The following is a 57,671-nucleotide window of genomic DNA, read 5'->3' on the forward strand; positions in this document are numbered from 1 at the left end:
CGCTTGTGCGCACCGGCCTCATGCCGCCTCGCCGTGGGCCACGCCCAGGTAGGCGGCGCGCACCGCCGGGTCGGCACTGAGCGCGGCGGCGCTGCCGCTGCCGACGATGCGGCCGCCTTCCAGCAAGTAGCCGCGGTCGCCTATCGCCAGGCTCTGGCGCGCGTTCTGCTCCACCAGCAGCACGCCGGTGCCGTCGTCGCGGATGCGCGCCAGGGCCTGGAACAGCTCCTTGCACATCAGCGGCGACAGGCCCAGCGAGGGTTCGTCCAGCAGCAGGATGGCCGGGGCGGACATCAGCGCCCGGCCCACCGCCACCATCTGCTGCTCGCCGCCGCTCATGGTGCGCACCGCCTGGTCCAGGCGTTCGCGCAGGCGGGGGAAGAGGTTCTGCACGCGCTCGAAGTTGTCCGCCTCGGCGGCGCGGCCGCGGTGGGGGAAAGCGCCCAGCGCCAGGTTTTCCCGCACCGTCAGTTCGCCGAACACGCCGCGGCCCTCGGGCACCAGGGCGAGGCCGGCGCCGACGATGCGGTGCGCTGGCAGCCCGGCAAGTTCGGTGCCGGCGAGGCGGATGGAGGCGCCCGGTTCGCGCTTCACCATGCCGCCCACCGCCTTCAGCAGCGAGGATTTGCCGGCGCCGTTGGCGCCCAGCATGACGACGATTTCGCCGCGCTCCACCGTCAGGGCGACGTCGTCCAGCGCCAGGTGTTTGCCGTAGCGCACGGAAAGGCCGGCGATCTCAAGCATGCTGGCCTCCCGCGCCGAGATTCAGCTGGGTGGCGGCTTCGCCGGTGGGCAGACGGGGCGGCGGCAGGTCGTCCGTCTCCACATCCTCGCCCAGGTAGGCGCGCACCACTTCCGGGTTGCGCAGCACCTCGGCGGTGGGGCCGTCGGCCAGCAGCACGCCGGCGTTCATCACCACGCAGCGGTTGCACAGGGCGTGCACCGCCTCCATCACGTGTTCCACCAGGATCATGGTCAGGCCCTCGTCGCGCAGGCTGCGGATCAGGGCGATGCCTTCGCGCAGCTCGGTGGGGTTGAGGCCGGCCAGCCATTCGTCCAGCAGCAGCAGGCGCGGCGACAGCGCCAGCGCGCGGGCCAGCTCCAGCCGCTTCTGGTCGATATAGGTCAGCTCGCCGGCCGGCAGTTCTTCGCGCCCGCCCAGGCCGACGCGGGCGAGCAGGGCGTGGATGCGCTCCCGCGCACCCGCGCCGAAGGCGCCGCCGGGGTGGAAGGCGAGGCCGGCGGCGACGTTGTCGGCGCAGCTCAGCGAGCCCAGCACCCGCACCAGCTGGAAGGTGCGGGCGACGCCGTGGCGCACGATGCGGTCCGGCCGCAGGCCGACCAGCTCGGCCTCGCCCAGGCGGATGCTGCCGCGGTCGGCGCGCAGCGCGCCGGAGATCAGGTTCATCGCGGTGGTCTTGCCGGAGCCGTTGGGGCCGACCAGGCCGATGACTTCGCCGGGCGCCACCTCGAAGCTCAGCTTGTCCACCGCCACCAGGCCGCCGAAGGCCTTGGTCAGGCCCGCCACTTTCAACAGGGGTGCGCTCACTTGCTGCCCTCCTTGCCGGCGCGGTGCCGGCGCCGCTGCAGCAGCCCGAACAGGCCGTTGGGAATGAAATAGACGATGGCCATGAACACCAGCCCGAGCAGGATCATGAAGTGGTTGGGGAAGCTGCCGGACAGCAGTTCGAACAGGATGGCCACCGGCAGCACGCCCAGCAGCGGCCCGAACAGCCGGTTGGCGCCGCCCAGCAGGGCCATGATCAGCACCTGGAAGGAGATCACCGGGTTGAAGGCGATGGCCGGGTCGATGTAGGTCCAGCGCGGCGCCATCACCGCCCCGGCGAGGCCGATGAAGCCGGCGCTGATGGCGAACAGCAGCAGCTTGGCGCGGGTGGTGTCTATGCCCACATGGCGCGCCACCACTTCGTCGTCGCCTATCACCTGCAGCGCCAGCCCCAGCCGCGAGCGGCGTATCGCCCAGCCGGTGGCCAGCACCCCCACCAGCAGCGCCAGCAACTGCCAGTAGATCTGCACCTGGGTGATGTCGACGAAGAGGTAGCGGCCCAGGGTGCGGGTCACGTTCACCTCGTACCAGTTCACCAGCTGGTGCACCAGCTCGGCGAGGCCGAAGGTGAAGATGACGAAATGCACGCCGGACAGCCGCAGCGTCGCCAGGCCGACGACCAGCGCCAGCACCACGCTGATGCCCAGCGCCACCGCCAGCACCGCCGGCCACGGCAGCGTCTCGCCGACCACCGCGGCGGTGTAGGCGCCGATGCCGAAGAAGGCGACGGTGGCGAGCGACACATAGCGCGTCGGCCCGGAGAACAGCGCCCAGGCGGTGGCGAGCACGCCGTACTGCAGGATGTTGATGCCCACCGCGATCAGGTAGTCGTCCGCGCCCAGCCAGGGCAGCGCGGCGAGCAGGGCGAGCCCGGCCACCATCAGCGCCTGCAGCGCGAGCCGGCCGGCGCCGGCGGGGTTGCCGGCGGCGGCGGGGGAAGGCAATGCGTTCATGGTCGATCTCACCGTGCGACCCTCCCGAACAGGCCGGCCGGCCGCAGCAGCAGCACCAGCAGGAAGAGGGCGAAATTGACCGCCAGCGTGAGGCCGGGGTCGACGAAGCGGGCGACCAGGGTTTCGGCGAAGCCCAGCATCAGCCCGGCCACCAGGCAGCCGAGCAGGTTGCCGACGCCGCCCATGATCACCACCACCAGCGCCTTCATCGCGAACACCACGCCCATGGTGGCGCTGAAGGGCAGGAACATGCTGAGCAGGGTGCCGCCGCCGGCCACCAGCGCGCCGCCGATGCCGAAGGCGATGGCCGACAGCCGCCACACGTCTATGCCCACCAGCGGGGCGAAGCGCGGCGCCACCGCCACCGCGCGCACCGCGGTGCCGAGGCGGCTGCGGGTGAGCAGCAGGTAGAGGCCGAGGCCGATGGCGGCGGCGAAGCCCAGCACCACCAGCCGGTTGGCGGCCACCTGGCTGCCGAGGATGTCCACCGGTTGCGACAGGTAGGAGTAGCTGTAGTAGTTGCCGCCGAAGGCGAGCAGCAGCACGCCCTGCAGCAGGAAGAGCAGGCCGAAGGTGGCGAGGATGCTGTCCACCTCCAGCGCCGGGCCGGCGCCGCTGCGACGCACCAGCGGCATCATCAGCACGCGGTAGATGAGCCAGCTGGCGAGATAGCCCAGCGGCAGGCTGGCGAGCAGCACCGCCACCGGGTTCCAGTCCAGCCGGGTGACGGCGAACCAGGTGCCGAAGGCGGACATCACCAGCACTTCGCCGTAGGAGAGATTCATGATGCGGGCGACGCCGTACTGCAGCGTCAGCCCCATCGCGATGAGGGCATACATGCCGCCGAGGGTGAAGCCGGCGAGCAGGACATCGACGATCAACATGGCGGGGATTTCCGGATGCGGGGGGAGGTGGCGCGCGCGCCGGCCGCCGCGGGCGCGCGGCCCGCGGAGTGGTGCCCGGCCGCGCGCTGGGAGCTGCGCCGCCTCAGGTGAGGATCAGGGCTTCCAGGCCGGCTTCGGGATCACCGCCGGACGGGCGCCGGCGCGATCGGTGGGGGCGATGCCGCGGAACTCGCCGTCCTGCCATTGCCCCACCCACCACAGCTTGGGCCACTGGCGGTCCACCAGCTTGACCTGGCCGAGGATGGTGTCGAAGGTGCCGCCGGCCAGCTCCTTGCTCACCGCCGCCCGGTCCACGCCCACCCGCTCTATGGCCTGCTGCAGCATCTGCAGGCTGACCCAGACGATGGGGCTGGCGAAGCGGTCCGGCTCCTGGCCGGTCACTTCCTTGTGGCGGCGGAAGTAGGCCTGCACCGCCGGGTCGTCGGCATCGATGCCGCCCAGGCTCATGACGCCATCCACGTTGGCGCCGAACTTGTTCTTGTACAGCGGGAACTGGGTGCCGACGCCGGTATAGAACACCTTGGGATTGAAGCCGATGACCTTGGCCTGGTCGGTGATGCCCAGCGTGTCCGGCGGGTAGGAGAAGGCGATGAACACGTCCGGCGCCAGCGCCTTGATCTCGTTCAGCATCGGCGACAGATCCTGGGTGCCGACCGGGTAGGTCTTGTCATACACCAGCTCGAAACCGTGCTTGGCCACCACCTTGCGCGCGGCACCGCCCAGGTCCACGCCGAAGCCGTCGGCCACGCTCATCATCGCCACCTTGGTGCCGATCTTGCCCGCCTTGCGCTCCTGCTCCAGGTAGCTCACCAGCGCCTCGCCGTAGCCGTGGCCGGTGCCGAGGAAGAAGAAGGCGTTGGGCCAGCGCTTGACCAGGTCGGGCGCGCGGTCGGTGACCGCGGTGGCGGCCAGCAGCGGGTAGCCGTGCTTGTGGAAGGTGGGGCCGACGGCGAGGTTGGTGCCGGTGCCCCAGGGCGGGAGGATGAAATCCACCTTGTCCTGGGTGACCAGCCGCTCGATGGCGCGCACCGCCTCTTCCGAGCTGGAGCGGTCGTCGTACTCCACCACCTCCACCGGCACCCGCTTGCCGGATTTCAGCTGGATGCCGCCGGCGGCGTTGATCTCTTCCACCCACAGCTTGTAGTTGGGCAGCACGGTGGTGGCGACGCCGGGCGCGTTGGGGCCGGTCTTGGCCACCGCCCAGCCGATGCGGATCTTGTCCGGGCCGGCCTGGGCGGCGGCGGGGCCGGCGGCGAGCGTGGCGAAGGCCAGGCTGGCGGCGGAAGCGGTCAGCAGCGCGCTCCGCCGCAGAAAACTGCGTCGGGTGTTCATCGTTCGTCTCCTTCCTCTTTGTTCTGTCGGTCGCCGCGATGAGCGGAGCCTGGGAAGGAGCTTAGGCAGCGCCGCCGCCGCCGGCTTGCCCCACAGCGCAGCCGGCTTGCTCCAGCGCGCAGCGCTGCGGCGCACGATGCCCCGCGCCGGGCTTGTCTGCTATCGTGATACGAAAAACGCAATAAATTCAAAAGCTGCCGACGGAGGAGACAGACATGGCCACGCTCGCGATCGCGTCCACCGACCCGGTGCCCCGGGAGGAAAGGCTGGCCCTGTGGGGCGAGATGGTGTGGCAGCTGCTGGGCCGCCTGCGCTCCACCACCGAGGGTGACGAGAGCTTCCGCGGCCACCTGGAGTACGGCGACCTGGGCGATCTGCGCCTGTGCCGGCTGGCCGCCAGCCGCCACCGCGTCATGCGCACGCCCCAGCTCATCCGCCTGGACGACCGCGGCTATTACAAGATGGTGATCCAGGTGCGCGGCAGCGCCACCTTCGAGCAGGACGGCCGCCGGGTGCAGCTCTCGCCCGGCGAGTGGAGCATCTACGACACCATGCGCGCCTACTCGGTGAGCAACGACAAGGCGGTGGAGCAGGTGGTGCTGCTGTTGCCGCGGGAGTGCATCGCCACCGGCGAGTTCGACCCGGCGCCGCTGATGGTGCGGCGCTACTCGGCGACCCGCGGCGTCGGCCGCCTGGCCTGCCAGCTCATCGACGCCACCTTCCAGGAGTTGCCCAACTGCGGCGGCGACGGCGGCCGCGGGGTGGCGGATTCCATCGCCGCGCTGATGCGGCTGGCGCTGCTGGAGGGCAGCGGCCGCGCCGGCGACCTGGCGCTGGCCGAGGGCCTGCGCGACCGCATCAAGCGCCATGTGGCAGCCAATCTGCGCGATCCCGGCCTGTCGATAGAGCGCATCGCCACCGCCTGCGGCTGCAGCAAGCGCAGCGTGCACATGGTGTTCCGCGACGAGGGGATGACGATCAGCGACTACATCTGGCGCCAGCGCCTGGCGCGCTGCCGGGCGGACCTGGACAACCCGGCGCTGCGCGGCGAATCCATCACCGCCATCGCGCTGGCCTGGGGCTTCAACAGCCCGACCCACTTCAGCCGCGCCTTCCGCGAATGCTACGGCGTGCCGCCCAGCCATTACCGGGACGCCGGGCTGGAAGGGGCGATGGAGGCCGGGGCGGCGGCGCAGCCCTATCGGCAATAGGTCATCGGGGAGCGGGAAGGTGGCGCAGGCGGGCGTTTGGCGGAGCCGGCTTGGCCGGCTCCGTGTTGCCTCAGCGGCGGGGTGGCGCGCTCAGGGCAAACTCAGTGCAGTTTGAGCCGGCCGGAAACGCGCTGCTGCAGCAGCCGCGCCAGCGCCAGCACCGCCGTCTTGCCGGTGCCGAGGATGGCGCGGTGGTGGTTCAGGTGCAGCGACATGTACATCCACTTGGCGATCAGGCCTTCGACGAAGAAGTTGCGCCCGGCCAGGCCGCCCATCAGGTTGCCGATGCCCTTGTTCTCGCCCAGCGACACCAGCGAGCCGAAGTCGCGATAGACGAAGGGCGCGTCGTACACCTTCTCCCGCAGCGCGGCCAGCAGCACCTTGCCCAGGTAGTCGGCCTGCTGGTGGGCCGCCTGGGCGCGCGCGGGCACGAACTGGTCGCCGTGCCAACGACAGGCGGCGCAGTCGCCCAGCGCATAGACGCCGCTGGCGGAAGTCTCCAGCTTGTCATTCACCACGAACTGGTTGATGCGGTTGGTTTCGAGGCCGAAGTTGCGGTTGTTGTCCGCGGCCTTGATGCCGGCGGCCCAGACGATCATGTCGGCCTGGATCTCGCCGCTGTTGATCACCAGCGCATCCGGCCGCACCTCGGTGACCTTGGTATTCGTGAGCACCCGCACATTCTTGCGCTCCAGGGCGACGCGCGCCTGGGCGGAGATCTTTTCCGGCAGGCCGCCGAGGATGCGCGGGCCGGCTTCGACCAGGGTGATGTCGAGGCGGAAGCGCTGCTCGTTGCCCAGGCTTTCCAGCAGTTCGCTGTGAGCCTCGATCAGCTCGGCGGACAGCTCCACGCCGGTGGCGCCGCCGCCGACGATGGCGATGCCCAGCGCCTTGGTGGCAGAGAAGGAGGCGCGGGCGAAGGCGCTCAGCAGGCTGTTGTGGAAGCGCTGGGCGTCGCTCGCCTGCTCCAGCACGTAGGCATTGTCGGCGCCGGGCGTGCCGAAGGAGTTGGAGCCGCTGCCCAGCGCCAGCACAGCGCGGGTGAAGCTCACCGTGCGCTCGGGCACCAGCGTCTTGCCGTGGTCGTCGCGGATCTCCGCCAGGGTGACGAGGCGGCGGGTGGTGTCCAGCGAGGTGACATCGCCGAGGGCGAAGCTGAAGTGGTTGCGCCGCGCCAGCACGGTGTAGGAGAGCCCTTCCTGGTGGGCGTCCAGCGTGCCGGCAGCCACCTCGTGCAACGTCGGCTTCCAGATGTGGAATACCGAGCGATCCACCAGCAGGATGCGCTCGCGCCCCTGTCGGGCGCCCAGCTTGCGCCCCAGCTGGGCCGCAAGTTCCAGTCCGCCGGCACCGCCGCCGACGATCACGATGTCGAAATGCATGATTGGTCTAGTTTTCCGCGAAGGGGGACGGCGTCCCCGGCTGCCCGCATTATCGCTGCAAGAGGTCGCGGACGATCTGCCGGAAAATGCGCAGTGTGGTTTCTTTATCGATAGCCGGATTGCGGATGCTGCGGGCGATGAGGCCCTCGAACAGGGCGGAGATGATCTCGGTGCGGCCGCGGATCTCGCGGCTGTCGTCCTGGTGGCCGCCGGCCCGGCGGATCAGGCCTATGGTTTCCTCGAAGGCGCCCATGATCTTGGCGTCGGCGGCGTGCACCGCGGCGGCGATGTGGGGGTTGCGGCCGGCTTCGGCGACGATTTCCAGCTTGAGCGGCGCATGGTCCGGCTGCATGTGCTCGGCCACCGCGGCGTCTATGCTCTCCATCATTGCTTCGAGTGGATTCTCGGCGGCGCGCATGTCGTCGGTCATCTCCTGCAGGCGCTCGATGTCCTGCTCGACGATGGCGGCGATGATCGCTTCCTTGTTCTCGAAGTAGTGGTAGATATGGCCGGCGCTCATGCCCGCGGCTTTCGAGATCTGCGAAATGCTGGAGCCGTGGAATCCGTGGGCGTGGAAACAGTCCGAGGCTGCGGCGAGTATCTGCGCTCGGCGCGCTTCGGCCCGTGGCTGGTCTGCGGGTGTAGCGGAATCCGCTGACATGGGAATCTCCTGGCCGCAGCCGTGCTGCGTTAAATCGGGTAAGGGCGGGCGTATGCTTCTTGCGATGCAACAAACCTTAACATAGAATGAGCGTTCAATCTAGAACAGTCATTCTATTTCCCCGTCGCGAGTATGGCCGAAGTGGTGGTGCGACCCATGGCTGACCCGACCCCAACCGAAGAGGTTTTCGATGCAGATCAACAGGAAGCGGCTCTACCAACCTCTGGCGGCCGCGCTTGCAGGGGCATTCCTTCTTGCGGCGTGTGGTGGTGGCCAGCAGCAAGGGCAGCAGGGAGCCGCCCCGCAGGCGACGCCGGTCGGCGTCATCACCGTGCAGTCGCAGTCGGTGCCGCTGGTCACCGAGCTGCCGGGTCGCACCAATCCTTACCTGATCGCCGAAGTGCGGCCGCAGGTCACCGGAATCATCAAGAAGCGCGCCTTCAACGAAGGTGGCGAGGTGAAGGCGGGCGAGCTGCTCTACCAGATCGACCCCGCCACCTACCAGGCCGCCTATGACAGCGCCAAGGCGGCGCTGGCGCGTGCCGAGGCGAATGTCTATTCCGCCAAGCTGATGGCCGAGCGTTACGCCGACCTGGTGAAGGTGAACGCGGTGAGCCGCCAGGCCAACGACGACGCCATCGCCGCATTGAAGCAGGCGGAGGCGGACGTGGCTTCGTCCCGCGCGTCGATGGACGCTGCCCGCATCAACCTCGACTTCACCCGGGTCACGGCGCCGGTCAGCGGCCGCATCGGGCGCTCCGCCGTTACCGCCGGGGCGTTGGTCACCGCCAATCAGGAAACCGCGCTGGCCGTCGTGCGCCAGCTCGATCCCATCTATGTGGACGTCACCCAGTCCAGTACCGAGATGCTGAACCTGCGCCGCCAGTTCGAGTCCGGCAACCTGAAGCGCAATTCCGATCAGTCGGTGCCGGTGAAGCTGGTGCTGGAGGACGGCAGCGAGTACGCCGCGCCGGGCAAGCTGGCCTTCTCCGAAGTGTCGGTGGATGAAGGTACCGGCAGCGTGGTGCTGCGCGCGGTGTTCCCCAACGCCAAGAGCGAGCTGCTGCCGGGCATGTACGTGCGGGCGCGCATCGAGCAGGGTGTGCGCGGCGACGCCATCCTGGTGCCGCACGCGGCCTTGAGCCGCGATGCCAAGGGCGGTGCCCTGGTGATGGTGGTGAATGCCGAGAACAAGGTGGAAGCCCGCCCGGTGAAGGCCGAGCGTGCGCTATCCGAACAGTGGGTGATCAGCGAAGGCCTGAAGGCAGGCGAACGCGTCATCGTCGAAGGCCTGCAGAAGGTCCGCCCGGGCGCGCCGGTCCAGCCGCAGGATGTGGCGGCTGCTCCGGCTGCCGCGCCTGCCGCTGCCCCGGCGGCGAAGTAAGGAGCTGATCCATGGCCCGTTTCTTCATAGACCGGCCCATCTTCGCGTGGGTGGTCGCCATCGTCATCATGCTTGCCGGTGCGCTCTCGATTCTCGCGCTGCCGGTGTCCCAGTACCCCGCGATCGCGCCGCCGCAGATCGCCATCAACGCCACCTACCCGGGCGCGACCGCCAAGGCGGTTGAGGACTCCGTCACCCAGGTCATCGAGCAGAAGATGACCGGCCTGGATGGCCTGCTGTACATGGGTTCTACCTCGGACTCCTACGGCCGCGTCACCGTGACCCTGACCTTCAATGCCGACGTGAATCCCGACATTGCCCAGGTGCAGGTGCAGAACAAGCTGCAGACGGCACTGCCGCTGTTGCCGCAGGCGGTGCAGCAGCAGGGCGTGCAGGTGGCGAAATCCACCCGCAACTTCCTGCTGGTGCTGGGCTTCGTCTCCAAGGATGGCAGCCAGAGCGCGAACGACCTCTCCGACTTCCTCTCTTCCACCGTGCAGGATCCGCTGTCGCGGGTCACCGGCGTGGGCGAGGTGCAGGTGTTCGGCTCCCAGTACTCCATGCGCATCTGGCTGGACCCGTCCAAGCTCAACAACTTCAAGCTGATGCCGTCGGACGTGCAGAGCGCGCTGCAGAGCCAGAACGCCCAGGTTTCCGCCGGCCAGCTCGGCGGCACGCCGGCGCTGCCGGGCCAGGGCTTTACCGCCTCCATCACCGCGCAAAGCCGCCTGCAGACGGTGGAGCAGTTCGAGAACATCCTGCTGCGCAGCTCGGCGCAGGGTGGCGAGGTGCGTCTGCGCGACGTCGCCCGGGTGGAGATCGGCGCCGAGAACTACGGCTTCACCGCCCGTTACAACGGCCAGCCGGCCGCCGGTATCGGCATCAAGCTGGCCGCCGGCGCCAACGCGCTGGATACCGCCAAGGCGGTGCGCGAGGCCATCGATGGCATGTCGCACTACTTCCCGGAAGGGGTGGAGATCGTGACGCCGTACGACACCACCCCCTTCGTCCGGCTGTCGATCGAGGAAGTGGTGAAGACGCTGATCGAAGCCATCGTCCTCGTCTTCCTGGTGATGTTCCTGTTCCTGCAGAACATCCGCGCCACGCTGATCCCGACCATCGCGGTGCCGGTGGTGTTGCTGGGCACCTTCGGCCTGATGGCTGCGTTTGGCTTCTCCATCAACACACTGACCATGTTCGGCATCGTGCTCGCCATCGGCCTGCTGGTGGATGACGCCATCGTGGTGGTGGAGAACGTCGAACGGATCATGACCGAGGAGGGCCTGCCGCCCAAGGAGGCTACCCGCAAGTCCATGGGCCAGATCACCGGCGCGCTGGTCGGCATCGGCCTGGTGCTGTCCGCCGTGTTCGTGCCGATGGCCTTCTTCGGCGGCTCCACCGGCGTGATTTACCGCCAGTTCTCCATCACCATCGTCTCGGCGATGGCGCTGTCGGTGCTGGTGGCCATCGTGTTCACCCCGGCGCTTTGCGCCACCATGCTGAAGCCGGTGGAGAAGGGCCACCATGCGGCCGAGAGCGGCTGGTTCTCCAGCTTCTTCGGCTGGTTCAACCGCATGTTCGAGCGCAACACCCAGCGCTACGAATCCGCGGTGGGCCGCATCGTCCGTCGCACCGGCCGCTTCCTGCTGATCTACGTGGTCATCCTCGGCGTGCTGGCCTTCCTGTTCCACCGCATGCCCACCTCCTTCCTGCCGGAAGAAGACCAGGGCGTGATGTTCACCCAGGTGACGCTGCCGGCCGGCGCCACCCAGGAACGCACCCTGGCGGTGCTGGAGAAGGTGGAGAAGCATTTCCTGGAAGACCAGAAGGACTATGCCAAGTCCATCTTCACCGTCGCCGGTTTCAGCTTCGCCGGCAGCGGCCAGAACATGGCCATCGGCTTCATCCACCTGCGCGACTGGGACGAGCGCAAGGGCGCGCAGGGCACCGTCAAGGCGGTGGCAGGGCGGGCCATGGCGGCGTTCGCGCAGATCAAGGAAGCCATGGTGTTCGCCTTCGTGCCGCCGGCGGTGCTGGAACTGGGCACCTCCAACGGCTTCGACCTGCAGCTGCAGGACCGCTCCGGCCTTGGCCATGATGCCCTTATCGCCGCCCGCAACCAGTTGCTCGGCATGGCCGGGCAGGACCCGCGGCTGGTGGCGGTGCGTCCGAACGGCCAGGAAGACATGCAGGAGTATGTGCTCAACATCGACCATGCCAAGGCGGGTGCGCTGGGCGTGACGGTGGCGGACATCAACGCCACGCTGTCCACTGCCTGGGGCGGCGTGTATGTGAACGACTTCATCGACCGCGGCCGCATCAAGAAGGTGTACCTGCAATCCGACGCCGGTGGCCGCATGCGGCCGGAGGACCTGGAGAAGTGGTACGTGCGCAACAGCGCCGGCGAGATGGTGCCGATGTCCGCCTTCGCCACTGGCCATTGGGCTTTCGGTTCGCCGCGGCTGGAGCGCTACAACGGCCAGCCGGCGGTGGAGATCCTGGGCCAGGGCGCGCCGGGCGTTTCCTCCGGCGATGCGATGGCGGCCATGGAGGAGCACATCGCCAAGCTGCCGCCGGGCATAGGCTACGAATGGACCGGCACCTCCTACGAGGAACGCCGCTCCGGTTCGCAGGCGCCGGCCCTGTACGCGCTGTCGCTGATCGTGGTCTTCCTCTGCCTGGCTGCGCTGTATGAGAGCTGGTCGGTGCCGTTCGCGGTCATGCTGGTGGTGCCGCTGGGCGTGCTGGGCGCCATCGTGGCCGCCACTGGCCGCGGGCTGTCCAACGACGTCTACTTCCAGGTCGGCCTGCTGGCCACCATCGGCCTGTCGGCGAAGAACGCGATCCTGATCGTGGAGTTCGCCAAGGAGCAGATGGAGCGGGAGGGCAAGGAGCTGATCGAGGCCACGCTGGAGGCGGTGCGCATGCGTCTGCGCCCCATCCTGATGACCTCGCTGGCCTTCGGCCTTGGCGTGCTGCCGCTGGCGATCAGCACCGGCGCCGGCTCCGGCAGCCAGAACGCCATCGGTACCGGCGTGCTGGGCGGTACCATCGCCGCCACCGTACTGGGCATCTTCTTCATCCCGCTGTTCTACGTCGTCATCAAGCGCGTCTTCAAGGACAAGAAGCCGCAGGAGACGACTGCGCACGCTGCCGCCCCGCAGGAGGGCAACTGATATGACGAAACACAGCCTCTCGCTGGCGCTGTCCGCCCTGTTGCTGGGCGGTTGCGTCAGCCTCGCTCCTGACTACCAGCGTCCGCAGGCGCCGGTGCCGGCCACGCTGGGCCAGCCCGGCGCGCAGGGCGCGGCCACGCTGGACCAAGTGGCCTGGCGCGACTTCTTCGCCGACGAGCGCCTGCGCCAGCTGGTGGGCCTGGCGTTGGAGAACAACCGCGACCTGCGCGTGTCCGCGCTCAACATCGAGCGTGCCCGCGCCCAGTACCAGATCCAGCGCGCCGATCTGTTCCCCACCATCGGCATCACCGGCAGCGGCACCTCCCAGCGCCTGCCCGGCGATCTGACCGCCACCGGCGAGCCGGCGATCTCCCGCCAGTACAGCGTGGGCGTCGGCTTCAGCGCCTACGAGCTGGACTTCTTCGGCCGTGTCCGCAGCCTGCGCGACGCCGCGCTGGAGAACTACCTCGCCACCGAGGAAGCCCAGCGCAGTGCCCGCATCAGTCTGGTCGCCGAGGTCGCCAACGCCTGGTTCGCCCTGGCTGCCGACCGTGAGCGCCTGAAGCTGGCGCGGGAGACGCTGGAGAGCCGCAAGTCTTCCTACGACCTGACCCGCCGCAGCTTCGAGGCCGGGGTGTCGTCCTCGCAGGACGCGCTGCAGGCGCGCTCCTCGCTGGAGAGCGCCCGGGCGGATGTCGCCACCTACTCGGCGCAGGTGGCGCAGGATCAGAACGCGCTGCGGCTCATCGTCGGCGCCGAGGTGCCCGCCGCGCTGCTGCCGGAGCAGCTGAGCCTGGAGGTCACCCGCATGGCGGAGCTGCCGGCGGGGCTGTCCTCCGAACTGCTGCAGCAGCGCCCGGACATCCTCCAGTCCGAGCGTTCGCTGCGCGCCGCCAACGCCAACATCGGCGCGGCGCGGGCCGCCTACTTCCCCAGCATCACGCTCACCGGCAGCGCCGGTACCGCCAGCGCGTCGCTGGGCGGGCTGTTCGAGTCCGGCTCGGGCACCTGGAGCTTCATGCCGCAGATCAACCTGCCCATCTTCGACATGGGGCGTCGCAGCGCCAACGTCGAGGTGGCCGAGGCCGACCGCGACATCGCCATCGCCCAGTACGAGCGCGCGGTGCAGAGCGCCTTCCGCGAAGTGGCGGATGTGCTGGCCGAGCGCGAGACCCTGGGAGAGCGCCTGGACGCCCGCGGCGAGCAAGCCGTGGCCTCGTCCGAAAGCCTCAAGCTCGCCGACATCCGCTACCGCAGCGGGGTGGACAGCTACCTCAGCGTGCTGGACGCGCAGCGCACCCTCTATGCCTCCCAGCTGGAGCTGATCGCCGCCCGCGCCGCGCAGGCGAGCAACACAGTGACCTTGTACAAGGTCTTCGGCGGCGGCTGGCAGTAGCCTCTGCGGACCCGCTAAGGGGCTAGAATACGGGGGCGTTCGGTACGACAGACGATGTACCGACGCCCCCGAATCTTTTTTCGTTTCCTCCCAATCTCTCTTTTGGAGCCCCCGCCATGAAGGGAAACGCCAAGGTCATCGCCGCCCTGAACTCGCTGCTGGTCGACGAGCTCGCGGCTCGCGATCAATACTTCATCCACGGCCGCATGCTGGCCGAATGGGGCCTGCACCACGCCGCCGAGCGCATCCTCCACGAAATGGAGGACGAGACCCAGCACGCGGCTGACCTGATCTCCCGCATTCTGTTCCTGGAAGGCACGCCCAAGATGACGCCTTCCAAGATCACTGTCGGCAAGGATCTGCCGGACATCTTCACCAAGGACCTCGCGGTTGAATATTCGGTGGTGAAGAACCTGCGCGAGGTCATGGCGCTTTGTGAAACCGAGCAGGACTACGTCACCCGCGACATCCTGCTGAAGATGCTGGCCGATACCGAGGAAGACCACGCCCACTGGTTGGAACAGCAGCTGCGCCTCATCGGCATGGTCGGCCTGCCCAACTACCTGCAATCGCAGATGAAGACGGGTACCCCCGGAGCCTGAGGCGGCCTCCGCTTTCCCGCCGTTCCTGTTGCGGCGCGGCGTTTCACCCCGCCGCCGGCCCGCCCGGGCGGCCGGCGGCAGCCGCGATGCCGGCCGCTCCACGGCCCCCGTCCGGCCCGCATCGTGCCCATGGCACGATCGCTGCAAGCCTGCCGCCGCACACGCTGCGCTGCACATACCGTAAGGCTGTCCCTAGGGCGCAGGCGGTGATATAAGATCGCCCGGATAGAAGGGCGCTTCGCGCACATCGAACCCAGTTCCACGAGGAATGCTGACATGAACGATACGATTTCCCCGCCGCTGCCGTCCGAGGCCGAACTGCTCAAGGCCCCGGAGTCCGACTACATGTCGCCCCGTCAGCTGGCTTTCTTCCGTCATCGGCTACAGCAGGAAATGAACGCCCTGCTGGAAGCCGCCCACGCCACCACCACCCACCTGCAGGAAAACGTCGCCACCCCCGACCCGGCCGACCGCGCCAGCGTCGAGGAAGAGCACACGCTGGAACTGCGCGTGCGCGACCGCGAGCGCAAGCTGCTGCGCAAGATCGAAGAGGCCCTGGGCCGCATCGACGACGGCAGCTACGGCTGGTGCGAGGAAACCGGCGAGCCCATCGGCATCGGCCGCCTGCTGGCCCGCCCCACCGCCACACTCAGCCTGGAAGCGCAGGAACGGCGCGAGAAGCTGAAGAAGATGCATGGCGGCTGAGGCCGCCGTTGCGCCGGCCGATCGGCGCATCCCGGTCACCATCCTGACCGGTTTCCTGGGTGCCGGTAAGACCACCCTGCTGAATCACCTGCTGCGCCTGCCGGAAATGGCGGGTGCGGCGGTGCTGATCAACGAGTTCGGCGAAGTCGCGGTCGACCACCACCTGGTCAACAAGGTGGACGACACTTTGGTCGTGCTCGACTCCGGTTGCATCTGCTGCAGTGTCCAGGGCGATCTGGTGCGTGCGCTGAAGGATCTCTTCATGCGTGCGCTGCGCAAGGAACTGCCTCCCCTCAGCCGCATCCTGATCGAAACCACCGGCCTGGCCGATCCGGCGCCGGTGGTGTCCACGCTGATGGATGAGCCCTTCATCGCCGAGCGCTACCGCTGCGATGGCGTCATCACCGCAGTCGATGCCACCCACGGCCTGGGGCAGCTCGGCGATCACCGCGAGGCGGTGCGCCAGGCGGCCATGGCCGACCGCCTGCTGCTGACCAAGTGCGACCTGGCCGCGGCCGGCGACCTCGAGGCGCTGGCGCAGAAACTGGGCGAACTGAACCCCTCCGCCGAGCAGATCCGCGTCCAGGGTGGCGAAGTCGCTGCCGCCACGATGTTCGGCTGCGGCCTCTACGACGTCTCCGCCAAGAGCGCCGAAGTGGCGGCCTGGCTGGGCGAGGAGAAGGCGCGTATCCAGGAGGCGAGGGCGGCGCGGCTCAATCCGCCGCTGAGCTGGCGCAAGCCGGGCAGCGCGCCTGGGCCGGCGCCGGCCGCTCCGCTGGCGCGCCACGACGAGAATGTGCGCAGCTACGTCTTCACCTTCAGCGCGCCGCTGTCCTGGTTCGGCTTCTCCGACGCGCTGGGCCTGATCCTGCAGGCCTATGGCGACCGCATCCTGCGGGTGAAGGGGCTGATGAACATCGCTGGCGACCCGCTGCCGCGCGTGGTGCAGTGCGTGCAGCACGTCGCCTACCCGCCCTCCAGCCTGCCCGCCTGGCCGGACGAGCCGCCCTACGACGACAGGCGCAGCCGGCTGGTCTTCATCGTCCGCGACCTGCCGCGCAGCGAGCTGGAGAGCATCTTCTTCGGCATCGCCGGCATACCTGCCGATCCGGTTCCGGCCTGATCCAGCCCCCGCGCGTCCGCCGACCGTGGGCGCGGATTGCCGATGACGCCGCCTTCCCCATCCCGCACCATTCCGCCTCCGCTGGAGAGCCGCTGGCTGGCGGAGATCGTCCGCCGCCATGAGGAGGCCAGCGGCCCGCTGGAAGACAGCGCCGCGCTGAGCGAGGCGCGGCAGGCCCCGGCCGGGCTGGAAGCTCGCATCCAGGCCCGCGCCAAGATCCTGGCCGAGCGCGAAGGCTGGGCGTCGGCGCCGCGGCAGTGGCTGGCCCGCGCCCGCCTCGCCAGCGGGCTGGCGGCGCTCCTCGCGCTGCTCGCCGGCAGCGGCATGGCCTGGGGCGTGCTCGGCGACGGCAGCCGCAGTGTGAACATCGTCTGGGCGCTGGCCGGTCTGCTGGGCGTGCACATGCTCAGCCTGGCGCTGTGGCTGGTGGCGATGGCGGTGCCGGTGGCCGCGCCTGCCGGCGGCCTGCTGGGGCGGGCCTGGCTGCATCTGATCGGCTGGCTGGAGCGGCGGCCGGCAGCGGGCGCGCAACTGGCGGCGCTGACCGGCCTGTCCGGTGGCGGCAGCCTGGTGCGCTGGGGCCTGGGCATGCTCACCCATGCGCTGTGGGCGTTGGCGCTGGCCGCTGCCGCGCTGGCGCTGCTCGCCCTGCTGGCCACCCGCCGCTACGGCTTCGCCTGGGAAACCACCATCCTGCCGGCGGATGCCTTCGTCACCTTCGTCGACCTGCTGGGACGGCTGCCGGCGGCGCTGGGCTTCAACGTACCGGACGCGGCCACGGTGGTGGCCAGCGGCGAGGCAGCGGGTAGCGGAGAGGCTGGCCGCCGTGCGTGGTCGTCCTGGCTGCTGGGCTGCCTGCTGGTCTATGGCCTGTTGCCGCGCCTGCTGCTGCTTGCCGTCTGCGCCGGCCTGTGGGCGCGGGCGCGTGCCAGGCTGCGGCTGGATCTCAACCTGCCGGGCTACGCCCGCCTGCGTACCCGCTTGTTGCCGGAGGCCGAGCGCCTGGGCGTGCGCGACCCTGCTCCCGCCTTGGCCGGACGCGCTGGCGTGCGGTCGCATCCCCTGCAGGGCGAACATGCGCTCGCCGTCGGCATCGAGCTGGGCGAGGATTTGGCCTGGCCGCCGTCCGGCTGGCCGCAGCTGGAAGCCGAGCGCATCGATGGCCGCGAGCAGCGCCGCGCCTGCCTGCAGCGCTGCAGGCAGCATCCGCCCTCGCGCCTGCTGGCGGTGGTGGATGCCCGCCTGACGCCGGACCGCGGCAGTCTGGCGCTGCTCGCCGAGTTGTCCGCGCTGGCGGTGGAAACGCGGATCTGGATGCGGGAGGAGGGCGCGGACGCTGTGCGGCCGTCGCGCCGGAGCGCCTGGGAGGCGGCGTTGGCGGAGCATGGCTTCGACCGCAATGTGCTCAGCGCGAATGGCGAAGCCGCACTCGCCTGGTTGAAGGGAGAAGTGCATGACTAGGGCCTGCATCCATTTGCCGCATGTTGCGGCCGGTTTTTGCCCGCCACGGCGGGGACGACGCACAGCGGAGAGGCTGGCGTGCCCGCGCCCATGATCCTGGCGGTAGTTGGCCACACCAACACCGGCAAGACTTCCCTGCTGCGCACGCTGGCGCGCGACGCCGGCTTCGGCGAGGTGGCGGACCGGCCGGGCACCACCCGCCATGTCGAGGGCGTGCGCCTGCTGGCCGATGGCGAGCCGGTGGTCGAGCTGTTCGATACCCCGGGCATGGAGGACGCCATCGCCCTGCTGGAACTCCTCGACGGACTCACCAGCGCTGGTGAGCGCCTGGACGGCCCGGCGCGCCTGGCCCGCTTCCTCGCTACCGCCGAGGCGGGCGCGCGCTTCGAGCAGGAAGCCAAGGTGCTGCGCCAGCTGCTGGCGAGCGATGCCGGCCTGTACGTCATCGACGCCCGCGATCCGGTGCTGGCCAAGCACCGCGACGAACTGGAGATCCTCGCCGCCTGCGGCCGGCCGCTGCTGCCGGTGCTCAACTTCGTCGCCGCGCCCGCTGCGCGCCAGGATGAGTGGCGGGCGGCGCTGGCCCGCATCGGCCTGCATGCCACGGTGGATTTCGACACGGTGGCGCCGGAGCTGGATGGCGAGCGCCACCTGTTCGATGCGCTGGCCACCCTGGTCCATGCCCACAAGGCCGGCCTGTCCACGCTGATCGCCGCCCGTGCGCGCGAAGCCGGGGCCCGCGCGCAGGCGGCCCGCCGCCTGGTTGCCGACCTGCTGCTGCGGCTGGCGGCGCGCCGGCACCGGGTGGCAGACACCTCGGATGCGGCGCTGCTTGCTGCGGTCGAGGCGCTACGCGACTCCGTGCGCGCCGCCGAGCAAGGCTGTGTAGACGCCCTGCTGGCGCTCTACCGCTTCCGCCCTGGCGACGCCCGGGCGGAAAGCCTGCCGCTGGCCGCCGGCCGCTGGCGCGACGACCTCTTCCACCCCGAAACCCTGCGCCGCATGGGCCTGCGCATGGGCGGCGGCGCCGCGGCCGGTGCCGCCGCCGGCGCCGGCATAGACCTGCTCGCCGGCGGCACCACGCTGGGCCTGGCCGCCGGCCTCGGCGCGCTGGCCGGCGGCATGTGGCAGACGGTGGGCCACTACGGCGACCGCCTGGCGGCCCGGCTGCGCGGCCATCGCGAACTCACGGTGGACGACGCCATCCTGCGGCTGGTCGCCCTGCGCCAGCTCAGCCTGCTGACCGCACTGGCCGGGCGCGGCCATGCCGCGGTAGCGCCGATACGGGTGGATGCGCCGCAGGCTGCCGCCGCGCGCTGGCGCGAAGGCCGGCTGCCGGCGCCGCTGCGCCGCGCCCGCGCCCATCCCGAATGGGACGGCGCCGACGGTGGCAGCGAGCGCTCCGCGGCCGCCGCCGAACTGGCCGGGCTGCTGCAGGAGGAGGCGGAAAGCGGCGCCGGCAATGGCGCCAGCGTGTAATTCCACACGCGCAACCAAGGTTTGACAGCCTTTCGGCGCTCAACCTACTATCATCGGGTTAAACCGCTGGCTTGCCGGGATTTCCTTGGCAAGCCGCGTTTCTTTTTGTCCGCTCCCCCGCCCCTCCCATGCGCCAGTTGCTCCGCCTCGTCGCTCTTGCCTTGCTGCCGTCCGCCGCGGCGCTGGCCCAGTCGCCCGGGGTGCTCACCTTCGTGAACGGCGGTGCGCGGGTGGTGCACGACACCCGGGTTTATCCCGCCACCGCCGGCCTCGCGCTGGAGGCGACGGATCTGCTGGAAACCGGCAGCGGTGGCTTCGCCATCCTGGAGTTCGCCGATGGTAGCCGGGTCGCGCTCGGCGGCGAGTCGCGCCTGATGCTGAAGGCACTGCCGCCGGATGCCGACAAGGCCGGCGACAAGCCGGGCGAGCTGGCCCTGCTCACCGGCTGGCTGAAGTCCGAAGGCGGCAAGGCGGCATGGCAGCTGGATACACCCTGGCAGCGCGCGAACTGGCGCAGCGCCAACGTGATCGCCCGCGTCACCGCGGAAGGCAGCACTGCCTTCGCCGAGTTCGGCGAGGCGAGCAGCACCTTGCTGAACTCGGATGGCCGCAGCACCGGTGCGGCGTCCACGCTGAAGCGTGGCCAGTCGGCGGCGGTGTCGGCCCAGCGCAAGCTCAACCTGCAGAACCGACCGACGGAGGATTTCGTCGCCGCGCTGCCACGACCCTTCCGCGACCCCTTCCCCGCGCTGCGCAGCCGCTTCGGCGATGGCAACGCGCCCGAGGGCGGCGCCGAGGTGGCCTATGCCGACGTGGCGCCCTGGTTGCAGGGCCCGCGCTTCTGGCGCGGCGGCCTGGTGACCCGCTTCACCCCGCGGCTGGCGGACGCCGGTTTTCGGCGCGAGCTGGCGGCGAGCATGAAAGCCCATCCCGAATGGGACAGGGTGGTTTTCCCGGAAAAATACCGACCGCGGCCGGCGCCTGCAGCGCCGTCAGGCCATTGAGGCACTGCGGTCTTCGCCCCCCGACCAGAGAACTGAGCCACCATGAAACTGCTCGTCAAATTCAATCTCGTGCTGCTGCTGGTGTGCCTCGTCGGCCTGGGCGGCGCCGGCTACGTTTCCCATGAGCTGCTGCAACGCAACGCGCGGGAAGAGGTGCTGCAGCACGCCAGCATCATGATGCAGGGCGCGCTGGCGGCGCGCGGCTACACCAACAGCCAGGTGTCGCCGCTGCTGCAGACCCAGCTCAACTACGAGTTCCTGCCGCAGTCGGTGGCCGCCTACGCCGCCGCCGAGTACTTCGGCGAGCTGCGCAAGCACTACCCGGACTACACCTACAAGGAAGCCACGCTGAACCCGACCAACCCGCGCAACCGCGCGGCGGACTGGGAGGCGGACATCGTGCAGAGCTTCCGCAACGTCGCCGGCCAGACCGAGATCTCCGGCGAGCGCGACACCCCGGCCGGCCGCGCGCTCTTCCTCGCCCGCCCCATCCAGATCAAGGATGGCGCCTGTCTGCGCTGCCACAGCGTGCCGGACGCGGCGCCGCCGTCCATGATCGCCCGCTACGGCAGCGCCAACGGCTTCGGCTGGCAGCCCAACGAAATCGTCGGCGCCCAGGTGGTGTCGGTGCCGATGGCGGTGCCCATCCAGCGCGCCGAGCAGACCTTCCGCGTGTTCATGACGCTGCTGGTGGTACTGGTCGCCTTCATCTTCGTGCTGCTCAACGTGCTGCTGGTCACCCTGGTCGTCCGGCCGGTGAACCGCCTGGCGCGCCTGGCCGACCGTGTCAGCCTGGGTGACATGGAGGCGGAGGAGTTCAGCGTGAAAGGCCGCGACGAGATCGCCACCCTGGCGGAATCCTTCTCCCGCATGCGCAAGAGCCTGGTGCATGCGCTGAAGATGCTGGAGAGCTGAGGGCGGTGACGCAGGACCTTCCCCGGAGCCGCCGACATGGCTGAGATGCACAGGCTGGGCAAGTACGAAATCCAGGGCGTGCTGGGCCGGGGCGGCATGGGCACGGTGTATCGCGCCCGCGATCCGGTCATCGACCGGGTGGTCGCGCTCAAGACCATACGCCGCGAGCTCATCGACGGCGGCGGTGGCGCCGCCATGGTGGAGCGCTTCCACAACGAGGCGCGCGCCGCCGGCCGGCTCAACCATCCGGCCATCGTCGCTATCTACGACTTTGGCGAGGATGCAGACGTCGCTTACATCGCGATGGAGTTCGTCGATGGCTGCGGCTTGGGCCAGTATCTCGGCATCGGTGAGCGCCTGCCGGTGGCCGACGTCGTAAGCATCATGCTGCAGCTGCTGGAGGCGCTGGACTATGTGCACCAGCGCGGCGTGATCCACCGCGACATCAAGGCCGCCAACCTGCTGATCACCCAGGAAGGCAAGCTCAAGATCACTGACTTCGGCATCGCCCGCATCGACACCGCGCAGATCACCCAGGTCGGCTCCATCGTGGGTACGCCGAACGCGATGGCGCCGGAGCAGTTCCTCGGCCTGGCGGTGGATCACCGGGCCGACCTGTTCTCCGCCGGCGTGGTGTTCTACGAACTGCTGGCCGGCAAGCGGCCCTTCAACGGCGCGATGGAGGCGATGGCCTACCAGGTCTGCCACGAGCCGCACCGCCCGCCCTCCATCCACGCTCCCGGCTTGCCGGCGGCGTTCGACCTCATCATCGATCGTGCCCTCGCCAAGCGGCCGGACGAGCGCTATCCGGATGCCGCCGCCTTCGGCGAGGCGCTGCGCGAGGCCTACGCTCGCGCCTACAGCGCGCCGCCGGCGCTGGCGGTGTCGGAGGAAACCGTTGTGCTGACCGCCGAGGCGGTGCGGGCCAACCTTGCCGCCTACCAGGCCGGCCTCGCCGCCGGCGGGCTGGCGACCGGCGCCTCTGGCGTGTCGCCCGGGCTGGGCGGCCAGTCGCCGCCGCGCACCCAGGCCACCCAATGGCAGGAAAACACGCTGAAAACGGTGGAGCGCCAGCTGGCCGCCTATATCGGCCCGCTGGCGGGTGTGATCGTGCGCCGTGCGGCCAGCACCGCCCATGACCTGGGCGAGCTCTACGCCCAGCTCGAAGGCAAGCTGGACACCGAGGAAGCCCGTCGCGGCCTGCGCGATGGCCTGACCAAGCTGGGGATGCGCACCGGCGGCCAGGCTCCCGGCAGCACCGGCATCACCTCCGGCGGCCTGGGCCGCAGCATGGTCCGCGAGGCCACCCAGGCGACGCCGGTACCGACGGTGCCATTGGCACCTGCCGATGTGGAGAAGGCCGGCCGGGCGCTGGCGCGCCACCTCGGGCCGATTGCGCCGGTGCTGGCGAAGAAGGCCGCCGCCACCGCGGCCGGGCCGGCGGACTTGTACCGGGCGCTGGCCGAACACATCGATGATGCGGATGCACGCCGCCGCTTCCTCGCCGAGGTCGGCGGGCTGGGCTGAGTGCTGGGGAAGGCCGCGATTGCCGGCCTACCCGTTTTCCCCTGGTTTGTTTCCTCGCGCTGGCGGCTGCCGAGGTAGCGCCGCGGCACCGCTCGCCACGGCGCGGGCCGTGTCTCGCGCCCTTGGGCTGGCCCCCGGCCGGATGAGGGGCGGCCCGCGTCAGCCCTTGATCCGCTTGGTCGTGTGGTGGCGGTAGGCGTCGAGGAAGGCGTGGCCGAGCAGGTTGCGGAAATCCGCTGCCGCCTGCTGGCTGAGAGCGTCGAAGTGCTGCTCGTACAGATCCCACAGCTTGGCCTTGCGGTTGGCCGGCAGCAGCGCGTCCAGCAGCTTGCGTTCGGCCAGGCGGTCTTCCAGCGCAGCCGGGGCGAAGCCGGCCAGCACATCGGCTAGCGCGGCGCCGAGGCCGGCGGTGTTGGCGGCGAGGTGGCCCTGCAGGTCCTGCCGCACCTCGGCCAGCGCGCGGCGGGCGGCGCTGCCGCCGTCGTCGGCGGCGAGAAGGCGGCCCAGCGCGCCTTCGGCGCCGCCACCCTCCTTCAGCGGATTCAGTGCCGCGTCGCCGGCCAGCGTGAGGTCGGCGCGCATCGCCTGCTTGTCGTCGCTGCGGTCGTCCAGCAGGGCGACGATCAGGCTCACGCTTTCGCGCAGCAGGCTGCCCAGCAGTTCCATCTTGGCTGGCGTCAGCTCGAAACCCGGCGGCAGTGCGGCGCTGCCCAGGCCGCGGCGGAAGGCGGCCAGCAGCGGGGCGTAGTCGTCCTGGATCGGGACGGGTTTGGGCGCCGGGCGCTTGCGTGGCGGCGCGGCGAACAGCCGGGTGTTCTCGCCCGCCTGCGGTGGTTCCAGCGTGGGCTTGGGGGCGTTCGGCTGGGTGAGGTTGCTGGTGCTGGCGCTGTCGGAGTAGGGAATCTCCACCCGCAGGCGGTAGACGCCTATCAGCAGGGTGTCGCCGTCGCGCAGGGTGGCGCTGGCGCCCTTGCCCAGCGGCTGGCCGTTGAGGTGGGTGGGGTTGCTGCCGCAGTCGGTGAGGATGTGGCGGCAGCCGTCGTAATCGATCCGGGCCTGTACGCGGGAGATGTGGCGGTCCGGGTCGGGCAGGGCGAGCTGGTTGCTGGCGTCGCGGCCTATGGTGCCGCCGTCGCCGCCGAACTCGCCGATCAGCGCGGCTTGTGCCGGCTGCCCGCCCACCTGTATGACTCTGATGCGCAACACGCCTGGATCTCCCTTCGTTCGGCTCCCGTGCTGTCGTCCCCCGCCGGCTCTGGCTCCTGCCGGGTGGAGGAGCATGCGTGTTCTTGTCGGTCCGGCAACAGAGTCCCTGCCAGCGTCTGCCTGGGCCTGTCGAAAGGCTTTGCGGGGAGCGGGCCTGAATGGCCGCAGCTCGAACGGAGGCGGGGTGTTCGGTTGCCGGTAGGTAATACTTTGGTGGTGGCCGGCCAGCGGGCGATTCCACCACAGCGGGGCGGCGGCCACAATGGGGCGGCGGGGCCGGCGCATGCGCCGCGATGCTGTTCGGCAGGAGGAGGCAGTGGCGGCGGCTTCTCCGTTCGTCGCCTTACCTCCGCATGGTCTCAGGCCGACAGCATCGCCGCGCTGCGCTCGGAGGCGACCAGGATGAGCTTCATCGTCGCCCGGGTGGCGCCGACGAAGAGCTTGCGCACCGCCAGCGCGTCCAGCGCGGGGAAATCCACCTCGGTGAAGATCACGCAAGGCGCGGCCTGGCCCTTGAAGCGGTAGACCGAGTCGATCAGCAGGTCGCCCTCGCTGTACTCGGCCTCGCCGAAGAGGTCGTAGCGGCCGCTGAAGGCGCGCAGGCGGTGGGGGCCGAGGTGGTCCAGCGGGGTGAAGCGGGAGTTTTCGCGGCCGCGGTAGGTGATGAGCGCGATCATCTCGCGGCGGAAGCCGAGGCCGATGGCGCGGGTGATGGCGCGCTTGGTGGCGTCGAACAGGCCGTCCGCGTCCCGCCAGCTGAGGATCTCCGGGCCGGTGCCGTCCACCGGGCTGCCGGCGGCGATGGGCTGGGGCAGCGGCAGGCTGCGGTTGAGCAGGGCGAGGACGTCGGCCGGGGTGCGGTAGTTGGTGTCGGCGCAGAGGCCGGTCCAGCCGGGCAGGGCCACCGGCTCGCGGCCGTACAGGTTCTGCATCGGGTCTTCCAGCCACCAGGCGCGGCCCTCCGGCGCCAGCATGGCGAGCAGTGCGTCGCGCCAGGCTTCGGTGAAGTCCTGGCCTTCATCCACGATGAGCTCGTCGAACCGCCAGGCGGGGTCGGGTGGCAGGGCGGCGAAGTCGGCTTCCAGGCGGCGGAAGGTGTCCGGCTGGCCGAAGCGCGGCGGCTTGCCGGCGGCGCGCAGGCGGCGGTCGCACAGCTGGTGGTAGGTGGCGATTTCGCCGCCGGCCGGGGCGATGCGGGCGAAGTGGTCCGCCAGCGGGCGGTTGTAGCAGACGTAGAGCGGGCGCCGGCCGGCGGCCAGGGCGTCGGTGTAGGCGGCCAGCGCGAGCTGGGTCTTGCCACTGCCGGCGGTGCCGGTGACGTGCAGGCGGAAGGGCGACATGCTGATGCGCCGCGCCCATTCGGCCAGCCCGCCGGACAGCCGGGTGGTGAGCGCATGGGCCTGGCCGGCCAGCGCCTGCACGTCCGGCACCAACTCCAGCAGGTCGGCGAGGAAGCGGTGCAGCGCGGTCTGGCGGGCGGCGTCGGCGCTGTAGCCATCCTCCGGCCGGGTCAGCCCCTGGACGATGGCGACCAGGGCGTCGCGCCGGCTGCTGTCCACGATGCGCGCCGGGTCCAGGCCGGCGGTGCCGGGCTGGCGCACCTGATAGTCGGGGCAGTAGAGCAGGATTTCCAGCTGCGGCTCGGCGCCGTCCAGCAGCGGCTTCAGCCGCGCGCGCAGGGCCTCGGTGTTGCGCGCCAGTTCCAGGCTGATGTTGCGCGCCCGGCGGGAGTGCGGCCGCTGCAGGCCCTCGGTGGTCTCGTCGAGGAAGCCGGATTGCTGCTCGATCAGCAGCAGCTTGCCGTCCGGGCCGAGCACGACGAAGCCGATCTCGCCGAACACCGTGTGCTCGCGCTCCACCCGCGTCCAGTGCAGGCCGTGGTAGATGGCGTAGTCGTCCGGCAGGCCGTCGGCGAGGCGGGAGAGGGTGGCGAGTTCGCGCGCCAGCGCGCCGCTGGCGGGCAGCTGGCGCCAGCCTTCGGGATGGGTTCTGGCCATGGTGTCGTCAGGTTGGCTGGGGGAGGCCGGCGCACCCGCGCGGCCAGGGCCGCAAGCCGCGGCCCCCCTTCATACCATCCGCCAGCCGGCTTGACCATATGGCGCCGGCCGCCGTGTTCGCGGTGACAGAATCCGCGCGCTCCGCCATCATTCGCCGCGATGTTTTCCCTCGCCTTCTCCAACCGCTTCGAGATCCTGCTCGACACCCTGCTCGACCGCCTCGCCGCCGAGCAGCCTGGCCCCTTCGGCGAACGCCACGTCGTCGTGCCCAGCAGCGCGCTGCGCCGGCGCATCGAGCTGGCGGTGGCCGAGCGCGAGGGCGTCTGCGTCAATCTGCGTTTCGACTACCTCGCCCAGTGGTTGTGGCGGCAGGTGGGCCGGCTGGTGCCGGTGCCGGAGCGCTCGCCCTTCTCGCCCGCGCTGCTGGCCTGGCGGCTCTATGGCCTGCTGGAAGAGGGCGGGCAGGATTGGATAGGCGCACATCCGCGGCTGGCGAACTACCTCGCCGGCGCCGATCCGGCGATGCGCTACGAGCTGGCCGGCCGTATCGCCCGGGTGATGGACCACTACCTCACCTATCGCCCGGAATGGCTGGAAGACTGGGCCGCCGGGCGCTCCACCCGGCTGATGGGCGCCACCGAGGCGGAGCGTGCGGACGAAGCCTGGCAGGCGGAGCTGTGGCGGCGCATCCACGCCGGCCTGGGTGTGCGGCGGGAGCATCCCACCGCCGTCTTCCTGCGCCAGATCGCGGCTATGGATGCCGACGGACTCGCCGCTCTCGGCCTGCCGGAAACCGTGCATGTGTTCGGCCTGCCGACGCTGCCGCCGCTCTACCTGGAGGTGCTGCGCCAGCTGGCGCGCCAGGTCGAGGTGCGGCTGTACACGCTGAACCCCTGCGGCGAGTTCTGGTTCGAGATCGTGGACCCGCGCCGCCTGTCCTGGCTGGCCTCGCGCCAGTCCGACATGTTCCACGAGACCGGCAACCGCCTGCTCGCCGCCTGGGGGCGGCAGACCCAGGCCCACATCGGCCTGTTGTTCGAGGGCGAGAACGAGGTGGTGGAAGACGCCCTCTTCCTGCCGCACCCGGCCGAACACCTGCTGGCGCAACTGCAGAACGCCATCCTGGTGCTGGACGAGCTGCCGCCCGGCGGCGTCGCCCTGGCCGCCGGCGACCGCAGCATCGAAGTGCATGTCTGCCACTCCCGCACCCGCGAGCTGGAGGTGCTGCAGGATCGCCTGCTCGGCCTGTTCAAGTCGCCCAACCCGCCGCGGCCGGACGAGATCGTGGTGCTGATGCCCGATCTGGACGCCACCGCGCCGCTCATCGAAGCGGTGTTCGGCACCGCGCCGCCGGCCCGCCGCATTCCCTGGCGCATCACCGGCCTTGGCCACACCCAGGACAACCCGGTGGCGCGGGTGCTGGACCTCGCCCTCACCCTGGCCGCCGGCCGCTTCCCCGCCAGCCGCCTGTTCGACCTGCTGCAGCAGCCAGCGGTGGCGCGCCGCTTCGAGCTGGAAGGCGCCGATCTGGAATCCATCCACGGCTGGCTGCGCGAAGCCGGCGTGCGCTGGGGGCTGGACGCCGCCCAGCGCGCAGGCCTGGGCCTGGGCGGCGACGCGGCGCACACCCTGGAGCACGGCCTGCACCGCCTCTTTCTCGCCTGGTCGGCGGGCGAGGCGGCGGACGCGGCGCCGCTGGCCGGCTACGTCGGCGCCGCCCATCCGGAAGGCGGCGCCGCGCTGGCGCTGGGCCGGCTGTGGCGCTACGCCCAGACCCTGGGCCATCTGCGCAGTCAGCTGCTGCAGCCGCAGGACGCGCCCGGCTGGCGCCGCCTGCTCAACGAGGCGCTGGACCGGCTGGTGGGCGACGCGCCCGACTGGGCCGAAGAGCTGCGCGAGGTGCGCGCCGCCATCGCCGCGCTCACCGAGGACATGGCCGCCGGCGAACTGCGCCAGGCCATCCCGCTGGCGGTGCTGCACCCGGCGCTGACGGCGGCGCTGGACGACCCCGCCCGCGGCGGCGTGCCCGGTGGCACCGTCACCTTCTCGGCGCTCTCCAGCCTGCGCAACCTGCCCTACCGGGTGGTCTGCGTCATCGGCCTGGACCGCAGCGCCTTCCCCGGCAGCGACCGCCCCGCCGAGTTCGACTTGATGGCGGCCCGGCCTCAAAAGGGCGACCGCCAGCGCCGCGACGACGACCGCAACCTTTTCCTCGACCTGGTGCTGGCGGCGCGCGACGTGCTGCACCTCTCCTACACCGGCCGCAGCGTGCGCGACGGTAGCGAGCTGCCGCCCTCGGTGCTGGTGGACGAGCTGCTGGACACCCTGGCCGAAGCCTGCGCCGACGATCCGCTGCAGCCGGATGCGCTGGCGGCGGCGCGCGCGCGCCTCACCGTAGTCCACCCGCTGCAGCCCTTCTCCGCCGACTACTTCCTGCCCGGCGCCGGCCAGGATCGCCGCCTCGCCAGCTACCAGGCCGAATACGCCGCCGCGCTCGCCGCCCGCCTGCGCGCGCCGCTGCAGGCGGCGGCCGGTGCTGACCCGGGCCTTGCGGATGAGGCGGGCGAGGACGACGTTTTCGCCGACGCCGCCGGCGCGCCCTTCTTCCCCCAGCCGCTGTCGCCGGCCGGCGAGGACTGGCGAGAGGTCGGGCTGGACCAGCTCATCCGCTTCTTCCGCCAGCCCTGCCGCTACTTGCTGCGCGAACGCCTCGGCCTGGAACTGCCGGAAGGCGACGAAGAACTGGCCGACGTGGAAGCCTTCCTGCCCGACTGGCCGGCGCGCCAGGCCCTGGCCGCGCGCCTGCTGCCGGTGCTGCTGGGCGAGCAGGCCGCCGCCACCGATCCCCTGGCGCTGGCCCGCGCCGGAGGCGAATACCCGGCGGGCGCCGCCGGCGAGGCCGAGCTGGCGCGCGAGGTGGAACGTCTGCGCCGCTTCGCCGCCGAAGTGGCGGAGCAGCGCCAGGGCGCGCCGTTGCCGGCCCATGTGCCGCGGCTGGATTTCACCCTGGGTGACGAAGACTGGCACCTCGCCGCCGCCTTCGGCGACCTGCGGCCGCAGGGCCAGGTACGCCACCGCTACGACGACACCCGGCCGGTGGATTACCTCGCCGGCTGGCTCTCCCACCTCGCCCTGTGCGCCGCGCCGCCGGCCGGCGTTGAACCGCAAACCCGGCTGGTGTCGCGCGACGGCCGCTGCCGCTACCGGCCGCTGCCGCCGGCGCAGGCGCGCCAGCACCTGGCCGAGCTGCTGGAACTGTATCGCCAGGGGCTGCAGCAGCCGTTGCCCTTCTATCCCAAGTCCGCCTGGGCGCTGGCCGCCCCCGGCGGCGGCTACGGCAAGGCGCTGGCGAAATGGACCGGCGGCAACCGCCCGGCCTACGGCGAGCGTGCCGACCCCGCCTACCGGCTGGCGCTGCGCGGCGTGGCCGATCCATTGGGCGGGCCCTTCCAGCACATCGCCCAGACGGTGCTGCAGCCCCTGCTGGCGGCGCTGGACGACCCGCGCCTGGGCTGAGGCGGCTGCCTTGGCGGCGATCCGCCAGCGGCCGCGCTCCTGGCTTCAGCTTCGCGCAAGCCTGCCCGTTTGGGGCGGTCGGCAATGGCGGCGGCATGGCCGCCTCTCCATACTGAGGTCATTTCATCCGCCCGAACCCCGTCTGGCCGTGCCGGCCCGCGCCCGGGGCGCGAACCTGGAGTCCTCCATGCGCTTCCTCCTGCTTTCGCCGTTTACCCGCGGTACGACTTCAAGCTGGATCGTCAAGGACGTGGTGGGTCACGAGGTCGACGTGGTGCCGGCCGGCTACGCCCACGACCGCTCGCGGCCGGTGTCCGGCCGCCAGGAGTGGGCGGACTACTACCGCCATGTGCGGGCGGCCCTGCGCCGCGCCGGCGGCGGCCGCGCGCAGGGCCTGATCACCGTCTTTCCCCAGCTTGCCGCGCTGGCCGGGTTGCTGAAACGGCTGCTGCTGCGCTCCGACCTCATGGTGGTGGCCTGGAGCTTCAACCTCGGCCGCACCTACGGCGGCCTCAAGGGCGCGGTGGCGCGCTTCGCGCTGGCCGGGGTGGACATGTTCGTCGTCCACTCGCGCGCCGAGATCCCGCTCTACAGCCGCTGGCTGGGGTTGCCGGAATCCCGCTTCCAGTTCGTGCCCTTGAGCGTGGCGCTGCCGGCGGAAGGCGAGGCGCCCGCCAGCGCGGACGAAGCGCCCGCCGGCCAGCAGCCCTTCATCCTCGCCCTCGGCACCGCCAACCGGGATTACGCCACCCTGGCGGCGGCGGTGGCCGGCACCGGCATTCCCACCCTGATCGTCGCCGGCGAGCACCGCACCCGCCACATCCAGGCGCCGCCAGAGGTGTGCTTCCGCAACGGGCTGGCACTGGACGAATGCCATCGCCTCGCCCGTGGCGCCCGTCTCAATCTCGTGCCGCTGCAGGATGCCGGCAACCCCTCCGGCCAGGTCACGCTGATCGAGGCCATGATGCGCGGCTGCGCGATCATCGCCACCCGCTGCGCCGGCACCGAGGACTATGTGGAGGATGGCGCCGACGCCCTGCTGGTGCCGGCGGGCGACGTCGCTGCCCTGCGCGTCGCCATCCTGTCGCTGTGGAACGACGACGCCCGCCGCGCCGAACTCGGCCGCCGCGCCCGCGAGCGGGCGCTCACCCACTACACCTTCGCCGCCGGCGGCCAGGCGCTGCAGGCCATCCTCGACGACTGCGCGCCCGCGGCCGTGCTGCAGCAGGTCTGAGCGCCCGCCGCAGCGCGGCCAGCGGGACGGCTTTCCGCTCCTCCCTGCACCGGGCTGCGGGAAACCGGCGGGCCCGCGTTGCCCGCCTGCTGACCCGGCAGGCGCATGAGGGAAGCCGGCGGCCGACCTCTCCGCTCGCCCCGCACAGGCCCGCCAAGGGACGCCGCCCGGGCGTCAAGCGCCACCGCCAGCGCCCGTTTCCGGCAAGCCGGGCGCCGGCGCCGCGCCGTCCATTGCCCGCCCCGCGCCCCGCCGCTACCATCCGCCGATGGCCGCCTCCACCGATCTCGACGTCTTCGCCTGCCCGCTAGACGGCATCCACCTCGTCGAAGCCTCCGCCGGCACCGGCAAGACCTGGAACATCTGCGGCCTCTACCTGCGCCTGCTGCTGGAACGCGGGCTGGCGGTCGAATCCCTGCTCGTCGTCACCTTCACCAAGGCCGCCACTGCCGAACTGTCCACCCGCATCCGCGACCGCATCGTCGACACCCTGCGGGTGCTGGACGGCGGCGAGGCCGGCGGCGATCCCTTCGTGCCGCAGCTGATCGCGCGGGTGGAGCAGACCGGCATCGCCCGCGCGGAAATGAGCAAGCGCCTGCGCCATGCGCTGCAGACCTTCGACGAAGCTGCCATCTTCACCATCCACAGCTTCTGCCAGCGTGCCCTGGCCGATTCGCCCTTTGCCGCCGGCCTGCCCTACGCGCTGCAGTTGTCGGAAGACGACAGCGCGCTGCGCCTTGAAGTGGCGCAGGACTTCTGGCGCCGCGCCATCATCGGCGGCGCGCTGCCGGCGGCGCTGGCCGATCTGTTGGCGCAGAACGGCGACTGCCCCGAAACCTGGGCGGAAACGCTGAAGGCCGACATGGCCAAGCCGCTGGCCGAACGGCGCTGGGATGCCGAAGTGCTGGCCACCGATCCCACCACCGCCGGCTCCGTGCTGGACGCCGCCGGCGCGGAGCTGGAACGGGCCTACGCCGAGGCGGCCGCCTGCTGGCAGGGTGATGGGGCCCAGGTGCTGGCGCTGGTGAATGACGCTGCCGCCAGCCTCAACAAGAACAGCTACAAGCCGGAGTCCGTCGCCCGCGCCCAGCGCCAGTGGGCGGACTGGTTCGCCGCCGGCGACGCCCGCGCGCCGCTGCCGGCGGACAAAGACAGCAAGCTCGGCCTGCTGTGCGCCGCCACCCTGGCGGACAAGACCAACAAGGGCGGCAGCACGCCCGGCCACGCCTTCTGCGACGCCGCCGATGCCCTGCTCGCCGCCCGCGCCGCGCTGGATGGCCAGCTGGAAAGCGCCCGCCTCGCCCTGCTGCGCGGCTTCCTCGACGAAGCCGCCGCCGAACTGCGCAGGCGCAAGCGCGAGCAGCGCCAGATCGCCTTCGACGACATCCTGTGGAACGCCTACGAGGCGCTTGCCGGCGGCCGCCAGCCCTGGCTCGCCGCCGCGCTGCACGCCCGCTTCCCGGCGGCGCTGATCGACGAGTTCCAGGATACCGACCCGCTGCAGTTCGCCATCTTCGACCGCATCTACCGCGGCGAGGGCCGCCACGGCAGCCTCTTCCTCGTCGGCGATCCCAAGCAGGCCATCTACAGTTTCCGCAGCGCCGACCTGCACACCTACCTCGCCGCCCGCGAGCGCGCCGACAGCCGCTACACCCTGCGCCGCAACCAGCGCTCGGCGCCGGCGCTGATCGAAGCCTGCAACCGCCTGTTCGGCGCCAACAGCCGGGTGTTCATGCTGCCGGGGCTGGACTACGAGCGGGTGGAAGCCGGCGAGCGTGCCCGCCCGCCGCTGGTGGACCTCACCGCCAGCGCCGGCCCGGCCGCGCTGCGGCTGTGGCGCATTCCCAAGGACGAAGCGCTGGAAGGCGAGGAGGGCGGCGACCGCTTGCCGCGCGGCGTCGCCCTGCAGCGCGCCGCCGCCGCCAGCGCCGCCGAGATCGCCCGCCTGCTCGCCGCCGCCGCGGCCGGCGAAGTCCGCATCGGCGAACGCCCGCTGGCGCCGGCCGACATCGCCGTGCTGGTGCGCAGCCACGGCCAGGGTGCGCGCATGCGCCAGGCGTTGGCGGCGGTGGGCGTGGGCAGCGTCGAGCTGTCCCAGGCCAGCGTGTTCCACACCGAAGACGCCGAAGAGCTGGAGCGCATCCTGCTCGCCATCGCCGAGCCGGCGCGCCAGCCGCGGGTGCTGGCCGCGCTGGCGGGCGCCGCCATGGGCCGCGATGCCGCCGCGCTCGCCCGCCTGGCCGGCGACGAAGCGGCGCTGCTGGACACCCTGGACCGCTTCGCCCGCTGGCGCGACACCTGGCTGTCGCGCGGCTTCGGCGTGATGCTGCGGCAATGGATGGCCGACGAGCGCGTCGCCGCCCGCCTGCTCGCCCGCGCCGATGGCGAACGCCGGCTCACCAACCTGATGCACCTGGCCGAACTGCTGCAGCAGGCCGCCGGCGAGGCCTCGCCGGAAGTGCTGCTGCGCACCCTGGCCAGCCGCCGCGCCGACAGCAGCGGCGGCGAGGCCGCCCAGCTGCGGCTGGAGTCCGACCGCAACCTGGTGCAGATCGTCACCATCCACCGTTCCAAGGGCCTGGAGTACGGCATCGTCTTCTGCCCCTTCCTGTTCGACGGCTACCCCGGCCGCGACGACGGCGGCGCCATGCGCGGCTGGCACGAGGACGACGGCCGGCTGGTGCTGGACTACCGCCGCCGCGCCACGCTGGCCGCCGAGGAGGACAAGGACATCCTCGCCCGCCAGAGGCTGGAGCGGCAGGCGGAAGACCTGCGCCTGGTCTACGTCGCCCTCACCCGCGCGGTGTATCGCTGCTACCTGGTGGTCGGTTGCTACGCCACCTTGTCCTTCGGCCGCCCCAGCTACAGCGAAAGCGGCCGCAGCCTGCTCAACTGGATGGTGGCCGGCGGCGGCCTGGACACCGCCGCCTGGCGCGAGCACAAGATGACGCCGGCCGAGATCGACGCCCGCTGGCGCCAGCTGGTGGCCGCCGCCCAGCGCGGTGGCGAACCCACCATGGCGCTGGCCGACCTGCCGGACGGCGCCGCGGTCGCCCTGCCGCCGCCGGACCACGGCGATGCCAGCCCGCGCGCGCTGCGGCCGCCGCCCATCCCCGCCGGCTGGCGCATCGGCAGCTTCAGCGCGCTGATCTTCGGTGCCACCCACGAACAGGCTGCGCAGGACCACGACGCCCGCACGTTGGCGCCGGAAGAGGGAGTAGGGGAAGAGGGTGGCGAAGGCTTGGAAGCCGCGCCCGCCATCGCCGCCGACGACATCCTGCGCTTCCCCCGCGGCCCGGCCGCCGGCGACTGCCTGCATGCGGTGTTCGAGCGCATCGACTTCACCGACGAGCGCGGCTGGGAGGCCGCCATCGCCACCGCGCTGCAAGCGCATCCGCAGCGCCTGACCGGCGTGGGCGACGAGGAGTCCGCCCGCCGGCTGCCGCGCATGCTGCGCCGCCTGCTGGCCGACGTCATCGCCGCGCCGCTGGGCGAGGGCCTGCAACTGGCGCAGCTGCCGCTGTCGCGCCGCCTCACCGAACTCGCCTTCCACCTGCCGGCGCCGGCGCTGGACGCCGCCGGTCTCAACCGCTGGCTGGCGGCCCAGGGCTACGGCGTGCCGCGGCTGGCCTTTGCCGGACTGGCCGGCTACCTCAAGGGCTTCATCGACCTGGTGTTCGAACACCAGGGCCGCTTCTACCTGCTGGACTGGAAGTCCAACCACCTCGGCGAACGCCCGCAGGACTACGCCGGCCCGCGGCTGGAGGCGGCCATGCAGGCCCACGGCTACCACCTGCAGCACCTGCTCTACACCGTCGCCCTGCACCGCCACCTCGGCCTCAGCCTGCCCGGCTACGACTACGAGCGCCATTTCGGCGGCACCCGCTACCTCTTCGTCCGCGGCGTACGGCCGGGCTGGGAGGTGGCCGGCCAGCCCGCCGGCGTCTACAGCCACCGGCCGGCGCTGGCGGTGGTGCAGGCGCTGGACGCCCTGCTGGCCGGCCGCCAGCCGGCGGAGCGCGGGCTGGGAGTGCTGGCATGAGCGCGTTCGTTCGCTTGAGCGCGGCAGGAGCGCCGAATGGCGTATCGCGCTACTTCCCTCGCCGGCGGCGTGAAGCGCTCCCGGCCTGCCGCACTGAAGGGGAGGCCGGCCGATGAGCGCCACCGTGCAATCCCTGGGCGGCGCCCTGCCGCTGGCTGGCGAGGCGCCGGCGCAGCGCGACCTCGCCCTCGGCTTCGCCCTGCATGTCGAAGCCTGGGCGCGGGCCGACGGCGCCCCGGCCGAGGTGCTGCCGGCGCTGCGCGACGCGGCGCTGCGGCTGACGCTGGCCAGCGCCCAGGGCCACGTCTGCCTGCCGTTGGCGGCCTTGACCGAAGAGAGCGAGAACCCGGCCGAGGCGGGCGGCGCGGAGGCGGTTGCCAGCCTGCGCGCGAAGCTGCTCGCCAGCGGCGTGGTCGCAGAGGCGGCGCCCGCGCTGCCCCCCGGCGCCCATCCGCTGGTGCTGGATGGCGGCGACCGCCTCTACCTGCGCCGTCATTTCGACCTCGAAAACCGCCTCGCCGGCCGTCTGCGCGGGCTGGCGCGGCCGGCGGCGCTGGCGGACGCCGCCGCGCTGCGGGAGCGCGTCGGCGCCTTGCTGGACAAGCTCTTTCCGCCCCGCGACGACGGCCTGCCGGATGGCCAGAAGCTGGCTGTCGCCCAGGCGCTGCTGAGCCGGCTGATGGTCATCTCCGGCGGCCCCGGCACCGGCAAGACCACTACCGTCGCCGCCCTGCTCGGCTGCCTGCTGACGGTGGAGCCGGCGCTGCGCATCGCGCTGGCCGCGCCCACCGGCAAAGCCGCCGCCCGCATGCTGGAAGCGCTGAGGGCGCGTGCCGCTGGCCTGCCGCCCAGGTTGCGCGGCAAGCTGCCGGAAGCGGCGCACACAGTGCATCGCCTGCTGGGCGTCACCCCGGAGCCCGGCCGCTTCCGCCACCATGCCGGCAATCCGCTGGCGGTGGACGTGCTGGTGGTGGACGAAGCCTCCATGCTGGATCTGGCACTGGCCGCCCGCCTGTTCGACGCGGTGCCGTCGGGCGCGCGGGTGATCCTGCTGGGCGACAAGGACCAGCTGGCGGCGGTGGAGGCCGGCGCGGTGTTCGCCGACCTCTCCGCTCGCCGGCTGCTGCGGCCGACGACTGCCGCCGCGCTGGAGACGCTGGCCGGCATGGCGGCGGAGGCCCCGCTTGCGGCCGGCAGCGGACCGGTGCCGGCGCTGGCCGACTGCGTCGCCTGGCTGAGCGAGAGCCGCCGCTTCAGCCGCGATTCCGGCATCGGCCGCCTGGCGGCGGACATCAACCAGGGCGAGGGCGAGCGCGCCCTGCTCTGGCTGCGCGCCAACGAGGATGACGCGGTGCGCTGGCTGGAGGACGCCGCCACCCAGCCGGCTGCCGCCACGTTGGCGCGGCTGGAGGCCGGCTATGTGCCCTACCTGGAAACCTTGAAGCAGACGCTGGCCGGCGAGGCGGACGTGACCGCGCTGTTCGCCGCCTTCGACCGCTTCCGCGTGCTGGCGGCGCTGCATGAAGGCCCGCGCGGGCTGGCGGCGCTGAACGCGCATCTCGCCCGCTGGCTGCGGGCTGCGCTGGGTGGCCATGCGCAGGACAGGGGCGCCGCCTCGCCCTGGTATCCCGGCCGGCCGGTGATCGTGCTGCGCAACGACGGCCTGCTCGGGCTCTACAACGGCGACGTCGGCCTGTGCCTGCCGGACGCGGACGGCGCGCTGGCGGTGCATTTCCCCGCCGCCGGCGGTGGTTTCCGCAGCGTGGCGCCGCTGCGCCTGCCCGCTCACGACACCGCCTTCGCCCTCACGGTGCACAAGAGCCAGGGTTCGGAATTCGAGGAGGTGGCGCTGTTGCTGCCGGCCAGGCCGTCGCCGGTGCTGAGCCGGGAGCTGCTTTACACCGGGGTTACCCGCGCCGCCCGCAAACTGCAGTTGATGGGCGCCGGCCCGGTGTTCGCCGCCGCCTGCGCCCAGCCGACGCGGCGTTGGTCGGGCCTGGCGGCACGGCTGGAGGAGCAGGGGGCATCCAGTTAAGCGGTCTGGCGGAGGGTTGAGGCGGCGGATGCCGTCGGCGGGCGAGGGTGGAGCGTCTGAGATCTTGCGGTTGCCGCTCGAGCTGGGCGCGCAAGGTAGAGGCTCTGCCCCGAGGCTGCGGGTTGCGAAGCGGTCCAGACAGGTGAAGCGGCTGATTCTGGCCCCCGCTCCCCGGCTTTCCCCCGCGAGAGGGAGGGCGCGTCCCGGGCGTCATCGCTCATCTCGGCGGCATTGCGGCTGACCGGCGCCGCTGGCCATTGCTACTTCGGCTTCCGCCGCCAGGGGATGGCCGTTCAGCTTACCCACGTCAGGCCACCCCTCACGCGGCCTCCGGCTTGTCCTTGGGCAGCGGCGTGTCCGGCACCACGCTCAGGCTGTGTTCCGCCAGGTGGCCGTGGGCTCTCTGCTTGTCCCGGTACATGTCGGCGTCGGCGCGGGCGACCAGCTCCTGCGGGTCGTGGTACTCGCCCGGGCCGCTCTGGGCGATGCCAACGCTGAAGCGGATGCCGCTCAGCCGCGGGTCCTTGGTTTCGTTCAGCCGGCGGCAGAAGCCGGAGCGCGCTTCGCTGGCGGTGCAGTTCGGCAGCACGATGCAGAACTCGTCGCCGCCGTAGCGGAAGCAGCTGTCCTCGCTGCGGCAGGCGGTGGCAAGGACCTCGCCCACGGCGCGCAGCACTTCGTCGCCGTGCTTGTGGCCTTCGCGGTCGTTGATCAGCTTGAAGTCGTCGATATCGAGGTAGACCACCGTCAGCGGCTCGTCGCGGCGCTCGGCGGCGCGCATGGCGCGGGTCACGGTTTCCTCGAAGAAGCGGCGGTTGAGCACGCCGGTGAGCGGATCGGTGCGCATCCACTCTTCCAGCTGGCGGGTGCGCAGGCTCACCTTTTCTTCCAGCGAGCGGGCGTACTGGTCAGACTTGTTCTTGGCGGTCTCGATCTCGGAGACCAGGCTGCGGATGTAGGTCTCGAACACCAGGGTGATGTCGAAGTAGAAGATCTTCTCCAGCGCCTTCAGCCGCTTGCGGATCACCTTGGCCTCTTCGCCGCTGCCTTCGATCACGTTGACCAGCAGCTCGCGCAGCATCTGCACCGCGGAGAGATAGAGCTTGGGTTCGACGCCGATGCGCTTGTGCACCATGCCGATGCGCAGGCGGTTGTTCACATACTCGATGTCATAGACGCCGCCGAAGAGGTCGAGGATGTAGCGGCGCTGCACGCTGCGAAGGCGGTCCAGGGTGTCGGCGTCGCCGATCAGCAGGGAGATCTCGGCGATGTTGGTCTGCACCTTGTAGAACTCGTCGACCAGGCAGTCGAGGTGTGCCTCCACCAGGGGGCGGCAGGCGAGCAGGGCGCCTACGTCCTCTTCGCCGAAAGCCAGCAGTTCCTTGCGGTGCTCGATATCGAACTCGCTGATGCGCATCTGTTCGAGCAGCGTCTGTTCGGTCTTCTTCACGCAGGCCTCCTCCGTGACGCCCCTGCCGGAGTCCGGGTCCGATGTTGCCGGGGTATTGGGTGGTCATCGTACGCCAAACGATTGGGCCTTGTTATGCGGACTCTGCCGGAATTGAGTCTCTGCGGAAAAAGTTGGCAGCCGGCGGACGGGGCCGCCTTGCAGGCAGCGCGCGGCGATTTCGGCATATTGCTTGCTTGTTTATATAACGAGGACCTCGGTCGTCGAGGAGTTGGCGAGGTCATGGCAGGCAGTAAAGGTAAAAAATCATAAAATATCAATTAACTGCGTCTTGAAGTGCAATCTTCAGCAGGGGTTTACGTAGTGTTGTATACAAATATTCATATAAAAGCCGGGGACAGGCGTCGGGTTCACGACAGCGGCGCGCAGCCCTGGTGGAAGCGCCTCCCTGCCGAATGGCGGGAGATGACGGTGCCGCCCTTGGCATTCGATGTATTCCGCGAGGATCAGCTGGAGGCCGAGCGGGTGTTCGGCTACGACGCCGACGGCGCTGCCTGCTATTACGCCCATCGCTACCAGTTGTGGGAGGTGCGCTCGGACGATGGCGAGGAGTTCTATGAGGCGCCCTCCTATGGCGAGGCGGTAACGGCCTGGCTGCTGAGGGACGAGCGCTGGCTGATCCATCGCATCGTCCGCGTCGGCGACCAGGGGGAGGGCCAGTCCTTCTACAGCTTCAGCGAGTCGATGCCGCGATGAAGGCGCATTTCACGCGGGGCAGGATGCCCGGCTGGCGCCGCTGGCTGCTGCTGTTCGGTCTGTGCCTGGGCGCATGGTGGGGAGCGCCGGCGCAGGCGGCGGAAACCCTGAAGGTGGCAGTGATAGGTGGGGTGAAGATGAGTGGCGTGTGGGATCGCCTTGCGCCGCGCCTGCAAGCCGCCACCGGCATACCGGTGCAGGTGGTTTCCGCGGCCAACAAGGATGGCGTGGTGCCGGATTTCGCCGCCGGCCGTGCCGACCTGCTGCTGATCCACGGTGGCCGGGAAACCTACGCGCTGGAAGGCGCCGGGCTGGTCGGCCGGCAGCGGGTATGGGGCTACAACGAGCATGTCGTGGTCGGCCCGGTGGAGGACCCCGCCGGGGTCAAGGGCGCGGCCGACGGCAGCGAAGCCTTCCGCCGCATCGAGAAGGTGCGGGCGCCTTTCGTCGCCGCCCGCAACCAGGGCAGCCACGAGATCGTGCAGCACCTTTGGGAGGCGATGGGCCTGCGACCGGCGGCCGACTGGGTGGTGCTGGACGACGCCGAACGGCCACAGCAGGTGCTGCAGCTGGCGGCGCAGCGGCGCGCCTATGTGGTGGTGGGCGCGTTGCCGGTGGCTTTCGGCAAGTTGCAGGGCGACGGCATGGCAGTGCTGGTGCGGGGCGATCCGCAGATGCGCCGCGCCTACGTGGCGGCGGAGCCCGGCCCCCGGCATCCGGCTTCGCCGGAGGCGCGGGCGGGGGCCGCCCGCGTGGCGGACTGGCTGGTCTCGCCCGCCGGTCAGCGCGCGCTGGCGGAAGCGGACCAGGAGGTCGGCGGGCCGTGGATACATGGTCTGCCATGGCGGGAAGGCGAGGGCGGATGAAGTGTTTGTGCAGGGACCGGGCGGTTTGAGAGGGCTGGTTCGGTGCGGTTCTGGTTTGCATGTGAAAAGGGCGGGGCAGCAGAGGCTGCCCCGCCCTTTTTGCCTTTTTTGCCAATCACGTTGAAGTTGAGCAAGGCTTGTCTGTGCTGCTCTGGGGGCAGGCGCAACGCTCTGGACGGAACCCTGTTGCTCCCCCTGGCGGGAGAGGGAAGTTCCGCGGGCCTTCAATGCAGCGGCCCCTGCGGGGCGCCTCCTGCGGCCCTGCCCCGCAAGGGGGAGGAAGTGCTCTGTTGCGGTGAGCGGCCGTTGCCGCCTTGGCTCCACACGGGTCGCAACGGCTCCATGAGTCTTGCAGGGTGCGTGAGGCCTGCCACTTCACTGGCAGCAGGCCTCGTCCCCTGACTCAAGCCACTTTCCCCCGCCTCATCCGGCTCGCCGCCGATCCGCGAAGTCGATGTTCACCACCCGTTGTCGTCGCTCCACCAGCGACCGGGCCACCTTGCTGGTCTGCGCGCTGGCGGGGGAGGCGGGCGCATAGCCGGTCAGTGCGCTCATGCCGGCCTGGGCTGCGGCCAGCAGTTCGTGCCATTCGCGGGCGAACTCGCTGAAGCGTTGGCGGCCTTCGGTGCTGAGCGGGTCGGTGGCCGAAGAGGCTTCGCCGTCGGTTTCGCCATGCCCCTTGCGCTGGGCCATCTCGGCGATGGCGACGTTGGAGAGCTCGTTGGTGAGCTTGAGCAGGCGGTCGCGCAGCGCGAGGCTGAGGGTGTTCACCCGCACCACCGTCTGCATGCTCAGCATTGTCGTCGCCTCGCCGGGCAGGTAGCCGCACTCCTGCCACTGGCAGGCCTCGCCGTCGGTGTTGGCGCCGGCTTCCTGCCAGGCGCTGGCGCAGTCGATCTGGCTCTCCCAGCTGAGGTCGTAGGTGGCTTCCAGGGGCGGCAGGAACTCGTTTTCGAGATTGCCCGTGCCATCGCCTGCGGGAATGGTCGCTCGCATCTTCTATCTCCTCTTCGCTGTGGATGTCGCTCCTGCATGCCTGCCGCAGTGAGTCGCACCCGTTGGTGTGGACCTGACCGGTGAACCGGCGGACTGTCGTTCCATCTTCAGCGTAGAAGATGACAGGGCAGCCTGCCGTTTTGCCGAATGGCGTCGACCGGGCCGCCTTGGGTGGGTTCCGGGGCGACCCGCGCGGGCGCCAGGCAGCGTTCAGCCGGCGGGCACGAAGGCGCTGCGGCCGCTGCCGGCCTGCAGCAGTTCGACGTCGACGCGATAGAGGCGACGAATGGCGGCCGGCGACAGCACGTCGGCCGGCGGGCCGTCGGCGTCGATGCGGCCTTCATGCAGCAGCGCGACCCGGGTGGCGCAGGCGAGGGCGTGGTCCGGGTGATGGGTGGTCTTGAGGATGGCGTAGCCGTCGGCGGCCAGGCGTTCGATGCGCTCCAGCAGCCGGATCTGGTGGCCGAAATCCAGGCCGGTCACCGGCTCGTCCATCACCAGGGTGCGGGCGCCCTGGGCCAGCGCGCGGGCGATGAGCGCGAGCTGGCGCTCGCCGCCGGAGAGTTCGGTGTAGGGGCGGGCGGCCAGGGCCTGGATGCCGAGCTGGGTGAGGGCCTCTTCCACCGCCTGCAGATCGGCGGCGGCGGGCGCGGAGAAGGGGCCGTGGTGGGGTAGCCGGCCCAGCGTTACGACCTGGCGCACGGTGTAGGGAAAGGGCGCGGCGTGCGCCTGCGGCACATAGGCGAGGTGGCGGGCGAGCTGGCGCGGCGAGTGGCCCGAGAGCGGCCTGCCATTCAGCCGCACCACGCCGGCGTCCGGCTTCAGCAGGCCGAGCAGGCAGCGCAGCAGCGTGGTTTTGCCGGCGCCGTTGGCGCCCAGCAGGGCGAGGATGTCGCCCGGCGCGAGCTGCAGGTCAACGCCATCCAGGATGACGCGGCGGCCGCGGTTGAAGCCCACGCCGGCGGCTTGCAGCATGGGGTTGGGGTTCTGTTCCATCATCGGCTCCATCCTCAGTTCCAGCCTTTTCGGGCGCGGCGCAGCACCAGCAGGAAGACCGGGATGCCGAGCAGCTCGGTGACGATGCCTATGGGAATCTCTGCGCCGCCCAGGCTGCGGGCCAGCAGGTCGGCGGTGAGCAGGAAGCTTGCGCCCAGCAGCGCCGAGGCCGGCAGCAGCAGGGCGTGGCCGGGGCCGGCGAGCAGGCGGGCGACGTGCGGCACGATCAGCCCCACCCAGCCGATCATGCCGGCCATGGACACGGTGAGCGCGCCGAGCAGCGTGGCGCAGCCGATGACGCCATAGCGCACCACGCCCACCGGCACGCCCAGGGTGCGCGCCTCGTCGTCGCCCATCGCCAGCGCGTCCAGCCAGCGGCCGGCGGCGCACAGCGCGGCGATGGCCGCCGCCATCGGCAGCGCCACCCAGCCGGCGTCGCGGATATCCACCGCGGCCAGGCTGCCCATCAGCCAGATGACGATGGCCGGCAGGTCGTTGTAGGGGTCGGCGAGGTACTTCACCACCGACAGCAGCGCGGCGAACAGCGCGCCGGAAATGATGCCGCCCAGAACCAGCATCACCAGCGAACCGGCGCCGAAGCTGCGCGCCACCGCCAGCGCCACGCCCACCGCCGCCAGGCCGCAGAGGAAGGCGCTGGCCTGCACCGTCGCCCAGCTGCCGCCCATCAGCATGCCGGCGGCGGCGCCGAAAGCCGCGCCGGAGAGCACGCCCAGCAAGTTGGGCGACACCAGCGGATTGCGGAACACGCCCTGGAAGGCGGCGCCGGACACCGACAGCGCCGCGCCCACCAGGATGGCCGCCAGCACCCGCGGCAGGCGGATCTCCACCAGCAGGTTGTAGAGCAGATCCTGCCGCGCCGACTCCAGCGTCTGCCAGCCGGCCAGCCCGGCGAAGAAACGCAGGATGTCGCCGCTCTCCACCGGATAGCGGCCGGCGCCCAGCGCCAGCACGGTGGTGGCAAGCAGCAGGGTGGCCAGCGCCGGCAGCAGCAGCGATCTGCCGCGATGTCTATCGGACGTCATAGGCCGGGCTTCGCTGGCAGGCGTGGGGGAGGTGAGTTGTGTATCCATGGACATAGCGATGGGCGCGATGACGGAGGCCGTTGCAAGTGCGGTGCCATGTCCGTCTTGCTGGGCGTCGTTCAGCTTTGTTCAAGCGATTGGTCGGTAATCCGACATTTATTATGTAGTAATGTAAACAAAATGGGCGCTTGTGACAGACCTCGGATGCTTGAGGTTTGAAGGAGTTGCCCGGCTGGAGCGGTTTCGCCCAGGGCTATTACTGTTGGTATATAAATTGCCCGCGAGAGCCGTCCTCGCCCTTGTTTCCCGGCCCTGCCCCCGACCCGGGCCGTTTCCAGACGGAGAACCACGAACACCATGAGTCGCCTTTCCCTCCGGGGCCGCCTGCGCCGCCCCGCTGTCCTCGCTTTGCCTGCGCTGCTTGCCGCATTCCTGCTCAAACCTGCCTGGGCGGATGAAACCGTGCTGGCGCCGGTTACCGTGACCGCTTCCGACGACAGCCTGGAAGCTACCGGCGAGGCCGGCGCCGGCTTCCGCGCCGACAAGGTGCAGCTCGGCCCGCTGGGCGAGCGCAAGGTGCTGGACACGCCCTACTCGGTGAGCGTGGTCAGCAGCGTGATGATCGACAACTCCCTCTCCAGCTCGCTGGTGGACATCCTGAAGTACCTGCCCTCGGCGCAGATGGAAGCGCGCGGCGGCCTGGACGTGGGCCGGCCGCAGACCCGCGGTTTCCAGTCCGATGTGGTCGCCAACAACCATATCGACGGCTTCAACGTCGCCGGCACCACCGCCTACCCGATGGAGCTGTTCGAGCGGGTGGAGGTGATCGCCAGCCTCACCGGCGCGCTCTACGGCCCGGCCAGCCCGGCGGGCAACTTCAACTTCGTCAGCAAGCGGCCCACCGATGTGCCGCTGCGCCGCATCACCCTGGGCTACGGCAGCGGCGATCTGGCCAAGGTGCATGCCGACTTCGGCGGCCGCATCGGCGAAACCGGCGCCATCGGCTACCGCGTCAACCTGCTGCATGAGGAAGGCGAGGGCTATGTGCGCCACAGCGAGCAGCGCCGCGACCTCGCCGGCCTCGCGGTCGATCTGCAGTTCAGCCCGGACACCGTGCTGGAGTTGAACGCCAGCCACTATGAATTCGAGAAGATGGGTTATCCCGGCGGTTTCGCGTATACCGCAGACCGTCAGCTACCGGATGCGCCCGATCCCGCCAGGGCCGGCTTCGGCATCGCCGACGCAGGCCTGGATCTGCGCACCGATGGCGGCAGCGCGCTGCTCAAGCATCGCTTCAACGACGACTGGCGCATCTCGCTGGGCGTGTCGCGGCAGATCGTGGATCGCGGCTTCACCTATCCCACCCACACCCTGACCAGCGATTCCGGCAACTACACCACCGCGGTCGGCGTCAGCACCGCCGGCCGTTTCACCATCAACAGCAACCAGCTGACGGCGAATGGCAAGGTCCGCACCGGCAGCGTCGGCCACGAGCTGGTGCTGGGCACCATCGGCTACACCTGGGACGTGTTCTCCGCCCGTGCTGCCAGCACCCCCTACAACTACGCTGGCGCCAACATCCATGATCCATTGGTGCACCAGGGCGCCGACTGGTCCACCGGCGGCAGCCGCTATCACGCCAGCAGCACCTGGCAGCAGTCCGTCATCATCGGCGACACGATGACCTTCAACGAGCGCTGGTCGCTGCTGGCGGTGGCCAGCTACAGCTGGCTGCACTCGCGCATCTACAACCTGGCCGGCAGAACCACTTCCGCCTATGACGACGAGGACGTCAGCCCGACGGTGGCGCTGATGTACAAGCCGCGGCCGGACATGACCACCTATGTGGCCTATGCCGATAGCCTGCAGCCGGGCGACATCGCGCCGACCTCTGGCGTTTCCAACCCGGGTGAGGCGCTGGCGCCCTACCGCAGCCAGCAGGTGGAAGCCGGCTTCAAGTGGCGTGCCGGCGGCATGGATACCGCGGTGGCGCTGTTCCGCAGCGAGCGCCCCTTCGCCTATACCGGCGCGGACAACGTGTTCAAGGAACAGGGCCTGCAGGTGAACCACGGCCTGGAGCTGACCGCCAGCGGCGAGCTGGTGGATGGCCTGGCCCTGTACGGCGGCGTCACCTTCCTCGATCCGCAGCTGCGCGACACCTCGCTGGCGGCCACCGAGGACAAGCGGGTGGTCGGCGTGCCCAAGGTGCAGGCCAACCTGCTGGCGGAATACCGCGTTGCCGCGCTACCCGGCCTGGTGCTCAGCGGCAACATCCACCACACCGGCAAGCGTGCCGCCAACGACACCAACAGCACCTGGGCCGATGCCTACATCACGCTGGACCTGGGCGCGCGCTACACCAGCAAGCTGATGGGCAAGACCGCGGTGTGGCGGCTGGCGGTGAACAACGTCACCGACGAACGCTACTGGGCCTCCATCTTCCCCGGCAGCATCAACGGCACCAACAGCAGAGCCAGCGCCTTCCTCGGCTCGCCGCGCGAAGTCCGCGCCAGCGTCAGCTTCGATCTGTGAGGCCGCCATGCACGCAAAACTGATCGACTGGCAGCTGCTGATGCAACTCACCTGGCCGCCCACTATCGGCCGCGCCGCGATGTGGGACGGCTTCGCCCGCCGCTACGACGGCTACGCCCGGCTGAGCGAACCCTATGTGGCACCCCAGCTCGCCGCCCTGGCGCTGCAGCCGGGCGAGACCCTGCTGGACGTCGGCGCCGGCCCCGGCCGGCTGGCGATTCCCGCCGCATTGCAGGGCGCGAAGGTGACCGCGCTGGATGTCTCCGCCTCCATGCTGGGCGAGCTGCAGCGCAACGCCCAGGCCGCCGGCGCCGGCAACATCGACACGGTGGAGCTGGCCTGGGAAGACGTGCGCCCCGGCGACAACCTGCAGCCGCATGACGTGGTGCTGCTGTCGCGCTCGCCGGCGATGCGCGACCTTGCCAAGGTGGATGCGCTGGCGCGGCGGGCCGCCTACGTCATGGTCTATTCCGGCCGCAGCCTGAAATCCTTCCATGATGAGCTGGTGGCTGGCATAGAGCCGGCGCCGCCGGTGCAGGAGCGGCCGGGGCTGATGTCCTACGTGCTGGTGTTCAACCAGTTGATCGACATGGGCATAGAGGCGCATGTCGACTACCTGCCGGACGGCTTCGACAAGTGGTACCCGGACGAGGATGCGGCGGTGGCGGACTTCGCCTGGCTGGACCTGCCCGCCGGCAGCGAGGCGCGCTTCCGCGCCAACCTCGCGCCCTGGCTGCAGCCGGAGGCCGGCGGGCTGCGGCTGAAGATCGAAACGCGCACCGCCGTCGTCTGGTGGCGCAAGTGAGCGCGGGCGGCATGCACGGCATGAGGATGGATGCCCGCCGCCGCCGGCTGTGCGGCGCGCTGCTCGGCGGCGCGGCGCTGCTGGCGCTGCGGCCGGCGGGTGCCGCCGCCACCCGCACGGTCACCTACTACGGCGACCGCCGGCTGCAGCTGCCGGCGCAGGTGGAGCGCATCGCCACCAGCTGGGAAGCGCAGAACGCCATCATCGCCATGCTGGGCTTCGGCGACCGCATCGTCGCCACCACCCGCATCGTGCGCGACATGCCGGTGTTCCGCCGCTTCGTGCCCGGCATCGCCAATGCCGCGCTGGCCGGGGCTGGCGGCGACCTCAACGTCGAGGAGCTGATGCGGCTGAAGCCGGACGTGCTGTTCGCCTCCGCTGGCCTGCCGCAGCTGCGGCAGGAGCAGCTGGAGCGCGCCGGCATCGCGGTGGCGGTGTTCCGCAGCAACTCGCTGGCGGCGCTGGTCGAGCGCACCCTGGTCACCGGCGAAATCCTCGGCGCCGAGGCTCTGCGCCAGGCGCAGGACTACCGCGACTACTTCGAGGCCAACGTCGCCCGCGTCGCCGCTGCCCTGGCCAAGGTGCCGCAGGCCAGCCGGATGAAGGTCTATCACGCCGTCGGCGACCCGCTCAGCACCTCCAGCCGGCCCTCGCTGAACCAGGACTGGATGGACTTGGGCGGCGCGGTGAACGTGGCCGAGCACTGGTTCCAGGGCGGTCCGGCCACCGCCAAGGTGTCGCTGGAGCAGATCTACGCCGCCGACCCGGACGTGATCGTGGCGATGACCGCGCGCGACGCCGAGAGCATGCGCAGCGAACCGCGCTGGCGCGGCCTGCGCGCGGTGCGCCAGGGCCGCGTCCACGCCAATCCGCGCGGCATGTTCTGGTGGTCGCGCGAAACCTCGGAGCAGGCGCTGCAGTTCCTGTGGCTGGCGAAAACGCTGTACCCGGACGCCCTCGCCGAGGTGGACATGAAGCAGGAGACGCGCGACTTCTACCGCCGCTTCTACGGCTATCGGCTGGAGGACGGCGACGTCGCCGAATTCCTGCAGCCCACCAGCTGAGGCCGGTGCCGGCGGTTGCGCAGCGCCGGTGGCGGCAGGTAGCACACCCGCGCGCCGCGGCCGGCGCGGGTGTGCAGCAGCTGTTCGGAGACGGTTTCCAGCCAGTGCCACAGCGCCAGCGCCGCATCGGTGGGCAGGGCGGCGCGGCGCATGGCCTTGCAGGCGCAGGCCAGCCACAGCCGCCGGGTTTCCTCCGGGTAGCGCAGGCGCAGGCCGGCGAGCAGGGGATGTTCGGCGGCGGGCAGCGCCACCGGCACCGCCAGCACCGCTGCCACCGCGCGGATGCGCGCCAGGCGCTGAGCCGGCGTGGCGGGAAGGCGGCCGGCGAAGCACTCGGCGCCCAGCAGCGCATGCAGATGCAGGCTGAAGCGCAGCAGCAAGCGCTGGTTCAGCGCCAGCCGGGGAGGGGCGGACAGCGCGCCCGGTCGGCAGCCGCCGGCGGAAGGGCTGTGTGGGTGAGGACCACGGTAGTCGCACATGACATCGCTCCCATCGGCACTGTCGCCGTCTGCCACGCAAGGGCGATGCCAGCGGCCCTGGCGGCGCGCACCTGCCGTTCGCCGGGAGCCATCCTCAGGGCAAGCGGGTGGATTGTGGGAGACAGCACATTTTTATATGTTCATATGTAAACAATAAAACAAATCGCCCCTTTCTTTTCCGCAGCCGCCGGCTACCGTCGAGAAGTCCGGCAACCTGCCGTTTCTGAATGATTTTCCGCAGATTCTTGCAGGGGGCTTTCCACTCATCGCCAGGGACTATGTCGAATTTAGTAGATGGGCACATATATTGCGCAAGGGCTGCGGCCCGTGGTCGTGCCCGACCGCCGGCGCCATTCGCCATTTCCGTTGGAGGCCGCATGCTTTCCTTCTTCACCAGCGCCCCGGGGCGCGTCGTCCGCCGCCGCCAAGGCGCCCTCGCCCTGCTGGCCACGCTGGCCTGCGGTCTCCTGCTGGCGGCGTTGCCGGCGCAGGCACGCGAGATCACCGACATGCTGGGGCGCAAGGTCGAGGTGCCTGAACGCATCCAGCGCGTGCTGGGCACCTCCCCGCCCCTGACCGCCCTGTTGATGGTGCTGGCGCCGGATACCCTGCTTGCGCTCAATCTGCCGCCGCAGCCCGGTGATGAGCGATTCCTGCCGGCCGGCGTTCCGCAGCTGCCCCAGATCGGCAGCATGCTGGGGCACGGCGTCAATGGCGCGACGATGAACGCGGAGACGATCCTGGCCCTCAAGCCGGACGTGGCGCTGGCCTGGGGGGGCGAAATCTCCATGTCCAACGTGGATAACATCGTCCGCCAGTTCGAGCGCATCGGCGTGCCGGTGCTGTTCGTCAATGTCGACACCCTGGCCGACTGGCGGCGCGCCTTCGATTTCGTCGGCAGCCTGCTCGGCCGCGGCGAGCGCGCCGCGCAGCTGGGCGGCGAGGTGCAGGCGGCGCTGGACAAGGTGCAGGCAGCGGTCGCGGACGTGCCGGCGGCGCGGCGCACCCGGGTGTATTACGCCCAGGGCGCGGACGGCCTCAGCACCGAGTGCAGCGAGTCCTTCCATGTCGAGCCCATTGCGCTGGCCGGCGGTTACAACGTCCATCGCTGCAAGCCCAGTTCCCATGTGGGCATGGAGAAGGTGAGCCTGGAGCAGGTACTGGCCTGGGACCCGGACGTGATCATCGTGCAGGACCGCGCCTTCCTCGCCCGCCTGGGCGCCGACGGCCCTTGGCGCAAGGTGCGCGCGGTGCGCGAAGGCCGGGTGCTGCTGGTGCCGCGCACGCCGATGAACTGGCTGGACCGGCCGCCCTCCTTCATGCGCGCGCTGGGCATCCAGTGGCTGGCGAACCGTTTCTACCCCCACCGCTTCCCGGTCGACCTCGCCGCCACCACCCGCGATTTCTACCAGCGCTTCTATGGCGTGGAGCCGGATCCGGCGCAAATCGCCCAGTGGCTGGCGACGCCCGTGCTGGGCACGGATGCCGGGGCCATGGCGCCCGCCCCGGGAGCAATCCCCACCGCTGCGCCGGAAGGCGGCATGCATCACAACCACGGTCAGCACTGAGCGGCCACCGATGGGGCGGGCCAGCGGTCCGCCCCGGGCTTGAACCACGGAGTTCCACCATGTCTTCAGTCATTGCCCGCCGGGCCCGCCCGGTTGGCCGGGTGCTGTCGCGCCTTGCGCGCGCCGGGGCCTGTCCGCCGTCCTCTCCTCCGGCTGCTTCCCGCATGGGGCTGAGCCCGCGCCTGCTGGCCTGGCTGATTGCCGCCGCCCTGCCGCCTTTTGTCACCCCGGCCGCCGCCCAGACCATGCTGGCGCCGGTGGTGGTGGAGGCCGAGGCGGAGAACACGCCGCCCGTTTCCGCCTGGTACGAACCGGAGCGGGACAACGCCGCCACCCTCTACCGCGTCGGCGAGGAGGGTCTGGCGCTGTTCGGCGCACCGGGCGCCACCAACCCCTACACCATGATTTCCGAGCTGCCCGGCGCCAAGGTGGAAACGCTGGATGCCTACGGCCTGGCCAACCTCCAGGGCGGCAACAAGGGCCTGCGGGTGCGTGGCGAAGTTGCCTCCCACGGCGCCAACGGCACGCTGGAAGGCCTGCCGCTGAACGGGCCGGGACCGGGGCCGGGCTACCTCTTCCTGGTGGACGCGGAGAACGTCGCCGGCGTGTCGCTCGGCCAGGGGCCCGTTCCTTCGGACCGCTTCAGCCTGTACAACACCGCCGGTTCGCTGGACACCCGGCTGCTGTGGCCGAAAGAGAGATTCGGCGGCAGCGCCTCCTTCAGCTATGGTTCGGAGAACTTCCGCCGCCTGTTCGCCCGGGTGGATAGCGGCCGCCTGGCAGATGGCACCGCCTTCTTCGTCTCCGCCTCCACCACCGCGGCGGACAAGTGGCGCGGCTCCGGCAACGCCCCCGACCACCGCGACACCTTCGCCGCCGGCCTGGACCGCAGCTTCGGCGCGCTGGATGTCCGCCTCTTCGTCGCCCACAGCGACATGGCGCAGGACAACTACCGCGGCCTCACCTACGAGCAGGCGCGCAACCTGTCCGACTACTGGGACTACGACTACGCCAAGTCGCCCGGCGGCACCACCAACGTCCAGCGCGCCAACTGGCAGGGCTACAACCGCCAGGAGTTCGAGACCACCGCCGCGCTGGCGGAAATCGTCTATCGCTTCGACGACCTCACCCGCCTCACCGTCAAACCCTTCTACATGAAGGAAAAGGGCTGGTACCTGTTCGGCCAGCCCAACGGCCAGGTGCGCAAGTGGCTGCTGGACCACGACTGGTACGGCGTGAACACCGAGCTGCAGACCCGCGCCGCCGACACCGACTTCAAGTTCGGCTATGCCTACGTCTCCATGGAGCCGCCGGGGCCGCCGACGCAGTGGAAGCAGTACCTGCCCAACAACAGCGGCGGGCTCAGCTTCAACAGCTGGTCCATGCTGGCCGACGTCGAGCGCCGCCACGACCTGCACTCGGTGTTCGCCAGCGCCGAGCACCGTTTCGACGCGCTGAAGGTGAAGGGCGGCCTGCGCTACGTGCAGGACATCCTGCCCGCGCTGGACTTCCACAACACCGCCGGCGTCGGTGACGTCTCCTATGGCGATGCGCTGGACCAGTCCACTGGCGTCAACGCCACCCGCAGCGTCAAGAGCCGCCGGCTGGATGCCTGGCTGCCCTACCTCGGCGTGAGCTACGCCCTGTCGCCGGCGGTGGAGCTGAAGGCGGCGGTCGGCCGCAACTTCGGCGCGCCCTCCTTCGACGTCTGGAACTCCGGCCCGCCCACCGGCATGAGCTCGCAGCAGCTGTGGAACGAGATGGAGCTGGAACTGGCCGACTCCCTGGACATCGGCGCCCGCTTCGACTTCGGCAGCGGTTACCTGGAGCCCGCGCTGTACTACACCAAGTACAGCAACAAGGCCGTCACCTTCTATGACGCGGCGCTGGGCGCCTCCTACACCCAGAACGTCGCCAAGGCGCACCAGATCGGCCTGCAGCTGGCCGGCGGCTGGCAGCCGATGCGCTCGCTCAGCCTCTTCGGCAGCCTCAACTGGGGCCGCTCCGAGTTCGACGAGGACATCCGCAGCGCCGCCAGCAGCGTGCGCCAGACCAAGGGCCAGCAACTGCCCGACGTGCCGGCGCTCACCGCCAGCCTGGGCGCCGCCTGGCGCTACGGCCCCTATACCTTGTCGCCGGTGGTGCACTACACCGCCAGCCGCTACGCCAACGTCGAGCGCACCGAGAAGGTGCCGGGCTACAGCACCACCAACGTCGACCTGTCCTGGCGCGGCCGCAGCAGCTGGGGCGGGCTCACCGCCACGCTGTCGGTCATCAACCTCTTCGATCGCCGCTACATCGGCTACATCAGCGCCAACGAGCTGACCAGCCCCGGCGGCACCACCTACTACCCCGGCGCGCCGCGCACCGTGGTGGCCAAGGTGGGGGTGGAGTTCTGAGGGCGATGCTGCGGTGGCTGAGGCGCTGATTTCCGGGACGCCTGCCCGCCAGGGCGGCAACGGAGCGTGTCACGGCATTGCCGGCTTGAGAGCCTGAATAAATGGCCGGCTGCAGATGGCGCCGGCCGTTTTCATCGCCGCCTGCCGGGTGAGGCGGGCGCAGCGCGGCTTCAGAGCTCGGTGAACACCGCTTCCGCCGACAGGCGTGATTTCGGCAGCTTGGCGTTGAAGTCCTCCGCCGCGCGGTAACCCAGGCCGACCACCACCACGCTGGTAAGGCCGCGGGCGCGCAGGCCCAGCTCGGCGTCCAGCAGGCGCGGATCGAAGCCTTCCATCGGGCAGGCGTCGATCTCCAGCGCCGCCGCGCCCAGCAGCAGGGTGCCGAGGGCGAGATAGACCTGCTTCTCCATCCAGTGCTGGGTGTCCTTATGGTCGAAGCGGTGCAGGTTCACATAGCCGCTGCGGCCGTTGTGCTGGCCGGCCTTGGCTTCCGGGGTAGCGAAGCGGCCATCCTTGTCCTCCTGCTCCAGCAGCGCGGCGAGGTGGGTTTCGTCGAAGGCGGTGCGGGCGCACAGCACGATGACGTGGGAGGCATTCAGGATCTTGGACTCGTTGTAGGCGTAGCCCGGCTGGGTGCCCTTGGCGACGCGCGCCTTGGCCTCGTCGCTGGCGGCGACGACGAAATGCCAGGGCTGGGAATTGACCGAGGACGGGCTGTGGCGCAGCAGCTCGCGCAGCTGGGCGAACTGTTCCGCCGGAATCTTGCGGCTGGGGTCGAAAGCCTTGGTGGTGTAGCGGGCCTTGGCAAAGCTGAGGACGTTCATCTGTGGCTCCAGTGAGATGGGATGGTTGCAGGGGCTTGCGGAAAGACTTGAAAGCCAGGATCGCGCGATAGGCGGAAGACGGCCGTTGGCCGCCATTCTCGGTGTTCGGCGCCAACGGGAAAACCTCCTCGCGGCAGAAGCACTTTCAAGTCGCATTTGAAAATGGGGGCCTTAGAGGTCCGCTCGCCGCCAAAGAGAAAGGGCGCCCGAAGCGCCCTTTGTTCCGTGCGCGCATCGCCGGATCAGGCCGGCACGCCCAGGATCACGTTGGAGGCCTTGATCACCGCGGTGACGGCCACGCCGGGCTTGAGGCCAAGCTCGCCCGCCGCATCCTTGGTGACTACCGCCGCGACCTCGGTGCCACCCGGCAGGCTGATCAGCACTTCCGAATTCACCGCGCCGTTCTCCACCGCTTTGACGGTGCCGCGGAGGCAGTTGCGCGCCGACAGTGTCACGCCGCTGCTGTCGGTCATCAGCATCACCCAGGGCGCTTTGACCAGCGCCATCACCTCCTTTCCCTCCGCCAGCGCCAGCGTGTTCACGCTCTCCATGGTGACGATGGCGATCAGGGCGTCGCCGCCGCCGAGGGCGATCTCCACCTCGGCATTGACCGTGCCGGGCCGCAGGGCGCTGATGTTGCCCTTGAAAACGTTGCGGGCGCTGACCTTCATGGATGGCTCCTTACGGGACTTTGCAGGATTCGAGACACGCTGTATTGTTTGCTACATAGATTTGTCGCGGGGGCGACAGGCTGTGTGGCCATTTCCGGCCGACGAGAAGATAGTTCTTTCGTTTGTAGCCCCACAACCATAGAGAAAGCCGTTTTGGCACGGAAATGGCTTTATATGTCGGAGATACCATAATGCCTGCGCGCCCCATGACTGCTACCCGTTTCCTCGCCCGCATGTCCCTCGAGACCGAGGTGGGCACCGCCCTTTCCGATACCCGCATCCGCCTGCTGGAAGAGATAGGCCGGAAGGGGTCCATCAACCAGGCGGCGAAGGCGGTGCCCTTGTCGTACAAGGCAGCCTGGGATGCCATCGACACCATGAACAACCTGGCGCCGGAGCCGCTGGTGGTCCGGGTTACCGGCGGCCGCCAGGGCGGCGGCACCCAGCTCACCGAGTACGGCCGCCGCATCGTCGCCATGTACCGGGCGCTGGAGATCGAATACCAGGCGGCGCTCGACCGCCTCTCCGAGCGCCTCAACGACGTTGGCGGCGGCGACATCCAGGCCTTCCAGAAGCTGATGCACAGCATGAGCATGAAGACCAGCGCCCGCAACCAGTTCGCCGGCATCGTCACCGGCCTGCGCGACGGCGGCGTGGATTACGAGGTGCGCCTGCGGCTGGACCCCAGGCACGAGATCACCTCGGTCATCACCAAGGCCAGCGCGGAGAACCTCAACCTGCAGATCGGCAAGGAGGTGTTCGCGATGGTGAAGTCCTCCTCGGTGATGCTGGCGGTGGACAAGGGCATGAAACTCACCGCCCGCAACCAGCTGTGGGGCGAGGTGGTGGCGGTGCATGAAGGCCCGGTGAACAACGAGGTCACCCTGCAGCTGCCATCCGGCCGCAATGTCACCGCCGTGGTCACCCAGGACAGCTGCACCGCGCTGGGCATCGAGGTGGGCACCGAGGCCTGCGCCTTCTTCAAGTCCTCCAGCGTGATTCTGGCCGCCTACGACTGATTCCTTCCGCTTTCCTTCCAACGTCTTTCGGAGTTCCAACATGCGTCTGCCGCTGTCCCGCCTGCTCGCCGCCCTCGGCGCCGGTTTCATCGCTTGTGCCGCCCACGCCGCTGAAGTCCAGATCGCCGTGGCCGCCAACTTCACCGCGCCCATCAAGGAGATCGCCGCCGAGTTCGAGAAGGACACCGGCCACAAGGTCGTCGCCTCCTTCGGCCCTACCGGCGGCTTCTACACCCAGATCAAGAACGGCGCGCCCTTCGAAGTCTTCTTCGCCGCCGACGACACCACGCCGGAAAAGCTGGAGAAGGAAGGCGACACGGTGGCCGGTTCGCGCTGGACCTACGCGGTGGGCAAGCTGGTGCTGTGGTCCGCCACACCGGGCTATGTGGATGACAAGGGCGAAGTGCTGAAGAAGAACGAGTTCAAGCACCTTTCCATTGGCAACCCCAAGACCGCGCCGTATGGCCTGGCCGGCATCCAGGCCATGGAGAAACTGGGCCTGGCCGAAGCGATCAAGCCCAAGCTGGTCGAAGGCAGCAACATCACCCAGGCCTACCAGTTCGTCGCCACCGGCAATGCCGAGCTGGGCTTCGTCGCCCTGTCCCAGGTCTACAAGGATGGCAAGATCACCGGCGGTTCCGCCTGGATCGTGCCCGCCAACCTGTACGAGCCGATCAAGCAGGATGCCGTCATCCTCAGCAAGGGCAAGGACAACCCCGCCGCCAAGGCGCTGGCCGATTACCTGAAGGGGCCGAAGGCCATCGCGGTGATCAAGGCCTACGGCTACGATCTGTAATACCGCGGCAGGCAGGGAAGGTCGGCGATGCCATTGACCGGACTCGATCTATCCGCCATCTGGCTGACGCTGGAACTGGCTTCGCTGACGACCGCGCTGCTGCTGCTGATCGGCACGCCCATCTCCTGGTGGCTGGCGCGTACCCGTTCGCGGCTGAAGGGGCCGGTGGGCGCGGTGGTGGCGCTGCCGCTGGTGCTGCCGCCCACCGTGATCGGCTTCTACCTGCTGGTGACCATGGGGCCCAACGGCCCCATCGGGCACTTCACCCAGTCGCTGGGGTTGGGCGTGCTGCCCTTCACCTTCGCCGGCCTGGTCGTCGGCTCGGTGTTCTACTCCATGCCCTTCGTGGTGCAGCCGCTGCAGAACGCCTTCGAGGCCATAGGCGACCGTCCGCTGGAGGTGGCCGCCACGCTGCGCGCCAGCCCGTGGGACCGTTTCTTCACCGTGGTGCTGCCGCTGGCCCGCCCCGGCTTCGTCACCGCCGCCATCCTCGGCTTCGCCCATACCGTGGGCGAGTTCGGCGTGGTGCTGATGATAGGCGGCAACATTCCCGACAAGACCCGCACCGTGTCCGTCCAGATCTTCGACCATGTCGAGGCGATGGAATATGCCCAGGCCCATTGGCTGGCCGGCGGCATGGTGGTGTTCTCCTTCTTCGTGCTGCTCGCTCTCTACTCCAGCCGGCGCTTCAAGCCCGCGCTGGGATGAGCGGGCGGAGAACCGTAATGAATGCAGCCCTGGAACCCGCCCTCGCCCAGCAGGCTGGCGGCGAGCGCGCCATCCGCGCGCGCTTCCGGGTCGACTACGCCGGCTTCGCGCTGGATGTCGACCTCACCCTGCCCGGCCACGGTGTCACCGCGCTGTTCGGCCATTCCGGCTCCGGCAAGACCACCTGCCTGCGCTGCGTGGCCGGACTGGAGCGGGCGCAGGAAGGGCGCCTGGAGATCAACGGCGAGCTGTGGCAGGACACCGCCGCCGGCGTTTTCCTGCCCACCCACAAGCGGCCGCTGGGCTATGTGTTCCAGGAGGCCAGCCTGTTCCCCCACCTATCGGTGCGGCGCAACCTGGAGTACGGCATGCGCCGCGCCGGTGCGCTGGAAGACCGGCGGGCCTGGGACCAGGCGATGGAGTTGCTCGGCATCGCCCACCTGCTGGACCGCATGCCGGACCGCCTGTCCGGCGGCGAGCGCCAGCGCGTCGGCATCGCCCGCGCGCTGCTGACGCGGCCGCGCCTGCTGCTGATGGACGAGCCGCTGGCGGCGCTGGACCTCAAGCGCAAGAGCGAGATCCTGCCCTACCTCGAACGCCTGCATGACGAGCTGGACATCCCGCTGCTCTACGTCAGCCATTCGCCGGACGAAGTAGCGCGGCTGGCCGACCATGTGGTGCTGCTGGACCAGGGCAAGGTGGTAGCGCAAGGCCCGCTGGTGGATACGCTGGCGCGGCTGGACCTGCCGACTGCCTTCACCGAGGACGCCGGCGTGGTCATCGAGTCGGTGGTGGCCGAGCATGACGACGGCTATCACCTCACCCGGCTGGACTTCCCCGGCGGCAATGTGATGGTGGCCCGCCGGCCGGAGGCGCTGGGGCGCAAGCTGCGCTTCCGTGTACATGCGCGCGACGTCAGCCTGGCGGTGGCGCGGCTGGAAGGCAGCACCATCACCAACCTGTTGCCGGTGCTGGTGACCGACCTGGCGGAGGCTGATACGCCGGCACACGTACTGGTGCGGCTGGACGCGGAAGGTACTCCGCTGCTGGCGCGCATCACCCGCCGCTCGGCGGACCAGCTGCGGGTGGGCGTGGGCCGGCGCATGTGGGCGCAGATCAAGACGGTGGCGCTGCTGGGCTGAGGCGGCGGGGCTTCCGTCATCTTGCGGGTGCCGCGCGGCGCCGGTGGGCCGGGGGTCAGCGCTGGTCGTCGGTTGGCCCCGCCGCTCGCTCGGTCGCATCTATCACCATCCAGCCCAGCAGGTCGCCCAGGCAGGCGTGGATGGCGTCGGCATTCACCCGCTGCAGCTTGCGGTCCTCGGTGCCGAGGTCGAAGCGGCCCTGCTCCTCCCACAACTCCATGATCTGGTAGCGCGGCAGCAGCGCCACGTCTTCCTGCCGCGACGCCCACCACAGGTAGCCGCGGTAGGGGCGGAAGTTGGCCAGCAGGTCGGAGTAAGGGCCGTACTGCATGTCCATCAGCATCACGTCGATATTGCGGCCGCGCAGGGTTTTCAGCGCGCGGGAAACGGCGCGGCCGAATTCCTGCAGCGAGGTGTTGCGCACCGCGTCGGCGGAGCCGGTCTGCCACACCACCAGGTCCGGCTTGCGGGCGATCACCTCCGGCTGCAGGCCGCGCACCATCTGGGTGGCGGTCTGGCCGGGCTGGGACAGCACCTCCACCTCTAGCGCCACGCCCGGATAGCGTTCCGCCAGGCGGGCGCGCAGATGGGCCGGATAGGCTTGGTCAGTGCCGCTGGTGCCGGCGCCGGCGGTGGACCGGGTGCCCCACACCAGCACCTTCAGCCGCTTACCGTTCAGCGCCTTGGCCACGTTGCGCAGCGGCGGGTTGTGCTGCAGCAGCCCGGTAGGCACGCCGCAAGGCGCCTCCGCCACCACCGCGGCGGCCGGGTCGTTGCCGGCCAGGG

The 57,671-nt window shown here is 70.2% G+C and carries 44 protein-coding genes (1 of these 44 running past the window's edge); 27 read left to right on the forward strand and 17 right to left on the reverse strand.

The features are described from left to right. Positions 1-18: 18 nt before the first annotated feature. The 5 genes from GRF61_RS04455 to GRF61_RS04475 form a co-directional block, all read right to left on the reverse strand. Positions 19-744, reverse strand: a complete 726-nt coding sequence (locus GRF61_RS04455; RefSeq protein WP_169149510.1) for an ABC transporter ATP-binding protein — start codon at positions 742-744, stop codon at positions 19-21. Beyond that, positions 737-1,549, reverse strand: coding sequence for an ATP-binding cassette domain-containing protein (locus GRF61_RS04460; protein WP_169149511.1), 813 nt, complete (start codon positions 1,547-1,549; stop codon positions 737-739). The genes GRF61_RS04455 and GRF61_RS04460 overlap by 8 nt, the downstream gene beginning before the upstream one ends. Further along, positions 1,546-2,520, reverse strand: coding sequence for a branched-chain amino acid ABC transporter permease (locus GRF61_RS04465; protein WP_211165742.1), 975 nt, complete (start codon positions 2,518-2,520; stop codon positions 1,546-1,548). Before GRF61_RS04465 ends, GRF61_RS04460 begins: the two co-directional genes overlap by 4 nt. 8 nt (positions 2,521-2,528) lie before the next feature. Further along, positions 2,529-3,404, reverse strand: a complete 876-nt coding sequence (locus tag GRF61_RS04470) for a branched-chain amino acid ABC transporter permease (RefSeq protein ID WP_133594849.1) — start codon at positions 3,402-3,404, stop codon at positions 2,529-2,531. A 114-nt stretch (positions 3,405-3,518) separates the two neighbouring features. Then, a complete protein-coding gene (locus tag GRF61_RS04475; protein ID WP_169149512.1) occupies positions 3,519-4,757 on the reverse strand; it encodes an amino acid ABC transporter substrate-binding protein in 1,239 nt (412 codons plus the stop codon). Between the two features lie 215 nt (positions 4,758-4,972). Between GRF61_RS04475 and GRF61_RS04480 the strand changes: the two genes are divergently transcribed. Then, positions 4,973-5,968 carry a helix-turn-helix domain-containing protein gene (locus GRF61_RS04480; protein WP_169149513.1) on the forward strand — a complete coding sequence of 332 codons (996 nt, stop codon included), beginning with the start codon at positions 4,973-4,975 and terminating at the stop codon, positions 5,966-5,968. Between the two features lie 101 nt (positions 5,969-6,069). Here GRF61_RS04480 and GRF61_RS04485 read toward each other — a convergent pair whose 3' ends face one another. Continuing rightward, positions 6,070-7,350 (reverse strand): FAD-dependent oxidoreductase, encoded by a 1,281-nt coding sequence (locus GRF61_RS04485; protein ID WP_169149514.1) that lies wholly within the window; start codon positions 7,348-7,350, stop codon positions 6,070-6,072. Between the two features lie 49 nt (positions 7,351-7,399). After that, positions 7,400-8,011, reverse strand: coding sequence for a TetR/AcrR family transcriptional regulator (locus GRF61_RS04490; protein ID WP_169149515.1), 612 nt, complete (start codon positions 8,009-8,011; stop codon positions 7,400-7,402). A 190-nt stretch (positions 8,012-8,201) separates the two neighbouring features. Here GRF61_RS04490 and GRF61_RS04495 point away from each other — a divergent pair, with 190 nt between their 5' ends. The 11 genes from GRF61_RS04495 to GRF61_RS04545 all read left to right on the forward strand — a co-directional run bounded on the left by GRF61_RS04495 (position 8,202) and on the right by GRF61_RS04545 (position 22,783). Further along, the gene (locus GRF61_RS04495) at positions 8,202-9,395 is read left to right on the forward strand and encodes an efflux RND transporter periplasmic adaptor subunit (RefSeq protein WP_169149516.1); all 1,194 of its coding nucleotides are present in this window, start codon (positions 8,202-8,204) and stop codon (positions 9,393-9,395) included. A gap of 11 nt (positions 9,396-9,406) precedes the next feature. Further along, a complete protein-coding gene (locus GRF61_RS04500) occupies positions 9,407-12,571 on the forward strand; it encodes an efflux RND transporter permease subunit (protein ID WP_169149517.1) in 3,165 nt (1,054 codons plus the stop codon). Between the two features lies 1 nt (position 12,572). Further along, complete coding sequence (gene adeC, locus GRF61_RS04505) at positions 12,573-13,967, forward strand: AdeC/AdeK/OprM family multidrug efflux complex outer membrane factor (RefSeq protein WP_169149518.1); 1,395 nt, start codon at positions 12,573-12,575, stop codon at positions 13,965-13,967. Between the two features lie 116 nt (positions 13,968-14,083). Then, entirely contained in the window at positions 14,084-14,569 is a 486-nt protein-coding gene (gene bfr / locus GRF61_RS04510; protein ID WP_169149519.1) for a bacterioferritin, read from the forward strand. A 276-nt stretch (positions 14,570-14,845) separates the two neighbouring features. Then, a complete protein-coding gene (dksA, locus tag GRF61_RS04515) occupies positions 14,846-15,274 on the forward strand; it encodes an RNA polymerase-binding protein DksA (protein ID WP_133594840.1) in 429 nt (142 codons plus the stop codon). After that, positions 15,264-16,397 (forward strand): GTP-binding protein, encoded by a 1,134-nt coding sequence (locus GRF61_RS04520; RefSeq protein WP_169149520.1) that lies wholly within the window; start codon positions 15,264-15,266, stop codon positions 16,395-16,397. Before dksA ends, GRF61_RS04520 begins: the two co-directional genes overlap by 11 nt. Before the next feature lie 42 nt (positions 16,398-16,439). Next, positions 16,440-17,858, forward strand: coding sequence for a DUF2868 domain-containing protein (locus GRF61_RS04525; protein WP_169149521.1), 1,419 nt, complete (start codon positions 16,440-16,442; stop codon positions 17,856-17,858). Between the two features lie 78 nt (positions 17,859-17,936). Continuing rightward, a complete protein-coding gene (locus GRF61_RS04530) occupies positions 17,937-19,337 on the forward strand; it encodes a GTPase/DUF3482 domain-containing protein (RefSeq protein ID WP_169149522.1) in 1,401 nt (466 codons plus the stop codon). A 128-nt stretch (positions 19,338-19,465) separates the two neighbouring features. Continuing rightward, positions 19,466-20,341: a FecR domain-containing protein gene (locus GRF61_RS04535; protein WP_169149523.1), complete on the forward strand. Its 876-nt coding sequence runs from the start codon at positions 19,466-19,468 to the stop codon at positions 20,339-20,341. A 42-nt stretch (positions 20,342-20,383) separates the two neighbouring features. After that, the gene (locus tag GRF61_RS04540) at positions 20,384-21,256 is read left to right on the forward strand and encodes a DUF3365 domain-containing protein (RefSeq protein WP_133594836.1); all 873 of its coding nucleotides are present in this window, start codon (positions 20,384-20,386) and stop codon (positions 21,254-21,256) included. Positions 21,257-21,292: 36 nt separating this feature from the next. Further along, positions 21,293-22,783, forward strand: a complete 1,491-nt coding sequence (locus GRF61_RS04545; RefSeq protein WP_169149524.1) for a serine/threonine-protein kinase — start codon at positions 21,293-21,295, stop codon at positions 22,781-22,783. 159 nt (positions 22,784-22,942) lie between these two features. Here the strand turns inward: GRF61_RS04545 and GRF61_RS04550 are convergent, their stop codons facing one another. Together GRF61_RS04550 and GRF61_RS04555 are read right to left on the reverse strand one after the other, a co-directional pair. Continuing rightward, positions 22,943-23,989 carry a type VI secretion system-associated FHA domain protein gene (locus tag GRF61_RS04550; protein ID WP_169149525.1) on the reverse strand — a complete coding sequence of 349 codons (1,047 nt, stop codon included), beginning with the start codon at positions 23,987-23,989 and terminating at the stop codon, positions 22,943-22,945. Positions 23,990-24,348: 359 nt separating this feature from the next. Beyond that, positions 24,349-25,986, reverse strand: a complete 1,638-nt coding sequence (locus tag GRF61_RS04555; protein WP_169149526.1) for an ATP-dependent helicase — start codon at positions 25,984-25,986, stop codon at positions 24,349-24,351. A 159-nt stretch (positions 25,987-26,145) separates the two neighbouring features. On the opposite strand from GRF61_RS04555, the gene recC reads away from it, so the two are divergent. From recC to recD, 4 genes are all read left to right on the forward strand, one after another. Then, entirely contained in the window at positions 26,146-29,502 is a 3,357-nt protein-coding gene (gene recC, locus GRF61_RS04560; RefSeq protein WP_169149527.1) for an exodeoxyribonuclease V subunit gamma, read from the forward strand. Between the two features lie 187 nt (positions 29,503-29,689). Then, positions 29,690-30,736, forward strand: coding sequence for a glycosyltransferase family 4 protein (locus GRF61_RS04565; RefSeq protein ID WP_169149528.1), 1,047 nt, complete (start codon positions 29,690-29,692; stop codon positions 30,734-30,736). A gap of 268 nt (positions 30,737-31,004) precedes the next feature. After that, positions 31,005-34,778, forward strand: a complete 3,774-nt coding sequence (gene recB / locus GRF61_RS04570) for an exodeoxyribonuclease V subunit beta (protein WP_169149529.1) — start codon at positions 31,005-31,007, stop codon at positions 34,776-34,778. 112 nt (positions 34,779-34,890) lie between these two features. Next, positions 34,891-36,813 carry an exodeoxyribonuclease V subunit alpha gene (gene recD, locus GRF61_RS04575; protein ID WP_248281105.1) on the forward strand — a complete coding sequence of 641 codons (1,923 nt, stop codon included), beginning with the start codon at positions 34,891-34,893 and terminating at the stop codon, positions 36,811-36,813. Positions 36,814-37,132: 319 nt separating this feature from the next. Here the strand turns inward: recD and GRF61_RS04580 are convergent, their stop codons facing one another. Beyond that, on the reverse strand, positions 37,133-38,263 hold the full coding sequence (locus GRF61_RS04580; protein ID WP_169149530.1) for a GGDEF domain-containing protein: 1,131 nt from the start codon (positions 38,261-38,263) through the stop codon (positions 37,133-37,135). 438 nt (positions 38,264-38,701) lie between these two features. On the opposite strand from GRF61_RS04580, the gene GRF61_RS04585 reads away from it, so the two are divergent. Both GRF61_RS04585 and GRF61_RS04590 read left to right on the forward strand, forming a co-directional pair. Further along, the gene (locus GRF61_RS04585; RefSeq protein WP_169149531.1) at positions 38,702-38,977 is read left to right on the forward strand and encodes a hypothetical protein; all 276 of its coding nucleotides are present in this window, start codon (positions 38,702-38,704) and stop codon (positions 38,975-38,977) included. Positions 38,978-39,000: 23 nt separating this feature from the next. Then, positions 39,001-39,843 carry a tungsten ABC transporter permease gene (locus GRF61_RS04590; protein WP_169149532.1) on the forward strand — a complete coding sequence of 281 codons (843 nt, stop codon included), beginning with the start codon at positions 39,001-39,003 and terminating at the stop codon, positions 39,841-39,843. A 423-nt stretch (positions 39,844-40,266) separates the two neighbouring features. Here GRF61_RS04590 and GRF61_RS04595 read toward each other — a convergent pair whose 3' ends face one another. The 3 genes from GRF61_RS04595 to GRF61_RS04605 form a co-directional block, all read right to left on the reverse strand. Then, the gene (locus GRF61_RS04595) at positions 40,267-40,839 is read right to left on the reverse strand and encodes a hypothetical protein (RefSeq protein ID WP_169149533.1); all 573 of its coding nucleotides are present in this window, start codon (positions 40,837-40,839) and stop codon (positions 40,267-40,269) included. 210 nt (positions 40,840-41,049) lie between these two features. Further along, positions 41,050-41,838 (reverse strand): ABC transporter ATP-binding protein, encoded by a 789-nt coding sequence (locus tag GRF61_RS04600; RefSeq protein ID WP_248281106.1) that lies wholly within the window; start codon positions 41,836-41,838, stop codon positions 41,050-41,052. 11 nt (positions 41,839-41,849) lie between these two features. Beyond that, positions 41,850-42,878: an iron ABC transporter permease gene (locus GRF61_RS04605; protein WP_169149534.1), complete on the reverse strand. Its 1,029-nt coding sequence runs from the start codon at positions 42,876-42,878 to the stop codon at positions 41,850-41,852. A gap of 357 nt (positions 42,879-43,235) precedes the next feature. Between GRF61_RS04605 and GRF61_RS04610 the strand changes: the two genes are divergently transcribed. The 3 genes from GRF61_RS04610 to GRF61_RS04620 are packed head-to-tail and all read left to right on the forward strand — an operon-like array spanning position 43,236 to position 47,279. Further along, the gene (locus GRF61_RS04610; protein WP_169149535.1) at positions 43,236-45,410 is read left to right on the forward strand and encodes a TonB-dependent siderophore receptor; all 2,175 of its coding nucleotides are present in this window, start codon (positions 43,236-43,238) and stop codon (positions 45,408-45,410) included. A gap of 7 nt (positions 45,411-45,417) precedes the next feature. Then, entirely contained in the window at positions 45,418-46,215 is a 798-nt protein-coding gene (locus GRF61_RS04615; protein ID WP_169149536.1) for a methyltransferase domain-containing protein, read from the forward strand. Between the two features lie 26 nt (positions 46,216-46,241). Then, positions 46,242-47,279 (forward strand): ABC transporter substrate-binding protein, encoded by a 1,038-nt coding sequence (locus tag GRF61_RS04620; protein WP_211165744.1) that lies wholly within the window; start codon positions 46,242-46,244, stop codon positions 47,277-47,279. On the opposite strand, the gene GRF61_RS04625 is transcribed toward GRF61_RS04620, so the two are convergent. After that, positions 47,228-47,758, reverse strand: coding sequence for a hypothetical protein (locus GRF61_RS04625; RefSeq protein WP_169149537.1), 531 nt, complete (start codon positions 47,756-47,758; stop codon positions 47,228-47,230). The two genes, GRF61_RS04620 and GRF61_RS04625, sit on opposite strands and share 52 nt — an antisense overlap. A 377-nt stretch (positions 47,759-48,135) precedes the next feature. Here GRF61_RS04625 and GRF61_RS04630 point away from each other — a divergent pair, with 377 nt between their 5' ends. Further along, positions 48,136-49,326: an ABC transporter substrate-binding protein gene (locus tag GRF61_RS04630; RefSeq protein WP_169149538.1), complete on the forward strand. Its 1,191-nt coding sequence runs from the start codon at positions 48,136-48,138 to the stop codon at positions 49,324-49,326. A 59-nt stretch (positions 49,327-49,385) separates the two neighbouring features. Further along, positions 49,386-51,725 (forward strand): TonB-dependent receptor, encoded by a 2,340-nt coding sequence (locus GRF61_RS04635; protein WP_169149539.1) that lies wholly within the window; start codon positions 49,386-49,388, stop codon positions 51,723-51,725. 170 nt (positions 51,726-51,895) lie between these two features. Here the strand turns inward: GRF61_RS04635 and nfsB are convergent, their stop codons facing one another. Together nfsB and GRF61_RS04645 are read right to left on the reverse strand one after the other, a co-directional pair. Then, the gene (gene nfsB / locus GRF61_RS04640; RefSeq protein WP_169149540.1) at positions 51,896-52,549 is read right to left on the reverse strand and encodes an oxygen-insensitive NAD(P)H nitroreductase; all 654 of its coding nucleotides are present in this window, start codon (positions 52,547-52,549) and stop codon (positions 51,896-51,898) included. 242 nt (positions 52,550-52,791) lie between these two features. Then, positions 52,792-53,220, reverse strand: coding sequence for a TOBE domain-containing protein (locus tag GRF61_RS04645; protein WP_169149541.1), 429 nt, complete (start codon positions 53,218-53,220; stop codon positions 52,792-52,794). 206 nt (positions 53,221-53,426) lie between these two features. Here GRF61_RS04645 and GRF61_RS04650 point away from each other — a divergent pair, with 206 nt between their 5' ends. Genes GRF61_RS04650 through modC form a run of 4 tightly spaced genes read left to right on the forward strand, consistent with a single transcriptional unit; the run spans position 53,427 to position 56,885 of the window. After that, the gene (locus GRF61_RS04650; RefSeq protein ID WP_133595099.1) at positions 53,427-54,239 is read left to right on the forward strand and encodes a TOBE domain-containing protein; all 813 of its coding nucleotides are present in this window, start codon (positions 53,427-53,429) and stop codon (positions 54,237-54,239) included. A gap of 40 nt (positions 54,240-54,279) precedes the next feature. After that, positions 54,280-55,035 (forward strand): molybdate ABC transporter substrate-binding protein, encoded by a 756-nt coding sequence (gene modA / locus GRF61_RS04655; protein WP_169149542.1) that lies wholly within the window; start codon positions 54,280-54,282, stop codon positions 55,033-55,035. 27 nt (positions 55,036-55,062) lie between these two features. Beyond that, a complete protein-coding gene (gene modB / locus GRF61_RS04660; RefSeq protein WP_169149543.1) occupies positions 55,063-55,743 on the forward strand; it encodes a molybdate ABC transporter permease subunit in 681 nt (226 codons plus the stop codon). A 17-nt stretch (positions 55,744-55,760) separates the two neighbouring features. Continuing rightward, positions 55,761-56,885 (forward strand): molybdenum ABC transporter ATP-binding protein, encoded by a 1,125-nt coding sequence (modC, locus tag GRF61_RS04665; protein WP_169149544.1) that lies wholly within the window; start codon positions 55,761-55,763, stop codon positions 56,883-56,885. Between the two features lie 55 nt (positions 56,886-56,940). Here modC and GRF61_RS04670 read toward each other — a convergent pair whose 3' ends face one another. Then, positions 56,941-57,671, reverse strand: the 3' portion of a protein-coding gene (locus GRF61_RS04670) for a GDSL-type esterase/lipase family protein (protein ID WP_169149545.1). It continues 109 nt past the right edge of the window; only the last 731 of its 840 coding nucleotides appear in the window; the start codon falls outside the window, past its right edge; the stop codon is at positions 56,941-56,943.

The sequence above is a fragment of the Azoarcus sp. TTM-91 genome, from assembly GCF_012911025.1.
Classification (GTDB): Bacteria; Pseudomonadota; Gammaproteobacteria; order Burkholderiales; family Rhodocyclaceae; genus Azoarcus.

Coding starts and splice junctions, on each gene's coding strand:
- adeC (WP_169149518.1), top strand. CDS start 12,573: ATGACGAAACACAGCCTCTCGCTGGCGCTGTCCGCCCTGTTGCTGGGC.
- GRF61_RS04595 (WP_169149533.1), bottom strand. CDS start 40,839: ATGCGAGCGACCATTCCCGCAGGCGATGGCACGGGCAATCTCGAAAAC.
- bfr (WP_169149519.1), top strand. CDS start 14,084: ATGAAGGGAAACGCCAAGGTCATCGCCGCCCTGAACTCGCTGCTGGTC.
- GRF61_RS04600 (WP_248281106.1), bottom strand. CDS start 41,838: ATGATGGAACAGAACCCCAACCCCATGCTGCAAGCCGCCGGCGTGGGC.
- GRF61_RS04650 (WP_133595099.1), top strand. CDS start 53,427: ATGACTGCTACCCGTTTCCTCGCCCGCATGTCCCTCGAGACCGAGGTG.
- GRF61_RS04500 (WP_169149517.1), top strand. CDS start 9,407: ATGGCCCGTTTCTTCATAGACCGGCCCATCTTCGCGTGGGTGGTCGCC.
- GRF61_RS04525 (WP_169149521.1), top strand. CDS start 16,440: ATGACGCCGCCTTCCCCATCCCGCACCATTCCGCCTCCGCTGGAGAGC.
- GRF61_RS04605 (WP_169149534.1), bottom strand. CDS start 42,878: ATGACGTCCGATAGACATCGCGGCAGATCGCTGCTGCTGCCGGCGCTG.
- nfsB (WP_169149540.1), bottom strand. CDS start 52,549: ATGAACGTCCTCAGCTTTGCCAAGGCCCGCTACACCACCAAGGCTTTC.
- GRF61_RS04610 (WP_169149535.1), top strand. CDS start 43,236: ATGAGTCGCCTTTCCCTCCGGGGCCGCCTGCGCCGCCCCGCTGTCCTC.
- GRF61_RS04625 (WP_169149537.1), bottom strand. CDS start 47,758: ATGTGCGACTACCGTGGTCCTCACCCACACAGCCCTTCCGCCGGCGGC.
- modB (WP_169149543.1), top strand. CDS start 55,063: ATGCCATTGACCGGACTCGATCTATCCGCCATCTGGCTGACGCTGGAA.
- GRF61_RS04475 (WP_169149512.1), bottom strand. CDS start 4,757: ATGAACACCCGACGCAGTTTTCTGCGGCGGAGCGCGCTGCTGACCGCT.
- modA (WP_169149542.1), top strand. CDS start 54,280: ATGCGTCTGCCGCTGTCCCGCCTGCTCGCCGCCCTCGGCGCCGGTTTC.
- GRF61_RS04465 (WP_211165742.1), bottom strand. CDS start 2,520: ATGAACGCATTGCCTTCCCCCGCCGCCGCCGGCAACCCCGCCGGCGCC.
- GRF61_RS04470 (WP_133594849.1), bottom strand. CDS start 3,404: ATGTTGATCGTCGATGTCCTGCTCGCCGGCTTCACCCTCGGCGGCATG.
- GRF61_RS04615 (WP_169149536.1), top strand. CDS start 45,418: ATGCACGCAAAACTGATCGACTGGCAGCTGCTGATGCAACTCACCTGG.
- GRF61_RS04520 (WP_169149520.1), top strand. CDS start 15,264: ATGGCGGCTGAGGCCGCCGTTGCGCCGGCCGATCGGCGCATCCCGGTC.
- modC (WP_169149544.1), top strand. CDS start 55,761: ATGAATGCAGCCCTGGAACCCGCCCTCGCCCAGCAGGCTGGCGGCGAG.
- GRF61_RS04490 (WP_169149515.1), bottom strand. CDS start 8,011: ATGTCAGCGGATTCCGCTACACCCGCAGACCAGCCACGGGCCGAAGCG.
- GRF61_RS04590 (WP_169149532.1), top strand. CDS start 39,001: ATGCCCGGCTGGCGCCGCTGGCTGCTGCTGTTCGGTCTGTGCCTGGGC.
- recD (WP_248281105.1), top strand. CDS start 34,891: ATGAGCGCCACCGTGCAATCCCTGGGCGGCGCCCTGCCGCTGGCTGGC.
- GRF61_RS04555 (WP_169149526.1), bottom strand. CDS start 25,986: ATGGCCAGAACCCATCCCGAAGGCTGGCGCCAGCTGCCCGCCAGCGGC.
- GRF61_RS04455 (WP_169149510.1), bottom strand. CDS start 744: ATGCTTGAGATCGCCGGCCTTTCCGTGCGCTACGGCAAACACCTGGCG.
- GRF61_RS04620 (WP_211165744.1), top strand. CDS start 46,242: ATGGATGCCCGCCGCCGCCGGCTGTGCGGCGCGCTGCTCGGCGGCGCG.
- GRF61_RS04535 (WP_169149523.1), top strand. CDS start 19,466: ATGCGCCAGTTGCTCCGCCTCGTCGCTCTTGCCTTGCTGCCGTCCGCC.
- dksA (WP_133594840.1), top strand. CDS start 14,846: ATGAACGATACGATTTCCCCGCCGCTGCCGTCCGAGGCCGAACTGCTC.
- GRF61_RS04645 (WP_169149541.1), bottom strand. CDS start 53,220: ATGAAGGTCAGCGCCCGCAACGTTTTCAAGGGCAACATCAGCGCCCTG.
- GRF61_RS04495 (WP_169149516.1), top strand. CDS start 8,202: ATGCAGATCAACAGGAAGCGGCTCTACCAACCTCTGGCGGCCGCGCTT.
- GRF61_RS04545 (WP_169149524.1), top strand. CDS start 21,293: ATGGCTGAGATGCACAGGCTGGGCAAGTACGAAATCCAGGGCGTGCTG.
- GRF61_RS04635 (WP_169149539.1), top strand. CDS start 49,386: ATGTCTTCAGTCATTGCCCGCCGGGCCCGCCCGGTTGGCCGGGTGCTG.
- recC (WP_169149527.1), top strand. CDS start 26,146: ATGTTTTCCCTCGCCTTCTCCAACCGCTTCGAGATCCTGCTCGACACC.
- GRF61_RS04480 (WP_169149513.1), top strand. CDS start 4,973: ATGGCCACGCTCGCGATCGCGTCCACCGACCCGGTGCCCCGGGAGGAA.
- GRF61_RS04485 (WP_169149514.1), bottom strand. CDS start 7,350: ATGCATTTCGACATCGTGATCGTCGGCGGCGGTGCCGGCGGACTGGAA.
- recB (WP_169149529.1), top strand. CDS start 31,005: ATGGCCGCCTCCACCGATCTCGACGTCTTCGCCTGCCCGCTAGACGGC.
- GRF61_RS04630 (WP_169149538.1), top strand. CDS start 48,136: ATGCTTTCCTTCTTCACCAGCGCCCCGGGGCGCGTCGTCCGCCGCCGC.
- GRF61_RS04565 (WP_169149528.1), top strand. CDS start 29,690: ATGCGCTTCCTCCTGCTTTCGCCGTTTACCCGCGGTACGACTTCAAGC.
- GRF61_RS04540 (WP_133594836.1), top strand. CDS start 20,384: ATGAAACTGCTCGTCAAATTCAATCTCGTGCTGCTGCTGGTGTGCCTC.